Below are 45,114 nucleotides of genomic sequence, written 5' to 3' on the forward strand. Positions count from 1 at the left end.
CTACTGGAGACAACAACAATGCACCTACTTCTCCAGCTACTGGGGACAACAATAATGTACCAACTACTCCAGCTGCTGGGGGCAATAATAATGATGGAACTAATACAAACACTGGTGACAATGTCGCTAAAGATGGTAAAGATGGTAAAGGTGGCAAAACAGGCAAAAAAGAAGATGAAGGTAAAGATAGCAAATCTAATCAAAATAACGGGGATAAAGATGCTAAAAACTCACAAAATAGCGACGACAACAAATCAAAAGAATTACCTGATACAGGTAAAGCAGCTTCACGTAGTTACTTCAATGAATTAGCTATGGCTACGATTGCCCTGTTCACTTCTATTACAATGTTTGTCTTCAGAAGAAAGCACTCTAAATAATCATAAAAAACCTATATTGAGAAGTTGATATCTCTCGGTATAGGTTTTATTATTTTTTTATAAAATGGATTGCAATATATTTATACTTTGAGTTACAATACATTTGAACGATTGATAATGATTATCAATCTGTATTAAAACTATAGGAGTTGTTTACAACATGAACAAACATCAACAGCATAACTTCCCAAAATTAAGGTCTTTTTATTCAATACGTAAATCTACACTTGGTGTAGCCTCGATAGTAGTAAGTACACTATTCATTTTTACTTCTCATGGACAAGCCCAGGCTGCCGAAAATTCTAATGACAATAATGTACAAAATCAATCGGCATCTACGGCGAATTCTGATCAATCAAACCAATCTCAACCTGTAACTCAACCGGTTGAAAATAATAATCAAACACAAACAACGAATCAGCCTACTGCCTACCCTGCAGCGGATCAGTCTATAAAAGATGCTATTAAAAACCCTGCAGTTGAAAACCAACCTCATGACATTGGTCCAAGAGAGACAGTCAATTTCCAACTATTTGATCAAAATAATGAAACACAATATTATCACTATTTTAGTATTAAGAACCCTGCTGATGTCTATTACACAAAAACTAAAGCACGCGTTGAACTTGACCTTGATACAGGTTCAACTTGGAAGAAATTTGAAGTTTATGAAGGAAACACAAAACTTCCTGTTAACTTAGTGTCTTATAATCCAGACACAGATCATGCATATATTCGTTTCCCTGTGACTGATGGTACACAAGAACTTAAAATTGTATCGTCTACACAAATTGATAATGAACCTGAAACAAATTATGATTATACAAAATTAGAATTCGCTCGACCTATTTATAATGACCCATCACTCGTTTTAAATGATAATAGCAGTAATGATTCTTTAGAAAATACTACTGACAATACAACACCAACAAACACTTACAACAATACAGATAATAATGTAAATTCAACATCAAATAATAACGATGTAAACTCAACAATTGATAATAATCAAAGCGTTAGTAATCAAACTAATAATAGTCAAAATCAACCAAATGAAAACCAATCTGTAGATACAACACCAAATAATAATCAATCAAATATTACAGATAATAATAATCAAAATGATGACACTCAAAATCAAACTGCAGATACAACACCAAATAATAACCAAAGTAATAATGAAGAAAATCAGTCACAAGCTAATGATACAGTCTATCCTCCTGCTGATGTATCAATAAAAGATGCTATTAAAAACCCTGCAGTATTAGATAAAGATCATAGTGCACCCGTTACACGACCTATTGATTTTGAAATGAAAAAAGAAGACGGTGACAGACAATTTTATCATTATGCAAGCACATTAGATCCAGCAACTGTGATATTTACTAAGTCTCAACCAGAAATTGAATTAGGATTAAAAACAGCACAAACATGGAGAAACTTTGAAATTTATGAAGGAGACAAAAAACTTCCTGTTACGCTCGTATCTTATGATTCAGATAAAGACTATGCTTATATCCGTTTCCCAGTTTCTGTAGGCACAAAAGAAGTTAAAATTGTATCATCTATTCAACTTGGTGAAAATAAAGTCGAAAATTATGATTATACTTTAATGGTTTTCAAACAACCGATAACTAATAATCCTAATGATTACAAAGATGATGAAACTTATACTGTAGATAAATTATTGGCACCATATCGCAAAGCTAAGACACTAGAAAGACAAGTATATGAATTAGAAAAGTTACAAAAAACTTTACCTGATAAATATAAAGAAGAATATAAATTCAAATTAGAAAAGACAAAAGCTGCTTTAAAACAACAAGTTCAATCAGCAATTGTTGAGTTTGAAAATGCAAAACCAACTAACGATCAATTAACGGATGTACATGATGCTAATTTTGTTGTATTTGAAAGTGAAGAAAATAATGAGTCAGTAATGGATGGATTTGTTGAACATCCTTTCCAAATTGGTACATTAAATGGTAAGCAATATGTAATTATGCGTACTAAAGAAGATAGTTATTGGAAAGACTTTATTGTCGAAGGTGAACGAGTGACAACTATTTCTAAAGATAAAGAAAAAAACACTAGAACATTAATTTTCCCTTATGACCCTAATAAAGCAGTTTACAACGCGATAGTTAAAGTCGTAGTATCTTCTATCGGTTACGATGGTCAATATCACGTAAGAATTATAAATAAAGATGTCCCAATTGAAGATACATCTTCTACAAATGTAGACAATCCAGTAATTGATGCTGAAAATAATCAAAATGACCCAACTACAACAACTAACAACGAAAACACTCAAATAACTGATGTAGTTAAAGATAACAACACTGATAATCAAACAGATGAAAATGTAGATAATAATGAATCAAATAGTGATAATACAACAATCCCTGATCATAATGTTGATGATATTGCAGATATTGTCGAAGATCACGATGTCGATAAAAACGAAAATAATGAAGTAACTCAAAAAGTTGATGAAGACAGTGATATAATAATACCTGAAAGTGTTAAAACAGATGAAGATATTGATAAAGAACATGTTAAGAAAAAAGGAACAACTGAAACCAAAACTGAGAGTAAAGATAATGTAAAAGATAGTGATAAACAAAAATCAAAAGAGCATGACATGAAAAAAACAACATCTCTTCCAGAAACTGGTCAATCTTCATCTCAAGGATTGACATGGTCATTATTGTTAGCGTTAACTGGTTTAACTTTTATCCTACCAAAGAGAATTAAACATTCTAAAAAATAATACAAAAAAATCCCGTCTGAAAATTAATTTCAGACGGGATTTTTAATAATATCTAAAATTATTTAGATACTACTTCTTCACCATTGTAAGAACCACAGTTTTTACATACGCGGTGAGTTAATTTGTATTCGCCACAACTTGGGCATTCTGTCATACCAGGTACTGACATTTTGAAATGAGTACGGCGTTTGTTTTTTCTAGTTTTAGACGTTCTTCTTTTAGGTACTGCCATGATTTATCCTCCTTAAAATTAAACACATAATTAAATGATATCAGTTTATTTAACAATATTATATCATTAATTAAACCGTTATTGTTCTTTATCGTATAATTGTTGTAATTTCTGAAGCCTTGGATCAACTTGATTACTATTTGAACCATCGTCTTCTTGATCTTGTTCTTGGACAAGTTCAACGAATTCATCTTCATCAATCACTTCCCAACCATTGCCTTCGGTTAACATTTGATCACTGTTGTCTGAATAAGCACGCATCGGTTTTTCGATGATAACTAAATCTTCAACAATATCTTTAATATTAATCATACCGTCAGTAGCTAGATGATAATGTTCATCCTGCTCTTCTTCATCGGTATAATAATCACTACCTTCTAAATCAAATATTTCAGAAGTTTCTACATCCAATGGCACTTCTACAGGAACTAAAGTACGAGCACACGGCATCGTATATGTCCCAGTGACATGTATGTCAGCAATAACTTCATTTGATTTGATAGTTAATTTACCGTCAACATTGATTTCAGAAAGATCAATGAGATCTAATGATTCTTTTAAATGCTCAAAATTCGCCGTTTGATTAAATTCAAAAGGCTTACCTTGATATTTTCTTAATTGTGTTATTGACCATTTCATATGGCTTCACCTCTAACAAGCACAAAATTTATTTTAACTTTCTCAGTATAATATGTCAAGATTTTTTCTTAACATACGTACTTCTGTTACAATACTAATAATGAATTCTGAAAGGAAGAAATGCAAATGAAAAGTGTTGGCTTGATTACTGAATATAATCCTTTCCATAATGGGCATCTATATCATGCTCAACAATCTAAAATAAATTCTCAAGCAGATGTTTCTGTTGCAATAATGAGTGGCAACTTTGTAATGCGTGGCGAACCAGCTATATTCAATAAATTCATTCGTACTCAAATGGCACTTTCTGGTGTTGATTTAGTTGTAGAATTACCTACTATCGCAAGTTTATCTTCTGGAGACTTCTTTGGAAAAATGGCTATTAAAGTAGCGAATTATATCGATATTAACACAATATCTTTTGGTAGTGAGCATGGTAATATAGTTGAGTTACAAAATGCAGTCAATCACGTGCTTGAATTAGAAAATAATCCTATATTCAAGTCCAAAATTAAAGAAGGTAAAAGTTATCCAAGAATTATCAGTGAACTGATTAAAGACCAACAAACTTTAAATATTTTACAATCACCTAACAACATCTTAAGTATAGGATATCTTAAAGCAATCCAGCAATATGCACCACATATTGAAGCAATGACGATTTACCGTGAGTCAGCACAACATCGTGATAACACAATAAAGCATCAACAATTTGCGAGTGGGTCTTCCATCCGCCAATCTTTAATCAATCAAGAAACTGATTGGTATAAAGTAGTACCTCAAAATATTAAATCACTGTATCAAAATCAAATGACTACAGTTGAAGATACTTTCCCTTACATCAAACATCAATTGTTAACACAAGACACTAATACTTTAAACACTATATATACTGTCAGTGAAGGGTTCGAAAACAGATTAAAAACAATCATCAAAGATGTCAATTCGTTTAAAGAATTACTAAGTAAAACGAAAACCAAACGATATACCTATACACATATACAACGTATCCTAATGAATATCCTGCTCAATATTCATCAACATGATATTACAAACGATATACGAGCAATTAGAATTTTAGGTATGAATGAACAAGGTCGCGCTTATTTAAAATATTTAAAGCAACAATATCCAGAACGGCATTTTATAACCAATATCAATAAATCTTCAGCAACATATTTCCCTATCGAAATTAAAGCAACAAATGTATACAACTTATTAAGCCAACAATCTCAAAATGATTTTAATACACCAGTGATTCAAACATAATTTAAGACCGTACTATCGATGATGACTATTAAAAGAGTCACATAGTACGGTCTGCTTTTTTATTTATAATATTTTTCTTTTAATGCTTCAGCAACATTAGGAGGTACAAATTCCGAAATGTCTGCTTTATAAGCTGCAACTTCCTTAACGATACTAGAACTAATAAATGAATAATTCGTACTAGTCATCATATACATAGTTTCAATATTATTATTCAACTTTTTATTCATTGATGTTAAGCGTAATTCATATTCAAAATCACTTACCGCACGTAATCCACGTACAATCGTTTTCGCACCGACTTGTTTGCAAAAATCTACTAATAAACCATTAAAATGATGTACTTCCACGTTGGAAAGATGTGCTACAGAGCCCCTAATTAAATCCATACGTTCTTCTATATTAAACGTGCCGCCTTTACTACTATTTTTCAAAACACAGACATGTATTTCGTCAAAACGATCTGCACTTCTTTCAATAATATCTAGATGACCGTATGTAATTGGATCGAAACTCCCGGGAATGACTGCTTTCGTCTTATTCATATTAATCTCCTTTTTCTAATAGCAATGTATCTGTCAAACCATAATGATATCTTTTTATTTCTTTAAACGGTGCACTTTGAATATGTTCTTCATTACTAAACTCACAGATGATAATACCATTTTCTTTAAGCAAATTAAACTCATTAATGCTTTTTAATGCTTCATCAATAAGACTTTTTTTATATGGCGGATCTAAAAATATGTAATCAAATTGAATCTCTCTTTTAGCTAAAGCTTTTAACGCACGATCAGCATTATTTTTATATACTTCAGATTGTGCTAATAAATCAAGTTGCTTAAGGTTTGATTTAATCACTTTAACTGCTTTAAAATTTTGATCGACAAAGATTACTTTATCCATACCTCGAGATAATGCTTCAATCCCTAATGCGCCGCTTCCAGCGAATAAATCCAAAGCTATACCTGATACTTCATGTAAACTATTAAAGATGCCTTCTTTAACTTTATCCATAGTTGGCCTAGTATTTCGACCTTCCAAACTTTCTAATGCCTTACTTTTATGTATTCCCGCAATGACACGCATCACTTTCACACTTCCATTTCACAATATAATTTAATATAATTTGGGATAAAAGGAGATTGATTAAACAAATGAAACAATCATTTATTGTTTTAGGTGAGGGTTTAACAGATTTATTCGAATTCACCACTCTCATCGACTACAACCATACTAGAATTGATAAAATAATCTATTTTCATTCCCCACAAACTGAAAAGCAATTATCATCAGTAGCTATCATTATGCAACCGACTGAAGGTAATTATTTCCAAGCAATGTATATGATGATTAACGCATTAAAATATCCATATCCAAATAGTAATAAGAAATTTGACATGATTAACCAGAAAGCAGAGGCATATGATATCCCAGTATTAGGTATAGATGTTCAACCTCCAGAAGCTTTCCATGACAATGACTTATATTTTAACTATTTAATTAGCGTTTTACGATTACAACGTTGGATACCACCATTACAATAGGAAACACATTTCTTAACGAACACGAGTTATATGACTTCGTGTTTTTCTTTTTCATACGTTTTCTTTAAAAATTTGTATGGTGAACCATCTATATGTTGAACATATTTTAATTTCATTAGTTTATTAACGACATCGTCCGCTTCACTTTCATTAACATACATGATAACGAATTTACGTTGACGATTAGAATGAACGATGTGTCCATATTTTCTAATTTGTCTTTCATGTTTGATATGTTTTAAATAAACAATAAGGCTCACTCTTTGAACTAAATTCATCTTTGCTCACTCCATTTAATATACACAGTTTTTATCATATCATGAGTTTAAATTTTATGAAATAACAATCACTTCCATATATTCCATCCCTATTTATATTATTCTATTAAATCAAAACCAATCTTCATAATGGGATATTCCTATACTTAATTCGTCAAGTAAATATTTGTCTATAAAAAATAAAATAATATTCCGTTCTTCACGCACTTCATTTTTCAAATATGAAGGATATCTGTTAATATAACTTTAATACCTAAAGGAGGATATCAAATGGTTAAACTAAATAAGTGGTTCATTAATGGTTCATTCGCAATTGCAAGTATTGTTGGAAGTGTGATTTATGTAAATAAAAATAAAAAACCACGTGAAATTAATGCAATCCCTCCATTTTTCACAGGTGTAGCACCATATTTATTTGCGCATAGAGGCGGCATGGCTGTTAGACCTGAACAAACAAAGCTTGCATTTGATAATGCAGTACAATATGGCGTAGATGGATTCGAAACAGATGTAAGGCTCACTAAAGATAAGGAACTTATCGTATTCCATGATGCAACTGTTGATAGAACAACTAACGGTTCAGGTAAAGTAAGTGAACATACTTTAGAAGAATTAAGAAAATTAGACGCTGGATATTATTTCACAGATATAAATCGTCAATATCCATTTCGTGGACATGAAGATGCTAAAATTTTAACATTTGAGGAACTTTTAGAGCTTTATCCAGAGATGTATATTAATGTTGATTTGAAAGATCATCCAAACAGTTATGAAGGTTCTATTGCACCTGAAGTCATTTATCATCAAATTGTTAAACATCATGCAGAACATCGTGTATTAGTAACAAGTTTCCATAAAGAACAAATTGAACGCTTTGATCAATTAAGTAAAGGTACTGTAGCAATTGGTGCGAGTCAAAACGAAGTAGCAGATGCGTTTATTAAGTTTAATACGTTTAGAGGACATAAATTCCATCCGAAAGCTAATACTTTCCAAATGCCAACCGAATTTAAAGGAATCAAGCTTACTTCTTCTAGATTTATTAAATGGTTAAAAGTATTAAATATTGTACCAGGATTTTATGGCATTAATAGTATTGATTTAATGACAGATTTATACCAAAAAGGTGTGCATACACTTGTAACAGATCGACCTGATTTAGCACAACAATTTAAAGAGACATTAAAATAATAAATAGCAAAAATCCTTAACGAATAATCACCTTTTCGTTAAGGATTTTTACTTTTACAGACACCGATGTGTATTACCAATTTTCTATAGAATCTCTTTCACCTTTAAAATTGTTACTTTTATGATGACGTTGTTCTAATACGTTTTCAATTTCTGTAAAAGAAATATTTAATGAATGTAATAAGACAAATAAATGATATATTAAATCCGCCGCCTCGTTGATAACTTCTTTATTATCGTTTTTCATAGCTCCTATTACAACTTCAAATGATTCTTCTCCAAATTTCTTAGTTATTTTTTCTATACCTTGTTCTAACAAATAATTGGTATAAGACTGAGATTGATTAGTTCTAGATCGTTCTTTTATTGTATGTTCCAATAATTGAACTGCAAAATGTGTCTTTGTACTAAAACAGCTTTGATTCCCAGTATGACATGTTGGACCATTAGGAATAACTTCGATTAGTATTGCATCATTATCACAATCTGTATGTATCGTAACGACTTGTTGCGTATGCCCCGATGATTCCCCTTTAGTCCACAATCTTTGTTTAGACCTTGAATAAAAAGTTACTACGTTCTCTTCCATTGTTTTATTAAATGCTTCTTCGTTCATAAACCCGAGCATTAATACTTGCTTCGTTACATAATGTTGTAATATGACCGGTACTAAACCTTTACTAAAATCTACTGTGACTGTCATCTTACTGGCACACCACCTTTTCTTAATGTGTGCTTAATATCAGCTACTGTATATGTTTTACTATGTAAAATACTAGCAGCTAAACCGGCAGATACATCTGTTTCTTTAAATAAGTCTAGAAAATGTTGAGGATTTCCACCACCACCTGAAGCAATGATTGGTATATTCACCTTTGATTTAATATCTGATAAATGTTCAATATCAAAGCCAGTTTTCATACCATCGTGATGGATACTGGTTACAAGTAATTCTCCAGCACCAAGTTCTTCAACTTGTTGAATCCAATCATATACTCTTATAGAGGTTAATTGTTTACCTCCATGTGTAGTACAAAAATAGTCATTTTGTTCCGCACTATAATAACTATCAATAGCAATACAAATACATTGACTTCCAAATTTTTGGCTAGCTTCTTTAATTAAATTAGGATTTTGAAGTGCACTAGAATTTAATGACACTTTATCTGCTCCATGATTAAGTAATTGCGAAATATCATCTAAAGTTTGAATACCGCCTCCAACAGTCAATGGTATAAACAATTGTTTAGAAATGGTTTCGATAACTTCCAACATTAAGTCATGTCCTTTTTCAGTTTTAGAAATATCTAAAAATACAAGTTCATCTGCTCCCGCTTCATTATAGTATTGTGCTAATTCAAGTGGACTACCTATATCGATTAATCCCTTAAATTGTATCCCTTTAACAACACGCCCATCTTTAACATCTAAACAAGGAATGATTCTTTTTTTAATCAAGATAACCCCTCCCAAAAACTGGGATTATGTGCAGCTTTACCGATAATCGCAGCATAAACACCCAATTTTTCAAATTGGTTTAAATCTTCTTGATTTCTAATACCTCCAGAAGCAATAATACTTAATTCAGTTTGTTGTACTAATTGTCTTGTTAATTCAAAATTAGGACCAGCTAACTTCCCATCTTTTGAAATATCAGTATAGATGATGCCACCTAAAGGTAAATGATTCACTTGTTTAACAACATCAAACAAATTGAGTTGTGTATCTTCTAGCCAACCATTAATCTTTATATCTTGTTTGTATGCATCTATAGACAAATAAATCTTTTTAGGAAATAGATATGACATTCTTTCCAACCAAGTTAAATCTTGAATACCTTTAGTTCCAACTATGCAGTAATCTATACCTATATCAAAATAATGATTTAAAGTTTCTTGTGATCGAATCCCTCCACCTACTTCTATAGGTTTTTGAGATAATGATCTTAGCTTTTTAATATAATGACATTCTTGAGTTTGCTTTAATTTTGCTCCTATAAGATCCACAATATGTATACGTGAAACACAATCAAATTGATTATAAAATTGGATGCTTTCCTCAGCTGTCATTGTCATTTGCTCTTTAGATTCATATTTACCTTCAGTTAGTCTTACACTCGTTGAGTCAATCAAATCGATTGCCGGCCATATGTTAATCATTTATAAAACCGCCTTTCAATGCTTGATTTAAAATTGCCAATCCTTGTTCACCACTTTTTTCAGGATGGAATTGTATTCCTATACAATTGTTATATTGTACTACTGCAGGAATTTGACACTCATAATCTGCATATGCAACAACATGATTATTCATTATCGCTTGATAAGAATGTATAAAGTACACATCACATTGAAGTAATTGATGATCACTTTTCAATAAATTCCAACCTAAATGCGGGATAGGTTGTGTTGTATGGATTGGCACTATTCGTCCAGGTATCAGTCCTAGTCCTTCTACATTACCTTCCTCACTATATTCAAATAACAATTGCATTCCTAAGCAAATACCAATGATAGGTTGGTTTTTAATTTGGTTTAAGATAGTGTCTAATCTTTTATTTTTAATTTCTGTCATTCCATCTTTAAAATGTCCAACACCAGGTAATACAACTGCATCTGCCTTATAAATAATACTTTCGTTGTTGGTCAATATTGTCTCGTAGCCTAAGAATTCAATTGCTTTTTTCAAGCTATTAATATTGCCTAGACCGTAATCAACTATAGCTATCATTCAATCACACCTTTAGACGAAGGTATTACAAATTCAAGAGTTGGTGTTAATGCCTCTTGTAATGATTTAGCAAAAGATTTAAATAAAGCTTCAATTTCATGATGGGTATTTCCACCTCTAATTAAGTCCATATGCACAGTTAACCTCGCATTAATAATAAGTGCTCTAAAAAATTCTTCTACTAATTCTGTATCAAAATGACCTACTTTTTCTTTACTTAATTGAACATTAAATGAAAAATATGGACGGCCACTAATATCAATTACAGTTCTTGCTAACGTTTCATCCATAGGTATATAACTTGTACCATATCTTTTAAAGCTTTGCTGAGTCTTAACCATTTCCAATATCAACTGTCCTAAAACTATACCAATGTCTTCTGTCATATGATGATCATCAACATATGTATCTCCTTTAGCTTCAATTTGTAATGATAAGCCACTATGAAAAGCAAAAAGTGTTAACATATGATCTAAAAATCCTACGCCTGTATGTATATTGGATTTTTCCTTTTCTTTACTTATAGCAATTGAAATAGAAGTTTCAGCGGTTTGACGTGATTTTTGATAGTTCATTGAACTTCCTCCTTGTTGTTAATTCTGAAAATCACTTTTAAATATGGCTTTACCATATGTCAATGTCGAATATGTATTGATTGTTGATGATTATTAAGTGATTCTACACATGCTAACCTTTCTGCAGAATATGCTACCTTTTTAAAAGTTGATTTTGATAGATTAATCACACTGTGACGTGTCATAAAGTCATTAACTGATAAACCATTCGAAAATCTAGCAGTTTGGTTTGTTGGTAAAACATGACTTGGTCCAGCAATATAATCACCAATTGCTTCTGGAGCATAATGCCCTAAAAATAATGCACCTACAAATTTGATTTGATCAATAAACTGTTCTGGATGTTTAGTTTGAATGGATGCATGTTCAGGTGCAATTTTATTCAAAATATGACAGGCCTCTTCCATATCACTTACTTCAATTAAGTAATGATGATTGGCTATACTTTTGGACACTATAGAATGACGATCTATTGTTTTTAATTTATTATCAATATTTAACTGAAGTTGTTGTAATATTTGAGCATTGTCGCTAATAACAAATGTACGAGCCATTTCATCATGTTCAGCTTGAGCAAAAATATCATATGTAATGGCGTCAATTTGAGCAGTCTCATCAATAATCATAGCTAATTCAGTAGGGCCGGCAATTTGATCAATGCCTACATCTCCATAAACATATTTTTTTGCAAGCACAACATACTGATTACCTGGACCAACTATTTTATCAACAGGTTTAATAGTTTCTGTACCATATGTAAGCGCCGCTATACTTTGTGCACCTCCAACTTGATAGACATGATTTACGCCAGTTAAGTGACAGGCAGCTAAAACTTCTTTAGAAACGCCATTTGTTTTTGGAGGTGTCACAACAACAATCTCTTCAACGTTCGCGACTTGTGCAAGTGTAGCCGTCATTAGAACAGTAGAAGGATAGCTTGCTTTACCACCTGGAACATATATCCCAACGCGTTCTATTGGATGGTAAACTTCATAACATTCTCCCTTTTTAGTAGAGGAATACTTTATCTTTTCTTGATATGATTTAATCCTTTCATAGCTTTGGTGTAACGCATTAAGTGTATCTTTATTTAATTCATCATAGGCCTTTTGTATGTCTTGCTTTGAAATTTCTAGAGATGTTGTGTCTACATGATCAAAAGTTAAATTATACTTTTTCAACGCTGCATCACCATTGACTTTAACATCATCACAAATATTTTTAACTAACGGGTATAAGGACTCATCTAATGATTGATTGTTAAAATAAAGTTCTAAAAATTGTTGTGCTTTAAGCATTTATCATCTGCACCCCTAACATATTAATAAATGATTCTATTTCTTCACCCTTTTTAAAATACTGTGTTCTATTTGTAATCAATCTTGCCGAAATATCAGTGATTTTTTCTTTTTCAACAAGACCATTTGCTTTTAATGTAGTACCTGTTTGAACAATATCAATAATTCCATCTACCATTCCTACAATGCAAGCGAGTTCTATTGAACCACTTAATTTTACAATTTCAATATCTATTCCTTTGTTTTTAAAATAACGTGAAGTTGTTTGAACATAACTCGTAGCAATTTTTTTATAATCATTCGTAACAGGTTTAGCTGCTAAGGAAAAATGACAGTGTCCAAATGGTAAGTCGCATAAATTATTAATATTATATTTATTTTCATTTAAGATATCACTACCTACAATACCTATATCTGCAATGCCTTGTTCCACGTATATTGGCACATCACTTCCCTTTACTATAATAAAATCAATACCATCTATCGTAACTAATAATTGACGTTGTCTATGCTTTAGTCCATTTGATAATAAAAATAGTTGTTCTGCCTCTAAATATTTGATAAAACTTTCTAATAATCTCCCTTTTGCTAAAGCCACTCTAATCATATTGTCACCCCTATTCTTTGAATATGCTGATTATAAAGTTAAAGCCATACCGTATCCTTGGAGGTCACCAGAGTAAAATCCACCAGTTAGTATGCTAGTATCATGTTTATTTAAATAACATCTGATAAAAACACCTTTATAATAAGATCTTGATGGTTGTGCCGAAATATCTAAATGAATATTGGTCAAACCTTGTTTGATTAGTTGCTCTTCCCAACTTTTTAACGTAAGTAATGTTTGAGATGATTGGTCCAAATATTGACTTAATTTTGATAATTGATGACGTGTGCTTTCTGATAGTAATTTTAAGATAGGATGATTATGCGGTAATTGATGTTTTAATCCCGATAGATTTCTCTCTTCAATCATGTTTTTAATAACTAAAGTTCTATATTTTTCTTCTAATAATTCATTCAATAATTGATAATGACCTAAAATAATTAGCTGAATATCATCTTTTAAATACGTTTTAATAAAATGGTAGAAATCATTAAAACTATCATTGAATTGATTATATATAGGCAAATAATTCTCGATACCTATTTGTGATATGACCTCATTATTTCTGACAATAGGTCCAGAATAAGCAACTTTCTTAAAATCTGTTGGAAATATTGAATGATAACGTAGTAATTGATCAGTAAAATCGTGTCTTAAACTATAAATGTGATTGTTATTTTGCCAAAAATTCCTTTCTTTCATTTGTAATAAGTCCTCTTTCGTCAAATGACTCCAATCTAATTTTTCAATTAAATCTATATCTACAAGTTTGTAATTTTTATTTGAAAAGTACTTTAAGAATGCTAATTCAATTTCTTTTATTTTTATTATCTGATTTTGCTTATTCATACTCTACCTCCTTTACTTCTGACTTTAATGCTTTACTGTAGTAAAGTTATAGTTGTATTATAAGTTACCATAAAGACAAATAATAAACAATGTTTATTCATAATTTTCTGATAATTAAAATTAATATGATCTCCATCTTTAAACATAAGGGTTTATATGAATTAAAAAACTCCCCAAATATTGAGTTTAATCAATATTGGAGAGATATCTTGTATGTTTTATAAATTTGGTAAAATTTAAATCATTTTATAAAGAACAGTTACATGATCCACCTGAAGCACAACCTTGTGCAGTCGTTTGAAAAAATGGATTGCCTGTATCAATTTTTACATTATCTGAAACAGCTAAAGCAATTTTACTAATAACTTCATCAATTAAATTCTGTAATGCTACTTCTTTTGACTTATAGTCCATTACCACTGGTAACATTTCATATGCTCGTTTACGTTGGCGTGTTTCCATCATAATTGTCTTATAGTCAGGATGATATCTACCAAATCGCATTACATCGTCGTATTGATCTTTGGTCTTTAGGAAAGCCGAATATAATAAGTGTGCTTCATCATTTTGGTTTAATAATTCTTTCGCTTTAATATATTCATCATAAATTTCTGAATTAACTATCATATCTGATAAGGCTTCGACGTCATCTAAAATTGACAATGTTTCTTCATTTATCATTTGTCATTCTACCCTTCATTTATTTTTCTAAGAAAATTAACGAATAATAATCTTTCATTACTTCTCCGCCCATTTCTTCATATTTCGTATTTAACATTCTAGAGCGATGAATATCGGAGTTCATCCAACTATGGATTAATGTTGGGACATCATCAAAGTCGTAACCCACATTCTGACTTGTCGATTTATAACTAACATCTCTTTCATCTAATTGTTGTTTTAAAGCATTTTCAGTAAATTCTACTGAGTCAGAACCACTTTTAGTCGCGTCAAATAAATTTATTGAAGCAATATGTGCAATATCATTATTTACCTTTAACGGTTTTAATCCCTTTAGTTTTCTCATTTCATTAGTTACCTCATAAAGTGTCACTAATTGATTTGTATTTTGTTCGTAAGGTATATCTTTATTTTTTAAATTCGCTGTAGAATGAGATTCATTCGTTTTATATGGTTGCAATGTAGCTAATGCATCTTTATCTAAAAAGCGTATTGCCATGATTTTATTCGTTTGTTGGTCTGAATAAACTTGCGCATATATATTACCATATTTAATTAAAGTTTGTGTTTTTAAATCTTCATCTGATAATTCAAATTCATATTTTTTATTATTTGATTTGATTGTAGGTTCGGGATTGATGCTTGTATTTTCGAATATTTTTGAATTGCTTTCATTTATATGTAAAGGGTTAATATGAGCATCTTTTCCAGTTGCATAAACAGATTTTATTTTATTGTCTTTTACACTGACAATGTAATATTGATTTGTTTTCTTGAATACATAATTTTTATAGCCATCTTTATATGGATATGTTCGGTTAGCTTGACCGTATTTTTTGGTAAGTTGATCAATGTCCTTACCAATCCATGTTCCTACACCATTTTTAGGTTTTGGATTTTCTATATTTTTATTTGAATTTTTGAATTGTTCCGTTCTATCACTTTTTTGGCTTTTATTTGGATTTTCTAATACATCAAATTTTAGCCGTGGTGAGTAAAATAAATAGATTAGAAATGATACTAAAAAAACAACTCCTAAAATTCGTATAACTAATTTTTTCATCTTTCACCCACCTTAACTGAATTATTACTATTGTACATAATTACTTATTTCATAATCAAGATAAGTCTATTGTTATTTCTAGAATTACGAAGCACAATTTTACAAAATGGTGTCTTACATTGGATTAGATTCTTAATATAAAAAAACTGATAAAACTATACAGAAAGTTTTATCAGTCACAATCTTATTTATTCGATTATAAACCTAAAGTAGCTTTAATTAATGATGTTGTTTCTCCACCTGGATACAAGATGTATAACAGTACATAAACTGCTACACCAGTAATCGCTGTGAAAAACCATATTACTGAAGCAATAGGTCCAATTTTTCTATGAATTTTAAATTTCTCTTTAAAAGCTAATACAATTTGTATTATTCCTAAAATCCCACCAATTGTTGCTAAGTTAATATGGAAAATTAAGAAAATAGTATAATAAATTTTAACACTATCTGGTCCACCGAATGCGGTATTACCAATAAAGATTGTTCTACTAGCATAAATAATAAAGAATGTTGCGGCAAAAACGGCAGCCCATAACATTACTTTTTTATGCTGATCAATTTGTCTTTTCCAAATAAGTCTCCATCCAATTGCCACTAATATCGCACTAATGACAATACACGAAGTACTTATTGTAGGTAAAATAGGTACGTTCATATGTTTCATCCTTACTTAATTTTGTATTTATATCATTTTAATAAGTGATACGACTACAACGAGTACGAAAAATACTACTAAATAGTTTAATGAGTAAATAAACATTTTAGTTGCCCATTTGTTTTGATCAGTATTCTTTTTAAATGATGTAAAAGCTAGTGCCATCCACCCTAAATTTAATAAAGTAGCTAAAACAATAAATGTTGTGCCTAAACTAGATAACATAAAGGGAAGTGGTAATAGTAATACTAACCAAATAAACATGCTTACTCGTGTTCTATTGAATCCTTTTACAGATGGTAACATTGGAATATTAGCTAATGAATATTCATCACTACGTTTAATTGCTAACGCATAAAAATGTATTGGTTGCCAACAAAATACTACTAAAAATAGTGCTATTACTGCAACACTTATTGATCCATCTATAGCTACCCAACCAATTAAAGGCGGTACAGCTCCAGGGAAACTACCTACAACTGTATTCCAAGTCGTATGTCGTTTTGACCAGATTGAATAATATGATACGTATCCTATGATACCAAATAATCCTAAAACACCTGATGGTATATTTAATAAAAATAAACAACCTTCACCTATTAACATCATACCAAAGCTTAAAATTAATAAGTGCTTATCTGAAATTCTATCATTTACAGTGGGTCTATTCTGTTTACTAGGCATAATTTGATCTATGTCTTGATCATAATAATTATTAAGTGCACATGCGCCACCCATTATTAATGTAGAACCTATAATCATTAATAAAATTTGAGGTATTGACGATAGGAAGGAGTGATTTGTCATTACAACAGCCAACCAAGAACCAGCAAATGCAGGGATTAAATTCCCTTGAACAAGGCCCATTTTAATAATCTGTTGTAATTCTTTAAATGTCACTTGGCCCGTTTCCTGTGACAATGTTTGTTCTTTACTCATAATTCCCCTCCTAGAATTTTTTCATATAATACAATGATATAGCAAATAGTCATAAAAGACTAGGTTTTAAAAAATTAAATTGTGACACTTTAACGACATTCCAAATAGTTGATTTTGTAACGTAATTAAAAATGGTATTATTGATATAATGTAAAAGAAAAATATATACGTTAAAATAAATTACAAAATGTCCATTTTTAATGAGAATAGTTGTTAGATTTTATTTTAATGATGGGGTGTTTATCATTGTTTAGAAAAGGAAACCTTAAATGGTTAAGTGTCTTAGCAACAATTATTATGACATTCGTACAATTAGGTGGTGCGCTAGTAACTAAAACTGGTTCGGAAGATGGTTGTGGTTCATCGTGGCCGTTATGTAATGGAGCACTTCTTCCACAAAACTTACCAATACAAACAATTATTGAATTAAGCCATAGAGCAGTTTCAGGACTTTCATTAATTGTCGTAATATGGCTAGTCATTACCGCTTGGAAACACATAGGGTATATAAAAGAAATTAAACCATTATCTATCATAAGTATAGGTTTCTTATTATTACAAGCCTTAGTTGGTGCTGCTGCTGTAATCTGGCAACAAAATGCATATGTATTAGCATTACATTTTGGAATCTCTTTAGTTAGCTTTTCATCAGTATTTTTAATGACATTAATTATTTTCTCAATTGATCAAAAGTATGAAGCTGACGAATTAATGATTCAAAAACCATTACGTACGTTAACATGGTTAATGGCAATCATCGTATATTTAACTATATACACTGGTGCTTTAGTAAGACATACTAAATCAAGTCTAGCATATGGTGCTTGGCCAGTACCTTTTGATGATATTGTTCCACATAATGTACATGACTGGGTTCAATTTGCACACCGTGGTATGGCATTTATTACTTTTATGTGGATTATGATTACGTTTATTCATGCAATTAAAAACTATAGTGATAATCGTACTGTAAGATATGGCTATACAGCTGCATTTATTTTAGTTATTTTACAAGTAGTAACTGGTGCTTTATCTGTTATTACTAATGTAAATTTATTTATTGCATTGTTGCATGCTTTATTTATTACTTACCTATTCGGTATGATTGCTTATTTCATCTTATTAATGTTGAGAACGACAAGAAGTCTTAAAAACAAAGCTTAATTATAAAGCCGAAACATTCTTGAATATTGAATGTTTCGGCTTTTTTAATATTTATTAAGATGGATCTTTTTCTAATTCAATTAATAAATCTCCTGTAGCTATAGCATCTCCATTCGATACTGTGATTTGTTTTATAGTACCGTCAAATGGTGCTTGTACCGTTGTTTCCATTTTCATTGCTTCTGTAATGAGTAAAGCTTGATTTGCTTTCACTTTATCTCCAACAGCTACCTTCACTTCTGTGACAGAACCTGGCATTTGTGCCCCAATATGATTTGGATTGGTTTTGTCTGCTTTTGGTTTTACATTTACATTAGCTTTTACACTTTCATCTTTAATATAAATGCGTCTTGCTTGTCCATTCATTGCATAGTAAATTGTTCGTTGCCCATTTTCATCGGGTTCGCTAATTGTTTCTAGTTTAATAATCAATCGTTTACCAGTATCAATTTCTATTTCAACTGTTTCACCGTTTCTCATACCGAATAAAAATGTTGGTGTATCTAACAATGATAGGTCCCCAAATTGTTCCTTAGTAGCAATAAATTGTTTATAGACTTTAGGATATAGGACATAGCTAATGATATCTTGTTCTGTTACTTCTGTATTTTGAATGTTTGCTAATTCTTTTCTGACTTCTTCAAAATCAACAGATTCTAAATATTCTCCAGGTCTATTTTCCAATGGCTTTTGACCTTTAAGTATGACTTTTTGCAACTGTGGATTAAATCCATTTACTGGTTGCCCAATTTCTCCTTTAAAGAAGGATACTACAGATTCTGGGAAATCTAATTTATGTCCTTGATTAATGATATCATCTTCATTTAAATCATTTTGAACCATGAATAGTGCCATATCTCCTACTACTTTAGAAGAAGGTGTTACTTTAACGATATCTCCAAATAGGAAATTAACACGACGATACATATCTTTTACTTCATCAAAACGTTCACCTAGACCAAGACTTTTAGCTTGTTGGCTTAGATTAGAATATTGTCCACCTGGCATTTCGTGTTGATATATTTCTGTATTCGGTGACTTAATATCACTTTCAAAATCTGTATAATATGGACGAACTGTAGCCCAGTAATGACTAATTTCTTCAAGTCCTTCTATATCTGTTCTCAAGTTACGTGGGAATCCATTTAACGCATAATACAATGAATTGGCACTTGGTTGACTTGTCAAACCACTCATTGATGCTACAGCAGTATCAATAATATCTACGCCAGCATCTATCGCTTGTTTATATGTTAGTAAACCATTGCCACTTGTATCATGAGTATGCAAATGTATAGGTAAATTAACCGCTGCACGTAAATGACCGATTAGTTCATATGCTGCTTTCGGTTTTAATAATCCTGCCATATCTTTAATAGCTAAAATATGGAAACCTTCTCTTTCTAATTCTTTAGCTAATTTGACATAATAATCAAGTGTATAAATATTTGATCTTTCTGAGTTTAAAATATCACCAGTATAACAAATTGTTCCTTCAGAAATTTTACCAGCTTGTTGTACCGCTTCATTCGCTACTTTCATTTGATCAATCCAGTTTAAAGAATCAAAAATTCTAAAAACATCGACACCAGCTTCTGCACTTTCTTTTACAAATTTTTGTATTACATTATCTGGATAATTTTTATATCCTACTGCATTTGAAGCACGTAATAACATTTGGAATAAAACATTGGGAATAGCTTTACGTAGACGTTCTAGACGTTCCCATGGATTTTCTTTCAGGAAATTATACGCTACATCAAATGTAGCACCGCCCCACATTTCTAATGAAAAACTATCTTTAAATACTTCTGCAGTTTTAGATGCAATATTTAACATATCTTTTGTTCTTACTCGAGTAGCTAATAAAGACTGATGTGCATCTCTGAAAGTAGTATCTGTAATGAGTACATCATCTTGTTCTCGTACCCATTTCGCTACTCCGTTTGGACCTTGTTGATCTAGTAACTGTTTCGTTCCTGAAAATGTATCTACCTTTGCTTGTGATACTTTAGGAATAGAAGCCGTTTCATATAACGGTTTAGGTCGCTTTTCAACATTAGGAAATCCATTAATTGTTACATTCCCAATATATTCAAGTGTCTTTGTTCCTCTATCTAATGTTGGTTGAATGTTAAATAATTCTGGTGTTTCTTCTATAAATTTAGTAGTATAATCTCCACTTCTAAACTGGTCATTTCTCATAACATTAATTAAAAATGGAATATTGGTTTTAACCCCACGAATTCTCATTTCTCTTAAAGAACGTTCCATCTTTTCTTCTGCTTGTTTAAATGACATAGCATGTGTAGATAGTTTTACTAATAAAGAATCATAATACGGTGATATTTCGGCACCTTGGAAACCATCACCTGCATCTAATCGTACACCAAAGCCTCCACTTGATCGATATGCAATAATGGTTCCTGAATCAGGCATAAAGTCATTTAAAGGATCTTCAGTAGTAATACGACATTGAATTGCATATCCTAATGTTTGAATATCTTCTTGCTTTGGCATACCAACTTCTTGGCTAAATAATTCGCAACCGTCTGCAACTAATATTTGCGTTTTAACGATATCTATTCCAGTTATCATCTCAGTTATCGTATGTTCTACTTGCACACGAGGGTTAACTTCAATAAAGTAAAATTCATTCCCAGACACTAAAAATTCGACCGTTCCTGCATTAACGTAATTAATATGTGACATCAATTGGATTGCCGCATCACATATTTCTAAGCGTAATGATTCAGGTAACCCTACAGAAGGTGCTACCTCCACTACCTTTTGATGACGTCTTTGAACCGAACAATCACGTTCATATAAATGAACAAGATTACCATATTCATCACCGATAACTTGTACTTCTATATGTTTAGGATTATCGATGTAGCGTTCGATATAAATTTCGCTATTACCAAATGATTTTTCAGCTTCTGATTTAGCGCGATGAAATGCATCTTCTAATTCACTGGCTTCACGAACAATTCGCATTCCTTTACCGCCACCGCCACTTGTAGCCTTAATCATTAACGGATATCCAGCCTGACTTGCAAAGGCCTTTGCCGCTTCAAAGCTTTCAATAGGTCCATCTGTACCTGGTATCACAGGTAAGTTAGCTTTAAGTGCAGTTGTTCTTGCTTTAACTTTATCACCAAACATATCTAAGTGTTCTAGATGAGGTCCAATAAATTTAATGCCTTCTTCAGCACATCTACGTGCAAATTGTTCATTTTCACTTAAAAAACCGTATCCTGGATGTATAGCATCAACATTTGCTCTTTTAGCTACTTCTATAATTCTTTCGATATTTAAATAACTTTCTGCTGGTCCTAAATCACTACCTACTAAATAAGATTCATCTGCCTTATATCTATGTAATGATGATTTATCCTCATTAGAATAAATTGCTACTGTACTAATATTCAACTCTGCTGCTGCCCTAAAAATTCTGATAGCAATTTCACCACGATTGGCTACTAATAACTTCTTGATGTGTTTCAAGAGTAAAAACACCCCTTTTAAATATTTAGAATTTTCTAACTACTTATATATTAAAATTTTATCCTATATAGCAATTATTTTCTATAGTTAATATATATTAGTCATAATTCTTTAACTTAAGTGTCATAAAACCAAAACAAATTATTTTATTTTAATGATTCACTTATAATCAAATAAACTTATCATTAACAATAACTTTATATTATCATTATGTTGAAAGTATTTCCAGTTTAAAATAATTTACAAATAAAAAAGCTAATCCCTTACCTTTAGAAAATTCACTGTACAGAATTTCACTAAAGAGAGATTAGCTAAATAGTTATTGATAACGACGTCTAATATCGATTTTTCGTTGTTTACTTCTAATTTCATCCATTTTAATTTGTTTTGCAGTAATTAAGAGTAATCCCATTGCTATACTTAAACTAATCATAGCCGAACCACCAAAACTAATAAACGGTAATGGTACACCTGTTAATGGAATTGTTGCTGATATACCACCTAAGTTTACAAATGTTTGGCTTCCGATATAACTAGCAATTCCTACACATACTAATTTATAAAAATATGAATTCGTTTTATTAGCTAGTTGGAATGCACGGTAAACAATGAAAAATTCTAGTAGGATGACAAATAAACCACCTACAAGTCCTAATTCCTCACATATAACCGCAAATATAAAATCGGTATGTGGTTCTGGTAAGTAGCCAAGTTTCATAATACTATTTCCAAGTCCCCGACCAAATAATCCACCATTACCTATAGCCATAAGTGAGTTAGATATATGGTAACCTGTACCAGCTTCTGCATTAAATGGATTAGTTAAGGTACTAAATCTAGCTTCAAGGTAACTTGGTAATAATCCTAAAGCAAGCACTAAAATGGATATCACTATACCTGCAATGACTACCATAATACCGTATTTCAAAAGATTTTGTACGCCTATACCAGCGTAAAAAATTATTGAAAAGAAAATAATTAAAATTAATAATGTTTGCCCCACGTCTCTTTGTAAAAGTACTAGCGCAACACAGCTTGAAACTAAAATAATCGGTGCTGCAATAAGTTTAATTTTATTTCGTACTTGAGGCATTTTCTTCTCTATCATAAACGGTAAGTATAAGATGATAGCAATTTTTAATAACTCTGACGCTTGTAAATTCATAAATCCTAAATTGATCCAACTTTTTGAACCATTAATATTTTTACCAATTACAAGTGTTATTAATAACAAAGCGAATATACCTATCATCATCCACTTTTGAACATTAGGCTTTTTCAATATCTTTACATTCATTATAAATGCCATAAAAAAGACTATAACAAAACTCATAATGACGTAAAGTAACTGTCTCGTATAGAAATATGTACCGGATACTTCAGCGCCACCTGTTAATGTACCTTTAGTAGCAGCCACCATGCTGGCACTATAAACCATAACTAAACCAATTAAACATAGAATCACATATGTGACTAACAATGGATAATCGATAAATTTAGATGTTTTCCCAATATACCGCATTATATTTTTAAAGTTTTTCATATATCAGTTCATCCAATTCAATGTTTTTAAGATTTGTTTAAAGGGAATTAATCGAATATTAATCATTCCCACAAACCTATCTTTTTATTATAAACTTCTTATGTATCACAAAACAAATATAAACATAATGATTTTACAAAAAGATAAAATGACTGAGAAAATATCAATTATGATACTATCTCAGCCACCATTTATACAATGTGTAGGTTGCATTTCACGTTTATATCAAAATGAATTCAAACTATGTTATATCTATACAAATTTGAATTAATATAAATAATAACGTTAGATTAAATCAAATCTATAAAATTAAACATTTGTAAAAGCTTCGTGTAGTTTTGAAAGTTCTTTTTCAAGTCTTAACATAAGTTCTTTGCCGACTTCTTTGTCAACTAGCCCTAGTTGTACAGCAAAATCTACTTCTTTTTGAAGACCGAACATTTGTGTATCTAAAACTTCTTCATAAAGCGGACAAGAAGGTACTGTTAGGTTATCCATTTGAACTTTGATTAGCTGTAAAATTCTATCAGCATCTTTGTTCAATTGCTCATATGCCGCATTATTTAATTTCGACTGATTAGCCATGACACACACTCCCCCTATCATTTCATTAAATATCTTCAATACTTAAAATTTTATCTTACTAAATGTTAAAAAGCAAGTATCTTTAAAATAAGTATAACCTATTTTATGATAAAATAATATGAGATAAAAATTTAGGGAGTGGGCAAGATGATTCAAATTAAAGGTGCGGTAAAATTTCCCATCACATTAGATAGTACAACTTGGATATTTGACGATCGAAAGGTAAGTATTGAAGACTTAGAAAAAGGTGTCTTTGACGGTACTAAACCAGTTCGATTTGAAGACAATAGAGAATGGAATCGTGCTATTCTTGAAGGACAAACTAATCCGCCAACGCTTAATTCTGAAATAAAATATAAAAAACGTTCTGTTTTAGAAGGTTCATTTGTGATTAACATGACACCATTCTTTAAAACAGCAGAACCACAATCAAACGCAACTGCAATTAAATTATTTAATGATGAAGATTCAGTTGAAGTTCCATTAGATTTATTACCATACTTATTCTTCCAATTTGCTAAAGATGGAAAACGTATGTATGACGATAATTCAGTTGATAGTTTTGTATACGATACAGAAAATGGATACAGCTACGAATTTAAGTATGTAAAATATATTGAGGTGATTTAATTGGTTCCTGTTAAATGTATCATTTGTGATACTACAGTTCATATTGATGAAAACACTGTAGAAGCAAAACAGCTTAGAAACAACCCTATTCGTACTTTTATGTGTGATGATTGTAAAAGTCGCTTAGATACACCTAAACAACCTCAACCTTTTACGTATCACGATTCAAAAGAAAATTAACATAATAAAACCACTCGCTAGTTGTATTATCAACTAGCGAGTGGTTTTTTTGCTTATATTTTATTCATGTTAATTAAAAATTATTCTTCATCAGACATCATTTGTTTAACACGTTTAGCTTCTTTTTCACGAACTGATTTATTTAAAATTTTCTTTCTCAAACGAATACTTTCAGGAGTTACCTCTACTAATTCATCATCATTAATAAATTGTAAAGCCTCTTCAAGCGTTAAAATACGTGGGCGATTCATTGTTTGAGTTTGGTCTTTAGTTGCTGAACGTACGTTAGTTTGATGTTTTGTTTTTGTGATATTAACTGTTAAGTCATTTTCACGGTTATGTTCACCAACAATCATACCTTCATAAACTTCAGTACCTGGTTCCATAAAGTTAGTACCACGGTCCTCTAGACCTAAAATAGCATAAGTACTAGCAGTTCCTTGATCCATTGAAATTAATGCACCATTTCTTCTGCCACCAATTTTTGCTTTAATACGAGGTCTAAATTCTTCAAATGTATGGTTAATAATTCCATAACCACGAGTCATTGACATAAATTCAGTAGTGTAACCAATCATACCACGTGCAGGTACCATAAAGATTAGACGAGTTAAACCATTATCTGTTGTCATCATGTCTAACATTTCACCTTTACGTGTACCTAAAGATTCGATTACTGCACCAGAATTTTCTTGAGGCACTTCACATTGAACTCTTTCAAATGGTTCACACATCACGCCATCTACTTCTTTAAGAATTACTTGAGGTTTAGAAACTTGTAATTCATAACCTTCACGACGCATATTTTCAATTAGGATTGATAAATGTAACTCACCACGACCCGCAACGATCCATGCATCAGGTGAATCTGTAGGTGTTACTTTTAATGATACATCTGTTTCAAGTTGTTGATCTAAACGTTCTTGAATTTGGCGCGCTGTTACAAAGTCACCTTCACGACCAGCAAATGGTGAATTATTGACTCTGAATGTCATTTCAAGTGTTGGCTCATCAATACGTAATACTGGTAATGCATCTTGGTGATCATGTGGTGTTACTGTTTCACCAACGTTAATGTCTTCCATACCAGATACTGCGATTAAGTCACCAGCTTGTGCTTCTTCAATTTCTTCACGTTTTAATCCAAAGTAACCAAAGATTTTAGTTACGCGGAAGTTTTTAATAGTGCCATCTAATTTAATAAGTGATACGTTGTCACCAACACGCATTTTACCTCTAAATACTCGGCCAATACCGATACGACCAACGTAATCATTATAGTCTAATAATGCTACTTGGAATTGTAATGGTTCATCACTGTTATCTATTGGTGCTGGTACGTAATCAATGATTGTTTCGTATAGTGATTGCATGTTTTCATCTTGTTGTTCAGAATTTAAACTTGCAGTTCCGTTAACAGCTGAAGCATATACAACTGGGAAATCAAGTTGTTCATCATTTGCTTCTAATTCAATAAATAAATCTAACACTTCATCAACTACACCTTCTGGTCTTGCTGATGGTTTATCAATTTTATTTACTACTACAACTGGTTTTAAATTTTGTTCTAATGCTTTTTTAAGTACAAAACGTGTTTGAGGCATAGTACCTTCATATGCATCTACAACTAAGACTACGCCATCAACCATTTTCATGATACGTTCAACTTCGCCACCAAAGTCAGCATGACCTGGCGTATCTAAAATGTTAATTCTTGTTCCTTTATAGTCTACCGCAGTATTTTTCGCTAATATCGTAATACCACGTTCTCTTTCTAAGTCATTAGAGTCCATAGCACGATCGTCAACATGTTCATTCTCTCTAAAAATTCCTGATTGTTTCAATAATTCATCAACTAACGTCGTTTTACCATGGTCAACGTGCGCAATAATTGCTATATTACGTACATCTTCTCTTATATTCGTCATATTATAAATTTCCTTTCTTAAGTAAACTCCCACTTTTAATTACAACTTTTTTATTATATCATAGATTAGAGAAAAAATAAGTAAAAGGTGGGGTATGGGATGCAACAAAAAAAATCTAAAGGCATATTTTGGGTATTCTCAATTTTAGCTGTAATCTTTTTATTGCTTTTTAGTTTTAGTGTTGGTGCTGCAAATGTTCCAATGATGATTTTAACATTTATATTACTCGTTGCAACATTTGGTGTCGGTTTCACAGTAAAAAAGAAATATCGTGAAAATAATTGGTTATAAATGATATAACCCCTTAAAAACGAATTAAAACTTCTTTTAACACGAATTCACCATCATTTAATTTTATTTTAACAATATATTTTCAAAATAAAATTGTAAAAGTCCATGGAGGCATTAGAGTCTTCCATGGACTTATTTTTATCATTGTAGGTATTATCGACCAAATCTTCTTTTATGATGTTTTCGTAACGTTTCTTCAAACTCATTTAAATAATTATTTAATAGTTCATCGTGTAATGAAGGATTTGCCATAACAATAGAATTGGGTTGGTTAATTGTTAAAGCGTCACCAAGTAAATTAGTACCTTTACCGCCTACTTCATTAAGTATCATTAAACCGCCAGCATAATCCCACGGTTGTAGTCTTGGCGTTACATAAGCGTCTAATTGCCCTTTTGCTACACTAACAATTTCTAGCGCTGCACTACCATATGCTCTAGCACTTCGAGCATCATCAACAATTGGTGTAAATATAGGCCCCATAATAGGTTTAGTTAACCAATTAGGATTAATACCAATAATACTTGTTTTTAATTGCGTAGATTTTAATTTTTCCAATGGATGATTATTCTCATAAGCACCTTCACCAACTTTAGTATGATACAAAATATCTCTCATTACGTCATATACAAATCCAGCGTATGGTTGACCTTCGTGGTAAATACCAATAGAAATCGCAAAATTTTCTTGTTGATGAACAAAATTTAAAGTGCCATCAATTGGATCAACGACCCAAACCACACCATTGATATCTTTTAAATCGTGACCATGACCTTCTTCACCTATCACTTTGTGTTCCGGATAATTTTGGTGAATCATTTCAAATATATAATCTTCTGTTGCTTTATCTACGTTAGTCACTAAGTCGTTAGGGTTGGATTTGGTTTCTATATTTAAATCCTCTTTCATCATTAAACGGACTTTGTTACCCGCTTCTAAAACTAATCCTTTAGCAAAATCGTAAAGTGCCATGGTATCATCTCCTATTAATATCTATTATACACGATAACTATCCCTTTTTTATAATGTTAGATTCCCCTTTTTACATGAAATTATGTATAAAATTGAAACTACAATTTAGAATTTTTAGTCATGGTTATGCTACAATAACTTTAATTATTACCCTAGGAGGCAAGTTATGACAAAATATACATTTACACCTGAAAATTTTAAAGCCTTTGACGTAGATGGTCTTGATGAACGTATGGAAGCACTTAATGAACATGTTAGACCTCAACTTCATCAATTAGGTGATTATTTCACAGAGTATTTTAGTACTCAAACTGGGGAAACATTCTATCCTCACGTCGCAAAACATGCCAGAAGAAGTGTTAACCCTCCTAAAGATACCTGGGTTGCATTTGCTCCAAACAAACGTGGTTACAAAATGCTGCCCCACTTTCAAATTGGATTATTTAGAGACCAATTATTTGTAATGTTTGGTGTTATGCATGAAGCTAAAGACAAAGCTGAACGTGTTAAAACATTTGATAAGCATTTCGACACATTAAGACATCTCCCTTCAGATTATAGTGTGTGTCTTGACCATATGAAACCAGAAAAACCACTAATTAAAGATTTTACAGATGATCAATTACATGAAGCCATAGACCGCGTTAAAAATGTTAAAAAAGGTGAATTTTTCGTTGCTAGAGCAATCTCACCTGACGATAATCGTTTAACGTCTGACAAATCATTTATTCAATTTGTAGAAGAAACATTTGACCAGTTTTTAAAATTCTATCACGCATAATAATTTGTTATAAAATACCTGATACATTGAAATGATGTCCGGGTATTTTTTAATAGTGTAAAATATTTTTAGGTTGACCTAAAAATATAATTAGGTTAATATATCATTATGATTTTACATTAGAGGTGATTTAATTTATGAATAAGCAATCAGACAATCATGAACATCAAAAAAGCTTAGAAGAAATTAATAATACGATAGATTTTGACTACAAAAGTAATGCCAGTCAAAAACTATTAGCTTTTATTGGACCAGGTCTATTAGTTGCTGTTGGATATATGGATCCTGGCAACTGGATTACTTCAATGCAGGGTGGCGCACAATTCGGTTATACACTGCTATTTGTCATTTTGATTTCTAGTCTAGCTGCTATGTTGTTACAAAGTATGACTGTTAGATTAGGGATAGCCACAGGGAAAGATTTGGCTCAAATGACACGCCACTATTTATCTAAGCCTGTTGCTGTTATTTTTTGGATAATTGCAGAACTAGCTATTATCGCGACAGATATTGCTGAAGTAATCGGAAGTGCCATTTCACTTAATTTATTATTCAATATTCCATTAATTGTTGGTGCACTAATTACAGTATGTGATGTGTTTATACTTTTATTTATGATGAAATTTGGTTTTAGAAAAATTGAAGCTATTGTAGGTACACTTATCTTTACAGTATTAGCTATCTTTATATTCGAAGTTTATATATCATCACCTAATGTCATTAACTTATTAAATGGATTTTTACCTCATAAAGAAATTGTTACTAATCAAGGTATTTTATATATTGCTTTAGGTATTGTTGGTGCAACAATTATGCCACATAATCTTTATTTACATTCTTCAATCGTTCAATCAAGAAAGTATGATAGAAATAATAATGATGATAAAGCTCAAGCAATCAAATATGCAACAATTGACTCAAACATCCAATTATCAATTGCATTTGTAATTAACTGCTTATTATTAACTTTGGGCGCTGCTTTATTCTTTGGCTCAAATGCAGATGAATTAGGTGGATTTTATGATTTATATCATGCATTAAAAACTCAACCATTACTTGGTGCAACATTAGGTGGTGTTATGAGCACATTATTCGCGGTAGCACTCCTTGCTTCAGGGCAAAATTCAACAATCACTGGTACTTTAGCAGGTCAAATAGTAATGGAAGGTTTCTTAAGATTCCGATTACCAAATTGGCTTCGTCGATTAATTACAAGATCACTAGCAATTATTCCAGTTATTATTTGCTTAATTATTTTTAATGGCAATGAAGCTAAAATTGAACAATTACTAGTATTTTCACAAGTATTCTTAAGTATTGCATTACCATTTACATTAATACCATTACAATTAGCGACAAGTAATGAAAAATTAATGGGTCCATTTATTAATAAAAGATGGGTAAATGTGATTTCTTGGTCACTTATTATTATCTTAAGTATTTTGAATGTTTATCTTATTATTCAAACATTCCAAGAATTGTAAATGAAGCTAACAATATTCACTGAGATTAAATATAAACAAAACAACCTTTTGGGATTATTTGAAAATCCCAAAAGGTTGTTTTACTTTACGATATTTTATGAAGTTGCTCCATAATTTAATTCATTCAATCAATAGTTATTACAATATATTTTGTCTAATAAGTATATGGTTTTTTGCTTTGTTGACGTTCTTTTAATTCTTCTTCTGGATTCCACTCTTGTCTCTTGGTTGAATCATCATAAGAATTATTATTTTGGAATTGATTAGTTGGTCCTTGTTTATCTGATTTCGCAAGTAGCATGATACCAGAAATTAACCATAATACCATCGCAATAATATTAGTTGCCATAATACCAACAATTGCAGCTGCAATTAATAAACTAGCGCCTAATTTACGTCTTCCTTTAACAGTTAGCGCACCAACAATTCCTAATATAGTAGAGAAAGCTAACACACCCATTGATAAAGCAATTGATGTTGCAAGCATGTCCATAGACATATCTTGATTACTTCCCATCATTTTGCTTACCATTTCTTCATTTTGAGATGCACCGCTTCCTGACTTCATAGCGAAATAACCTACGATTACTAATAATAAATATAAACTACTCAATCCATTAGCAATCCAAGCTAAAATAAGTTCTGTTTTTCTTTTCATTTCGGTACCTCCTTAAATCCTTACCTTAATAATACTAAAAACTGTCTTTTCTTGCTAATTAATACACTAAAATTTTAATACTCTAGAAAAAAAGACCAAAAATGAATACTAAACTTTCATTTTTGGTCTTTAAATTATTATTTAGAGTTGTTTTCTTCATCAATATTTTGATTATCTTGCTTAACGTTATCTCTCATTTTTTGTTCAGTTTCACCGAACATTTGACGACGTTCTTCGTAATTCATTCTACGTTGATTTACAGCACTTGGTTGATTTTTACGTTTTTCTTTCATGCGTTGATTATATGCTTTACGCTTTTCTTTTTTCTTAGCACGAATTTCTGCTTTTTCTCTCTTTTGTTGAGCTTTTAGTTCTTTTGGATCAATCTGAGGTTCATCATTATAATTATTTTGTGCTTCATCATATGCACTATCATTATAAGCCTCTGGATTAACTTGTGCTTCGTTATTAGAATTAGATTTCTTATTATACTTAGCTTGTCTAGATAATACTGTAGGTTCTTCTTCTTGTTCATCATCATCTGAACGATATTCACTTTCAACAGCACGCTTAGGAAATTGTTCATATTTATCATCATATGTTTCATTATTTTCTTCATTTTGTGCTGTAGCATCTTGAGTTGGTTCATATGCTTGTTCTTTACGTTCCATACTACGACGTGATGGTCGTCTACGTTGACTTGTTTTTTCAATTTTTTCTTCTTGTTCAGGTTCGTAATGGTGTGTATCTTGCTCTGGAACTTCATTATAAGGTTGATAACCATAACCATTATTATAATTTGGTACAACTTCTACCTTGTTCTTTCTGACAAACATCATTATTGCTATGATGAAGAATAAAATTGGAATAATTAAAGTTACAACAAGTAACACTAATGGTATCGTAATGATTGCTGATAATAAGAATAAAAATCCAGATAAAATTCTAATATTCATAGATATTAATGCTAAAAATGAAATCAGTAAACAAACAATGAAATACACTATAATAGCCCATACACCATTTTGTAACCAAATTACAAATTGCGTAGTACTTAAACTATTATTTGCCAACATTTGTTGAATAAGGTCATTATTATTTAATGTATTCTCTAAGTTAGCAATTGATGTATCATTACTAAATGACACTAAAGCTATAAACATCGTGACAATTGTCAACACTAGTAAGAATACCCAACTAAGCCAACCTAATACTTTTTCTGTTAGTCGACTGACTGGACGTTTGATTTGAGTATATTGCTCTCCTGTCATTCGTTACAACTCCTTACTTTACTTATCAGGTTATTATATCGAAAATAACATAAAATAACTACCATTTTCATTCTACTTTAACGACATTTTAAAATTTAAAAAACTTTCGTTATATTCACTTAATGTATCTTGACCTAAATCTTGATAAACTTCTAAGCGTTGTTGTTCCTTTTTATTAGGGTAAAATCTATGATCATTTTTAATATCATTTGGTAACATATTTCTTGCAGCTTTATTTGGTGTCGCATAGCCTACCCATTCGGTATTTTGTTTGTTGTTTTTTGCATCTAATAAGAAGTTCATAAATTTATATGCGCCCTCTTTATTTTGCGCTGTTTTTGGTATAACCATATTATCAAACCATAAATTAGACCCTTCTTTAGGAATAACGTAATTATATTTGTCACTTTCTTGTACTAATGGAGCAGCAACCCCACTCCAAACAACGGCCACATTACCTTCATTCTGTTGAAGCATCATTGTAATTTCATCACCTACGACACCTCTTACTTGTGGTGCTAAATTCTGTAAATCTGATTCAGTTTTTTTAATATGTTGTGGATTTTTATCATTCAAACTATATCCCAATTTATTGAGACCCAAACCTATAATTTCTCGAGCACCATCTACTAAAAGTACTTCATTTTTATATTTTGGTTTATATAAATCTTTCCAACTATTAAAAGAATCATTTGGATACTTATCTTTATTATATAAAATGCCAACAGTACCAAAGAAATAAGGTAATGAATATTTATTATGGCGGTCATATGGCATGTTCATATAATCTGAATCTAAATTTTTAATATTAGGTATTTTTTTATGATCAAGTGGTTCTAAAAGATGTGCACGTTTTAATTTTTGTACTGTATATTCACTTGGAAATGCTACATCGTAATGCGTACCACCATTACGAATTTTTGCTTCCATAGCTTCATTAGAATCAAATGTTTCATAAACTACTTGTATACCTGTTTCTTTTTCAAATTTTTTAATTAAACTTGGGTCAATGTATTCTCCCCAGTTATATACATAAATTTTCTGATTGGTGTCTGTATTCTCTTTTGATTTAAACCAATGACTGACTACTAAACATAAAGCGCCGATAATGATAGAAATTAAAATTAATTGTAAAAATCGCTTCATGTATTCACACCTCGTTTCGTATGTTTTTTACGTTGAACGATGTGCTGAATCGCGTAATAACCAATGACACCTATCATTATAACGACAAATAATATTGTTGATATAGCATTAATTTCCATACTTATACCTTTACGAGCCATGGCATAGACTTCTACAGAAAGCACACTAAATCCGTTACCTGTTACGAAAAAGCTGACTGTGAAATCATCTAAGGAATACGTTAATGCCATAAAAAAGCCACCGATGATTGCAGGCATTATATTAGGTATCACAATACTACTCAATAGTTGTGATTCTGTAGCTCCTAAATCTCTAGCTGCATTCAACATACTATCATTCATTTCATATAATTGAGGTAATACAACGATAACAACTATCGGTATACAGAATGCAATATGTGATGCCAAAACTGTCCAAAAACCAAGTCCTAATCCAGTAAAATGACCTATAGCAGTGAACATAATTAAAAAAGAAGCACCAATTACAACGTCAGATGATACCATCAATACATTGTTTAAAGTTAATAAGGTTACTTTAAATTGTTTATTTCTTAAATAATAAATAGCAATTGCACCTAAAGTACCTATTAAAGTTGAGACAGCAGCTGCAATTAATGCGACTGCGACCGTATTAAAAATGACAGACATTAATTTATCATTTTGGAACAAGGTTTGATAGTGTTCTAATGTGAAATGTTCAAAATGAATCATATTACCTGCTGAATTAAATGAATATACCATCAAAAACAAAATGGGTATATATAACACAGCAATTAAAATACTTATATAAAGCTTGCCATACCATTTCACATTTCTCACCCTTTCCTATGATTAGATTTAGATTTTGTCATAATTAATATAAATGCCATGAAGATGATTAAGAATAATGCAATCGTAGATCCCATTCCATAGTTTTGAATAGTTAAAAATTGTTCTTCAATTGCTGTACCAATATTAATAACTTTATTACCTGCGATAAGACGAGTAATCATAAATAATGATAATGCTGGTATAAAGGTAACTTGTACACCTGTCATTACACCTTCTCTTGTTAATGGTACAATCACTTTTCTAAATGTCGTTAATGGACTGGCACCTAAATCACTAGATGCTTGTAGTAAATTATTAGGTATAGCTTTCATACTATTAAATATAGGCAGTATCATAAATGGGATATAGATATAACTAGCCACCACAATAAACGCACCTGCTGTAAATAACATGTTTATTGGAGATAAATGAAATATATTTAATAATTGATTAATTAACCCATCATGACTTAATAAACCAATAAATGCATATGTTTTTAATAATAGGTTAATCCAAGTTGGTATAATCATAATCATTAATAGTAAATTTTGATATTTTGATTGTGCAATATAGTAAGCAGCTGGATAACTTATCACGAGCGTTACAATTGTTATAATAGCTGCAAAAAGGATTGAATCAGTAAACATTTTTAAATAACTAAATGTAAAGATGTGTTCATAGTTAGTAAAGCTAAAATGTCCTTGGTTATCGAGAAAAGAATAATAAACGAGAAGTACCACTGGGATGATAATAAAAAGAACCATCCAAATTAAATACGGGATGAGCAATAAACGATTTGTATTACGCATTATCAACTTCCTCATAACTTTCAATTCGTTTATCAAATTCTTCTTCCGTTTCTCCAGGTACCATAATATGAATAGCTTCTGGTTCAAAATATAAACCAACTTCACTACCAACTTCTGCTTTACGTGTCGACTGAATTACCCACTCATATCCTTTTCTATCAACTACACAAATTTCGTAATGTACCCCTCTAAAAAGCATTGAATCAACTTTTACTTGGAATAAGCCTTTATCTGCTTCGATTAAAGAAATATCTTCAGGACGAATCACTACATCTACATTTTTATTTTCAGGAATTCCCATATCTACACATTCAAAATCTTGACCATAAATATTAACAACGAAATCTTCGACCATTCTTCCTTTTACAATATTAGATTCACCAATAAAATCTGCCACAAATCGATTGACTGGCTCATCATATATATCATTAGGTGTACCAAATTGTTGAATTTTACCATCTTTCATTACAAATATGTAATCACTTAAAGCCAAAGCTTCTTCTTGATCATGGGTTACGAAAATAAATGTAATCCCCAATCTTGATTGCAATTCACGTAGTTCATATTGCATTTCAGTTCGTAATTTTAAATCTAAAGCGGATAATGATTCATCTAATAAAAGTATTTCTGGTTCGTTAACAATCGCTCGTGCTATAGCAACACGTTGCTTTTGACCACCACTCATACCATTGATATTGCGTTCTTCATATCCTGAAAGTTTTACTAATCGTAAAGCTTCTTCTACTTTATCTTTTATTGCAGATTTACTCATTTTCTTAAGTCGTAATCCATATGCGATATTATCAAATACATTTAAGTGTGGAAATAATGCATAATCTTGGAATACTGTATTCACTTTTCGCTTATTTGGAGGTAACTTACCGATTGGTTTATTTTGGTATATAACTTCACCTTTATCAGGATATTCGAATCCAGCTATTAATTTTAAAATCGTTGTTTTACCACATCCAGAAGGACCTAACAATGTATAAAAGTGTCCAGACTCTATATCAATATCAATTTCATTTAATATTTGAACGTCATCATATCCTTTACTTACTCCCTTAAATGATAATAATGGTGCCAATTTCTACAACTCCTTATAAATATGATGCTGTTGCAACAATTAATATTTTCACTTCTTCATGACTTTCATTAAATAGACGATGATCATCGTTCGCTTTAAAATAAAATACATCTTCTTTGTTAGCATGATAACAAGTATTACCTAATTGAAGTGTAACTTGACCTTGCAAGCAATAGATAAATGTATCAGATTCTGATGGATTAAATGTTTTATAAGACGCACCAGGTTTTAATGTTAATAAAAGTGGTTCCATTTCAAATTCATTAGATTTAGTTACTAACCAATTTAATATATAGCCCCTATCATATTCATCATAAATGACCTGATCTTTCTTTTTATAAATGACCTTTTGTTGTTCTGATTCCTTAAAGAAATCACTTGCTGAAGTACCTAAGACTTCTAAGATACTTAAAAATGTCTCCATACTTGGTGATGCATTTTGACTTTCTATTTGGGAAATATATCCTTTTGAAAGATCAGTTCTTTCTGCCAATTCTTCTTGAGTTAAATTTTTTATTTTCCTAAGATTCTTAAGTTTATAACCTATATCCATATTGAAACCACCTAAAAAAAGCTATATTAAGTTTACTTTTATCAAACATTTTGTTTAACGCTTAATAAAAATACCAAAATATAACTTTATAATCAATACTTTTTAAAATAAATGATTTGTATTATGGATTATGACTTTGCAGAAAAGACTTGTTGATCGGGATTTTTAGTCACTTCTTGAACAACTTTGTAGCTATTATATCCACTACTTTTTTCAAATTCTTTAAATATTTGTTTTTCTTCTGCTTTACCAGGGACTATTTGTTTAAAAGTTTTGTAAGCATTTTTAACATCTTCGCCTTTAACAGATGATTCGTAATAATTTTCAATTTGATTAAAGAAATGAATGACTGACATCATTTCCTCATTGTTCCAGTCTATATCTAAGGGATATTGATATTCCATGTTTTTTCACTCCAATATGTTTAATAGAATATATATTCAGTCTATCGAACAAGCATTTAACAAACAACTGATTTAATATTTTTAAACTAAGATTGTATATAGTTTTGACAACATAAAAAAACTGGCAACAATAATGTTGCCAGTCTCATTTAACTAATTCGTTAAATTACATTGTGTGGATTGGGTAACCAATCGCTTTTTCAGCTGCTTCCATTGACATTTCACCTAATGTTGGGTGAGCATGTACTGTTAAAGCAATATCTTCAGCGTTCATACCTGATTCAATTGCTAAACCTAATTCAGAAATAATATCTGATGCGCCAGTACCAACAACTTGAGCACCGATGATTGTGTCATCTTCTTTAAGTGTAATTAATTTAACAAAACCATTAGTATCATCTAAAGATAATGCACGGCCATTTGCAGCGTAAGGGAATTTAGAAGCTTTAATTGATAAACCTTCTTCTTTTGCTTGCGCTTCAGTATATCCAACTTGAGCTAATTCTGGCTCAGTGAAACATACTGCTGGCATACCAATGTAATCAACTTCTGCAGCTTGTCCATCAATAGCTTCTGCAGCAACTTTTGCTTCGTAGCTAGCTTTATGAGCAAGTGGTAAACCTGGAACGATATCTCCAATTGCGAAAATATTTTCGATTGAAGTACGGCTTTGTTTATCAACTTCTAATAAACCGCGTTCTCCGAATTTAAGACCTAATTCTTCTAAGCCTAATTCATCAGTGTTTGGACGACGTCCAACAGTTACTAATACATAATCAGCTTCGATTGTTTGTTCTTCACCTTTAGCTTCATAAGTAACTTTAACACCATTTTCAGTTTCTTCAGCTGATTTAGCCATAGCTTCAGTAACGATTTCGACACCTTTTTCTTTCATGCCTTTTTTAACTGGTTGTGTCATTTGTTTTTCAAAGCCGCCTAAAATATCTTTGGCACCTTCAAGAATTGTTACTTCTGAACCGAAGTTTGCAAATGCAGTACCAAGTTCTGAACCGATATAACCGCCACCAACTACAACTAATTTACCAGGTACTTCTTGTAAGTTTAACGCACCTGTTGAATCGATAACGCGTTTACCGAATTCAAAGTTAGGAATTTCAATTGGTCTAGAACCAGTTGCGATAATAGCATGTTTGAAATTGTAAGTTTGAGCACTTTTTTCATCCATAACACGTAAACTGTTATTATCTACAAAGTAAGCTTCGCCTTTAACGATTTCAACTTTATTACCTTTTAATAATCCTTCAACTCCACCAGTTAATTTGTTAACTACTGATGATTTGAATTCTTGAACTTTTTCATAGTTTAAAGAAACACTTTCAGCAATTACCCCTAAATTTTCTGAATGTTGTGCTTCAACAAAACGATGAGATGCGTGTAATAAAGCTTTAGAAGGAATACAACCAACGTTTAAGCAAACGCCGCCTAAATTACCTTTCTCAACGATTGTTACTTTTTGACCTAGTTGTGCTGCACGAATTGCTGCAACATAACCTCCGGGACCTGCTCCGATTACAATAGTATCTGTTTCAATTGGGAAATCTCCAACTACCATCTTTTTACCCCTCCATTAATAATAATTCTGGATTATTTAATAAACGTTTAATGTGATTCATAGCATTTTGTCCAGTTGCACCATCGATTTGTCTGTGGTCAAAGCTTAATGATAATGCAAGAACTGGAGCTGCTACAATTTCTCCATCTTTAACAATCGGTTTTTGAGCAATACGCCCAATTCCTAAGATAGCTACTTCTGGGTGATTAATAACTGGAGTGAACCATTGTCCACCAGCTGAACCGATATTACTGATTGTACATGTTGCACCTTTCATTTCATCAGAAGTTAATTTACCATCACGTGCTTTAACAGCTAGTTCATTAATTTCATCAGAAATTTGGAAAATAGATTTACGGTCAGCATGTTTAACAACAGGAACTAATAAACCTCTGTCTGTGTCTGCTGCAATACCAATATTCCAATAATGTTTGTGTACAATTTCGCCAGCTTCTTCATTAAATGAAGTATTAAGTGCTGGGTATTTTTTAAGTGCAGAAACAAGTGCTTTCACTACATATGGTAAGAAAGTAAGTTTTGTTCCTTGTTCAGCTGCAACTTCTTTGAATTTCTTACGGTGATCCCATAATTGTTGAACATCAATTTCATCCATTAATGTAACGTGTGGCGCTGTGTGTTTAGAATTAACCATAGCTTTGGCAATTGCTTTACGCATAGCTGGGATTTTTTCAGTTGTTTCTGGGAAATCGCCTTCTGGAACTGTTTGAGTTGCTGCAACATTACTATCTTCTGAAGTAGCATCTGATGCTGCACTTTCATTAGATGTAGTTTGAGTTGATCCACCATTTAAGTATGCATCAACATCTTCTTTTGTAATACGTCCATTTTTACCTGAACCTGCAACTGCTTTAATATTCACGCCATTTTCACGTGCATATTTACGTACTGAAGGCATTGCTTTAATAGTTCTATTTTCATCAACTTCAGCGTCTTGAGCATTAGTTGCTGCTGGTTGACTTTCTTGAGATGAAGCGTTGTCTTCTTGAGGAGATTCTTCTTTAGGTGCATCACTTGATGATTCATCACTGTGATGACCTTTGAATGTCATTTCTTCAGCATCTGGTGCGTCAATTTTAACGATGATATCACCAACAACTGCTACTGTACCCTCATCAACTAATACTTCTTCAATTGTACCACTAACTGGTGATGGAATTTCTACAACAGATTTATCATTTTGAACTTCTGCTAAGACATCATCTTCTTCAATTGTATCTCCAGCTTTTACAAACCATTTTACAATTTCACCTTCGTGGATACCTTCCCCGATGTCGGGTAATCTAAATTCAAATGCCACGGTCTTTTTCCTCCTAAGATTTTATAATAAAAATCACTATTTAATATAAATTTTATTCAATTATTAAAATTCTAAAGTTGCTTTTGCTTTTTCAACAATATCATTTTTATTTGGTAACCAAACATTCTCAGCTTGAGTAAATGGATATACTGTGTCAGCTGCTGCAACACGAGCGATTGGAGCTTCTAATGATAAAATTGTACGTTCAGCTAATTCAGCTGCTACTTGTGCACCAACACCTGCTTGACGTTGTGCTTCTTGTACAACTACTGCTCTATTTGTTTTTTCAACTGAAGCTACTAAAGTATCAATATCAATTGGTTGTACTGTACGTAAATCAATTACTTCAACAGAATAACCTTCTTTTTCTAATTCTTCAGCTGCTTTTAATGATTCTTGAACCATTGCGCCATAAGCGATTAAAGTAATGTCGTTACCTTCTTTTTTAACATTAGCTTTTCCGATATCAATTGTATATTCTTCTTCAGGAACTTCTTCTCTGAATGAACGATATAATTTCATATGCTCTAAATATACTACTGGATCGTTACTTCTAATAGAAGAAAGTAATAAACCTTTAGCATCGTATGGACCTGAAGGGATAACAACTTTTAATCCAGGAGATTGAGCTAAAATACCTTCTAAGTTATCTGCGTGTAATTCAGGAGTATGCACACCGCCACCGAATGGGGTACGAATTGTTACAGGTGCAGTTTTAGAACCACCTGAACGGAAACGAGTACGTGCGATTTGTCCTGCTACAGAGTCAAATACTTCATATACGAATCCTAAGAATTGGATTTCCATTACTGGACGGAAACCTTCAATAGCTAAACCTAAAGCTAAACCGCCAATACCAGATTCTGCAAGTGGTGTATCGAATACACGATCTTCACCAAACTCTTTTTGTAAACCTTCAGTAACACGGAATACACCACCGTTAACACCAACGTCTTCACCGAAAACTAATACGTCTTCGTCTTTTTTAAGTTCAGTTTTAAGCGCATCATTAATCGCTTGAACCATTGTCATTTGTGCCATGGCTTACTTCGACTCCTTCTCTTTGTAAATTTCATATTGTTCTGCTAAGTTTTGAGGCATTTCTTCATACATGATTTCCATTAGAGAAGTAACAGTTTGTTTTTCTGTATTGTCAGCCTCTTTAATAGCTGCTTTGATGTCTGATTTAGCACGTTCAATAACTTCATTTTCTTTCTCTTCATTCCAAAGACCTTTGTTTTCCAAGAATTTTCTGAAACGTACTAATGGGTCTTTTTTCTCCCATTCTGCGTCTTCATCTGAAGTTCTGTAACGTGTAGGGTCGTCACCAGCCATAGTATGTGGACCATAACGATATGTCATAGTTTCGATTAATGTTGGACCTTCACCTGCAACTGCACGTTCACGAGCTTCTTTAGTAGCTTGATAAACTGCTAACGCATCCATACCATCAACTTGGATACCAGGGATACCAACAGCAATAGCTTTTTGAGCTAATGAAGTTGCTGCAGTTTGTTTGCTACGTGGTGTTGAAATCGCGTAGTTATTGTTTTGAATAACAAAGATTGCTGGTGCTTTGTATGCTGAAGCAAAGTTAATACCTTCATAGAAGTCACCTTGAGATGAACCACCATCACCAGTATAAGTAATTGCAACTGCATTTTTGCCACGTTTTTTAAGACCGAATGCTACACCTGCTGTTTGAATATATTGAGCACCGATGATAATTTGTGGGCTTAATGCATTAACGCCTTCAGGGAATTGATTTCCTTTGAAGTGACCTCTTGAGAATAAGAAAGCTTCAGTTAAAGGTAAACCATGCCAAATAATTTGTGGCACATCACGATACCCTGGTAAAATAAAGTCTTCTTTTTCTAAAGCGTATTGAGAAGCTAATTGAGAAGCCTCTTGTCCTGCTGTAGGTGCATAGAAACCTAAACGACCTTGTCTATTTAAAGAAATAGAACGTTGGTCTAAAATACGTGTCCATACCATTCTTTCCATTAATTCTACTAATTCTTCGTCTGTTAAATTAGGTACTAAGTCTTCATTTACAACGTTACCATCTACGTCTAAAATTTGAACCATTTCAAATTTCGACTGTGTGTCATTTAGTACTTTTACCGCATCGAATTGGGCTTGTAACTTAGGAGCCATTCAATTCACCATACCTTTCCCATTTATAAATAGAAATTCATTTTATCCATAACAATTGTATCACAAATAAATAACCCTGTTAAACGATTTCATAAAGTTCTGTTTTATTATAAAAAGATACAGATGTGAGGACTGTACTAATACTTCCCCTACATCTGTATCAATCGTCAAATTATTTAAATTGATCTACGTCTTGTTTTTCCTTATTTACCTTGTTCATAGCTTTTGAATACGCTTTAAATTTCTTATTCATATCTTTGTAGGCTTTACTTAATTCTTTTGATTTTTCATCAACTTGTTCTTGTGTTGCACCATCTTTATTAATAAAACTAAACAGTGATTTTTCTTTACCTAAAGCTTTTTTGTAAGCCTTTGCATAGTCGCTATGTGTTTTATATTTATCTTTTATCGCTTTATCTAGTTCTTCAACTTCTTTTTTCTTATCTTTATTGTCTATATTATCAATGTGTGATTCTGCTTTTTTAAATTCTTTTTCAGACTCATTAAGCGCTTTTTCTTCTTTTTTAAATTCTTTTTCACGTTTTTCTGCATTTTCGACAATATCATCAGCAGCTTTCTCTCTAGTTTGCTGATCTTTATCATTAGCTTTTTTAAATAGCTTTTGTTTTTCTTCTTCTAACTTATTTATTTTTTTACTTACATCTGTAACTGGTTTTTCTTTATCAAAAGCATTTTGTACTTGATCGTCATATGCTTTAATTTCCTTTTTATCTGTAGTACATCCTGCTAACAAAACAGCCGATGTAGCTACTACTGCTATCGTTTTGTTAAATTTCATTTCTGTTTCCTCCTCAAAGTTGTACGCTTGTTATAATAAATAAATCTACATTATAAATCAACGAAATCGATATTATAAGCCGTCTAAACTATTCATGTATATAACGAGTATGCCTTTATTTATATTATAATATAAAATTATTATACTATATAGTATCAGTGAGTTTTGAATTTACACCTTCTACTTATAGAAGTTTGTCGACTATGATGTTATTCTAACTTTTATTTAGTATTTCTACTAATAATCTAATTTACATCAATGTACTTCTACCTATCTAATTTGGTATATTTATATTAAGGAAGGTGTCAAACATGTTAACAATGAAAGATATAATAAGAGATGGTCATCCTACACTACGTGAAAAAGCTCAAGAATTAAGTTTCCCTTTATCTAATGAAGATAAAGAAACATTAAAAGCTATGCGTGAGTTTTTAATTAATAGTCAAGATGATGACATCGCTAATAAATATGGTTTACGCTCCGGTGTAGGTTTAGCAGCACCACAAATTAATGTTTCAAAAAGAATGATTGCAGTTTATTTACCTGATGATGGTAATGGGAAATCTTATGACTATATGTTAGTGAATCCAAAGGTAATGAGTTATAGTGTCCAAGAAGCTTATTTACCAACTGGTGAAGGATGTTTAAGTGTTGACGAATCAATTCCTGGATTGGTTCATCGTCATAATAGAGTGACAATAAAAGCTCAAGATATCGAAGGTAATGATATTAAATTACGTTTAAAAGGCTACCCTGCTATCGTTTTCCAACATGAAATTGATCATTTAAATGGTGTAATGTTTTACGATCATATCGACGAAGCTAATCCTTTAACACCACATAATGATGCAGTAGAAGTTTAATATGAAATTTTAAAACTCGTAAGTATTAATTACTTACGAGTTTTTATTTCTGAACTTCTGTAAATATTATTACGAGTCTTAACTCCACTACTTCTCATTATATATTTCTTCATCTATTAAATACCTATCTATTATAATTTAAACAAATATCTAATAGTAAAAGTGGAACAATTCCATTTAAAAACTAGTCATTATTTAAATATTCTCGCTTAAAACACTTCTTACCACTTTACTTAAAGATAAAACTGCTTTATTTCTTCTTATACATCATGTAAAATATATATTAACTGAAAACTTAGTGAACTAATGCTATTTTTCAAAATTTGAACGACAATATTTCCCTGGAAAACATACTCGGTAGTGAAATTAAATAGAATCATTGTATATCTATTTAGATTGAGCTGGTATGTATTTTATTTTAAATAAGCAAGCATGCTTTATTGAAGAGTTATATCAATTAGAATTTTATTGTTTCTATCTTTAATAACCCGAGTTGTAAACCAAGGGACTTGAATAAATATTTAAAACAACCCTTAGGAGGAATTATATCAATGTCAGTATTTAAAGTATTCTATCAACATAATAAAGATGAAGTAATCGTGCGTGAAAACACACAAACAATTTATGTTGAAGCACAAACTGAAGAACAAGTTAGACGTTATTTAAAAGACCGTAATTTTAATATCGAATTTATCACTAAATTAGAGGGCGCACATTTAGATTACGAAAAAGAAACTTCAGATCATTTCAGTGTGGAGAAAGCTGAATAATGAAACAATTACATCAAAATGAAGTAGGTGTATATGCACTTGGTGGCTTAGGTGAAGTTGGTAAAAACACTTATGCTATTGAGTACAAAAATGAAATCGTGATTATTGATGCTGGTATTAAAT

49 protein-coding genes are annotated in these 45,114 nt (G+C 31.4%); 14 read left to right on the forward strand and 35 right to left on the reverse strand.

Features of this window, described 5'->3' with window-relative positions; translation table 11 throughout:
* The coding region (locus tag CD121_RS11785; protein WP_218957803.1) for an LPXTG cell wall anchor domain-containing protein at window positions 1-380 on the forward strand (380 nt) is incomplete at its 5' end.
* 160 nt (window positions 381-540) lie between these two features.
* Window positions 541-3,153, forward strand: a complete 2,613-nt coding sequence (locus tag CD121_RS11790) for an NEAT domain-containing protein (protein WP_126568380.1) — start codon at window positions 541-543, stop codon at window positions 3,151-3,153.
* A gap of 58 nt (window positions 3,154-3,211) precedes the next feature.
* On the opposite strand, the gene rpmF is transcribed toward CD121_RS11790, so the two are convergent.
* Together rpmF and CD121_RS11805 are read right to left on the reverse strand one after the other, a co-directional pair.
* Window positions 3,212-3,385: a 50S ribosomal protein L32 gene (gene rpmF, locus CD121_RS11795; RefSeq protein WP_017637655.1), complete on the reverse strand. Its 174-nt coding sequence runs from the start codon at window positions 3,383-3,385 to the stop codon at window positions 3,212-3,214.
* Window positions 3,386-3,463: 78 nt separating this feature from the next.
* Window positions 3,464-4,024 (reverse strand): YceD family protein, encoded by a 561-nt coding sequence (locus CD121_RS11805; protein ID WP_017637656.1) that lies wholly within the window; start codon window positions 4,022-4,024, stop codon window positions 3,464-3,466.
* A gap of 126 nt (window positions 4,025-4,150) precedes the next feature.
* Here CD121_RS11805 and CD121_RS11810 point away from each other — a divergent pair, with 126 nt between their 5' ends.
* Window positions 4,151-5,293, forward strand: coding sequence for a nucleotidyltransferase (locus CD121_RS11810; RefSeq protein WP_017637657.1), 1,143 nt, complete (start codon window positions 4,151-4,153; stop codon window positions 5,291-5,293).
* 59 nt (window positions 5,294-5,352) lie between these two features.
* Here the strand turns inward: CD121_RS11810 and coaD are convergent, their stop codons facing one another.
* Together coaD and rsmD are read right to left on the reverse strand one after the other, a co-directional pair.
* Window positions 5,353-5,838, reverse strand: a complete 486-nt coding sequence (gene coaD / locus CD121_RS11815) for a pantetheine-phosphate adenylyltransferase (RefSeq protein WP_017637658.1) — start codon at window positions 5,836-5,838, stop codon at window positions 5,353-5,355.
* A gap of 1 nt (window position 5,839) precedes the next feature.
* Window positions 5,840-6,382 carry a 16S rRNA (guanine(966)-N(2))-methyltransferase RsmD gene (gene rsmD / locus CD121_RS11820; RefSeq protein ID WP_126568383.1) on the reverse strand — a complete coding sequence of 181 codons (543 nt, stop codon included), beginning with the start codon at window positions 6,380-6,382 and terminating at the stop codon, window positions 5,840-5,842.
* A 68-nt stretch (window positions 6,383-6,450) separates the two neighbouring features.
* Here rsmD and CD121_RS11825 point away from each other — a divergent pair, with 68 nt between their 5' ends.
* Window positions 6,451-6,840: a DUF7147 family protein gene (locus tag CD121_RS11825; RefSeq protein ID WP_046466570.1), complete on the forward strand. Its 390-nt coding sequence runs from the start codon at window positions 6,451-6,453 to the stop codon at window positions 6,838-6,840.
* A gap of 26 nt (window positions 6,841-6,866) precedes the next feature.
* Here CD121_RS11825 and CD121_RS11830 read toward each other — a convergent pair whose 3' ends face one another.
* Window positions 6,867-7,118 (reverse strand): YlbG family protein, encoded by a 252-nt coding sequence (locus CD121_RS11830; protein WP_017637661.1) that lies wholly within the window; start codon window positions 7,116-7,118, stop codon window positions 6,867-6,869.
* 270 nt (window positions 7,119-7,388) lie between these two features.
* Here CD121_RS11830 and CD121_RS11835 point away from each other — a divergent pair, with 270 nt between their 5' ends.
* Window positions 7,389-8,309: a lysophosphatidylglycerol phospholipase D gene (locus CD121_RS11835; protein ID WP_029055507.1), complete on the forward strand. Its 921-nt coding sequence runs from the start codon at window positions 7,389-7,391 to the stop codon at window positions 8,307-8,309.
* A 73-nt stretch (window positions 8,310-8,382) separates the two neighbouring features.
* On the opposite strand, the gene hisIE is transcribed toward CD121_RS11835, so the two are convergent.
* The 12 genes from hisIE to cyoE form a co-directional block, all read right to left on the reverse strand.
* On the reverse strand, window positions 8,383-9,012 hold the full coding sequence (gene hisIE, locus CD121_RS11840; protein WP_126568386.1) for a bifunctional phosphoribosyl-AMP cyclohydrolase/phosphoribosyl-ATP diphosphatase HisIE: 630 nt from the start codon (window positions 9,010-9,012) through the stop codon (window positions 8,383-8,385).
* On the reverse strand, window positions 9,009-9,767 hold the full coding sequence (gene hisF / locus CD121_RS11845; RefSeq protein ID WP_029055508.1) for an imidazole glycerol phosphate synthase subunit HisF: 759 nt from the start codon (window positions 9,765-9,767) through the stop codon (window positions 9,009-9,011). The genes hisIE and hisF overlap by 4 nt, the downstream gene beginning before the upstream one ends.
* Window positions 9,764-10,468, reverse strand: coding sequence for a 1-(5-phosphoribosyl)-5-((5-phosphoribosylamino)methylideneamino)imidazole-4-carboxamide isomerase (gene hisA / locus CD121_RS11850; RefSeq protein WP_029055509.1), 705 nt, complete (start codon window positions 10,466-10,468; stop codon window positions 9,764-9,766). The genes hisF and hisA overlap by 4 nt, the downstream gene beginning before the upstream one ends.
* On the reverse strand, window positions 10,461-11,039 hold the full coding sequence (gene hisH / locus CD121_RS11855) for an imidazole glycerol phosphate synthase subunit HisH (RefSeq protein WP_029055510.1): 579 nt from the start codon (window positions 11,037-11,039) through the stop codon (window positions 10,461-10,463). Before hisH ends, hisA begins: the two co-directional genes overlap by 8 nt.
* A complete protein-coding gene (gene hisB / locus CD121_RS11860) occupies window positions 11,036-11,614 on the reverse strand; it encodes an imidazoleglycerol-phosphate dehydratase HisB (protein ID WP_126568389.1) in 579 nt (192 codons plus the stop codon). The genes hisH and hisB overlap by 4 nt, the downstream gene beginning before the upstream one ends.
* Window positions 11,615-11,673: 59 nt before the next feature.
* A complete protein-coding gene (gene hisD / locus CD121_RS11865; protein ID WP_126568391.1) occupies window positions 11,674-12,912 on the reverse strand; it encodes a histidinol dehydrogenase in 1,239 nt (412 codons plus the stop codon).
* Complete coding sequence (hisG, locus tag CD121_RS11870; protein WP_126568394.1) at window positions 12,905-13,519, reverse strand: ATP phosphoribosyltransferase; 615 nt, start codon at window positions 13,517-13,519, stop codon at window positions 12,905-12,907. Before hisG ends, hisD begins: the two co-directional genes overlap by 8 nt.
* Window positions 13,520-13,549: 30 nt before the next feature.
* Window positions 13,550-14,368 carry an ATP phosphoribosyltransferase regulatory subunit gene (locus CD121_RS11875; RefSeq protein ID WP_046466563.1) on the reverse strand — a complete coding sequence of 273 codons (819 nt, stop codon included), beginning with the start codon at window positions 14,366-14,368 and terminating at the stop codon, window positions 13,550-13,552.
* A gap of 246 nt (window positions 14,369-14,614) precedes the next feature.
* A complete protein-coding gene (locus CD121_RS11880; protein WP_017637670.1) occupies window positions 14,615-15,049 on the reverse strand; it encodes a YlbF/YmcA family competence regulator in 435 nt (144 codons plus the stop codon).
* Window positions 15,050-15,068: 19 nt separating this feature from the next.
* Window positions 15,069-16,112 carry a CAP-associated domain-containing protein gene (locus CD121_RS11885; protein WP_108000467.1) on the reverse strand — a complete coding sequence of 348 codons (1,044 nt, stop codon included), beginning with the start codon at window positions 16,110-16,112 and terminating at the stop codon, window positions 15,069-15,071.
* 196 nt (window positions 16,113-16,308) lie between these two features.
* The gene (locus CD121_RS11890; RefSeq protein WP_029055516.1) at window positions 16,309-16,770 is read right to left on the reverse strand and encodes a DUF420 domain-containing protein; all 462 of its coding nucleotides are present in this window, start codon (window positions 16,768-16,770) and stop codon (window positions 16,309-16,311) included.
* A 27-nt stretch (window positions 16,771-16,797) separates the two neighbouring features.
* Window positions 16,798-17,709 (reverse strand): heme o synthase, encoded by a 912-nt coding sequence (gene cyoE, locus CD121_RS11895; protein ID WP_126568397.1) that lies wholly within the window; start codon window positions 17,707-17,709, stop codon window positions 16,798-16,800.
* 246 nt (window positions 17,710-17,955) lie between these two features.
* Here cyoE and CD121_RS11900 point away from each other — a divergent pair, with 246 nt between their 5' ends.
* Window positions 17,956-18,873 (forward strand): COX15/CtaA family protein, encoded by a 918-nt coding sequence (locus tag CD121_RS11900; RefSeq protein ID WP_017637674.1) that lies wholly within the window; start codon window positions 17,956-17,958, stop codon window positions 18,871-18,873.
* Between the two features lie 54 nt (window positions 18,874-18,927).
* Here the strand turns inward: CD121_RS11900 and CD121_RS11905 are convergent, their stop codons facing one another.
* From CD121_RS11905 to CD121_RS11915, 3 genes are all read right to left on the reverse strand, one after another.
* Entirely contained in the window at window positions 18,928-22,380 is a 3,453-nt protein-coding gene (locus CD121_RS11905) for a pyruvate carboxylase (protein ID WP_185817765.1), read from the reverse strand.
* Between the two features lie 319 nt (window positions 22,381-22,699).
* Complete coding sequence (gene ftsW / locus CD121_RS11910) at window positions 22,700-23,923, reverse strand: cell division peptidoglycan polymerase FtsW (protein ID WP_017637676.1); 1,224 nt, start codon at window positions 23,921-23,923, stop codon at window positions 22,700-22,702.
* A 309-nt stretch (window positions 23,924-24,232) separates the two neighbouring features.
* Entirely contained in the window at window positions 24,233-24,508 is a 276-nt protein-coding gene (locus tag CD121_RS11915; RefSeq protein WP_017637677.1) for an Fpa/YlaN family protein, read from the reverse strand.
* Between the two features lie 147 nt (window positions 24,509-24,655).
* Here CD121_RS11915 and CD121_RS11920 point away from each other — a divergent pair, with 147 nt between their 5' ends.
* Window positions 24,656-25,138, forward strand: a complete 483-nt coding sequence (locus tag CD121_RS11920) for a hypothetical protein (RefSeq protein WP_017637678.1) — start codon at window positions 24,656-24,658, stop codon at window positions 25,136-25,138.
* A complete protein-coding gene (locus CD121_RS11925; RefSeq protein WP_126568401.1) occupies window positions 25,139-25,318 on the forward strand; it encodes a DUF2197 domain-containing protein in 180 nt (59 codons plus the stop codon). It begins immediately after the preceding gene.
* 80 nt (window positions 25,319-25,398) lie between these two features.
* Here CD121_RS11925 and typA read toward each other — a convergent pair whose 3' ends face one another.
* Complete coding sequence (typA, locus tag CD121_RS11930; protein ID WP_017637680.1) at window positions 25,399-27,246, reverse strand: translational GTPase TypA; 1,848 nt, start codon at window positions 27,244-27,246, stop codon at window positions 25,399-25,401.
* A gap of 99 nt (window positions 27,247-27,345) precedes the next feature.
* Between typA and CD121_RS11935 the strand changes: the two genes are divergently transcribed.
* The gene (locus CD121_RS11935; protein WP_070452779.1) at window positions 27,346-27,537 is read left to right on the forward strand and encodes a DUF5325 family protein; all 192 of its coding nucleotides are present in this window, start codon (window positions 27,346-27,348) and stop codon (window positions 27,535-27,537) included.
* Window positions 27,538-27,690: 153 nt separating this feature from the next.
* Here the strand turns inward: CD121_RS11935 and CD121_RS11940 are convergent, their stop codons facing one another.
* On the reverse strand, window positions 27,691-28,509 hold the full coding sequence (locus CD121_RS11940; protein ID WP_017637682.1) for an inositol monophosphatase family protein: 819 nt from the start codon (window positions 28,507-28,509) through the stop codon (window positions 27,691-27,693).
* 166 nt (window positions 28,510-28,675) lie between these two features.
* On the opposite strand from CD121_RS11940, the gene CD121_RS11945 reads away from it, so the two are divergent.
* Together CD121_RS11945 and CD121_RS11950 are read left to right on the forward strand one after the other, a co-directional pair.
* Entirely contained in the window at window positions 28,676-29,290 is a 615-nt protein-coding gene (locus CD121_RS11945; RefSeq protein WP_017637683.1) for a YktB family protein, read from the forward strand.
* A gap of 137 nt (window positions 29,291-29,427) precedes the next feature.
* A complete protein-coding gene (locus tag CD121_RS11950) occupies window positions 29,428-30,774 on the forward strand; it encodes an Nramp family divalent metal transporter (RefSeq protein WP_017637684.1) in 1,347 nt (448 codons plus the stop codon).
* A gap of 154 nt (window positions 30,775-30,928) precedes the next feature.
* Here the strand turns inward: CD121_RS11950 and CD121_RS11955 are convergent, their stop codons facing one another.
* From CD121_RS11955 to CD121_RS12015, 13 genes are all read right to left on the reverse strand, one after another.
* Entirely contained in the window at window positions 30,929-31,432 is a 504-nt protein-coding gene (locus CD121_RS11955) for a DUF4064 domain-containing protein (RefSeq protein ID WP_017637685.1), read from the reverse strand.
* 137 nt (window positions 31,433-31,569) lie between these two features.
* Window positions 31,570-32,703: a lipoteichoic acid stability factor AuxB gene (gene auxB / locus CD121_RS11960; protein WP_126568404.1), complete on the reverse strand. Its 1,134-nt coding sequence runs from the start codon at window positions 32,701-32,703 to the stop codon at window positions 31,570-31,572.
* A 72-nt stretch (window positions 32,704-32,775) separates the two neighbouring features.
* On the reverse strand, window positions 32,776-33,849 hold the full coding sequence (locus CD121_RS11965) for an ABC transporter substrate-binding protein (RefSeq protein ID WP_119622956.1): 1,074 nt from the start codon (window positions 33,847-33,849) through the stop codon (window positions 32,776-32,778).
* Window positions 33,846-34,658 carry an ABC transporter permease gene (locus CD121_RS11970; protein ID WP_126568406.1) on the reverse strand — a complete coding sequence of 271 codons (813 nt, stop codon included), beginning with the start codon at window positions 34,656-34,658 and terminating at the stop codon, window positions 33,846-33,848. Before CD121_RS11970 ends, CD121_RS11965 begins: the two co-directional genes overlap by 4 nt.
* A gap of 5 nt (window positions 34,659-34,663) precedes the next feature.
* Complete coding sequence (locus CD121_RS11975; RefSeq protein WP_017637689.1) at window positions 34,664-35,467, reverse strand: ABC transporter permease; 804 nt, start codon at window positions 35,465-35,467, stop codon at window positions 34,664-34,666.
* The gene (locus CD121_RS11980) at window positions 35,460-36,554 is read right to left on the reverse strand and encodes an ABC transporter ATP-binding protein (protein WP_017637690.1); all 1,095 of its coding nucleotides are present in this window, start codon (window positions 36,552-36,554) and stop codon (window positions 35,460-35,462) included. The genes CD121_RS11975 and CD121_RS11980 overlap by 8 nt, the downstream gene beginning before the upstream one ends.
* Window positions 36,555-36,567: 13 nt before the next feature.
* Window positions 36,568-37,107, reverse strand: coding sequence for a helix-turn-helix domain-containing protein (locus CD121_RS11985; protein WP_017637691.1), 540 nt, complete (start codon window positions 37,105-37,107; stop codon window positions 36,568-36,570).
* Between the two features lie 128 nt (window positions 37,108-37,235).
* Window positions 37,236-37,511, reverse strand: a complete 276-nt coding sequence (locus CD121_RS11990; protein WP_017637692.1) for a UPF0223 family protein — start codon at window positions 37,509-37,511, stop codon at window positions 37,236-37,238.
* Window positions 37,512-37,677: 166 nt separating this feature from the next.
* On the reverse strand, window positions 37,678-39,084 hold the full coding sequence (gene lpdA, locus CD121_RS11995; RefSeq protein ID WP_017637693.1) for a dihydrolipoyl dehydrogenase: 1,407 nt from the start codon (window positions 39,082-39,084) through the stop codon (window positions 37,678-37,680).
* A 4-nt stretch (window positions 39,085-39,088) separates the two neighbouring features.
* The gene (locus tag CD121_RS12000) at window positions 39,089-40,402 is read right to left on the reverse strand and encodes a dihydrolipoamide acetyltransferase family protein (protein ID WP_126568409.1); all 1,314 of its coding nucleotides are present in this window, start codon (window positions 40,400-40,402) and stop codon (window positions 39,089-39,091) included.
* 63 nt (window positions 40,403-40,465) lie between these two features.
* Window positions 40,466-41,443 (reverse strand): alpha-ketoacid dehydrogenase subunit beta, encoded by a 978-nt coding sequence (locus CD121_RS12005; RefSeq protein ID WP_017637695.1) that lies wholly within the window; start codon window positions 41,441-41,443, stop codon window positions 40,466-40,468.
* A 3-nt stretch (window positions 41,444-41,446) separates the two neighbouring features.
* Window positions 41,447-42,559, reverse strand: coding sequence for a pyruvate dehydrogenase (acetyl-transferring) E1 component subunit alpha (gene pdhA / locus CD121_RS12010; RefSeq protein WP_126568412.1), 1,113 nt, complete (start codon window positions 42,557-42,559; stop codon window positions 41,447-41,449).
* A 172-nt stretch (window positions 42,560-42,731) separates the two neighbouring features.
* Complete coding sequence (locus CD121_RS12015) at window positions 42,732-43,358, reverse strand: YkyA family protein (protein WP_029055529.1); 627 nt, start codon at window positions 43,356-43,358, stop codon at window positions 42,732-42,734.
* A gap of 311 nt (window positions 43,359-43,669) precedes the next feature.
* Between CD121_RS12015 and def the strand changes: the two genes are divergently transcribed.
* The 3 genes from def to CD121_RS12490 all read left to right on the forward strand — a co-directional run.
* Window positions 43,670-44,221: a peptide deformylase gene (def, locus tag CD121_RS12020; RefSeq protein WP_017637698.1), complete on the forward strand. Its 552-nt coding sequence runs from the start codon at window positions 43,670-43,672 to the stop codon at window positions 44,219-44,221.
* Window positions 44,222-44,772: 551 nt separating this feature from the next.
* Window positions 44,773-44,991, forward strand: a complete 219-nt coding sequence (locus tag CD121_RS12025) for a DNA-dependent RNA polymerase subunit epsilon (RefSeq protein ID WP_017637699.1) — start codon at window positions 44,773-44,775, stop codon at window positions 44,989-44,991.
* Window positions 44,991-45,114, forward strand: a 124-nt coding sequence (locus CD121_RS12490) for a hypothetical protein (RefSeq protein ID WP_371683229.1), incomplete at its 3' end; no start/stop codon positions are given. The genes CD121_RS12025 and CD121_RS12490, both read left to right, overlap by 1 nt.

Origin of the sequence: Staphylococcus pasteuri (assembly GCF_003970495.1) — a bacterium.
Taxonomy (GTDB): Bacteria; Bacillota; Bacilli; order Staphylococcales; family Staphylococcaceae; genus Staphylococcus; species Staphylococcus pasteuri.

Coding starts and splice junctions, on each gene's coding strand:
- CD121_RS11790 (WP_126568380.1), top strand. CDS start 541: ATGAACAAACATCAACAGCATAACTTCCCAAAATTAAGGTCTTTTTAT.
- rpmF (WP_017637655.1), bottom strand. CDS start 3,385: ATGGCAGTACCTAAAAGAAGAACGTCTAAAACTAGAAAAAACAAACGC.
- CD121_RS11805 (WP_017637656.1), bottom strand. CDS start 4,024: ATGAAATGGTCAATAACACAATTAAGAAAATATCAAGGTAAGCCTTTT.
- CD121_RS11810 (WP_017637657.1), top strand. CDS start 4,151: ATGAAAAGTGTTGGCTTGATTACTGAATATAATCCTTTCCATAATGGG.
- coaD (WP_017637658.1), bottom strand. CDS start 5,838: ATGAATAAGACGAAAGCAGTCATTCCCGGGAGTTTCGATCCAATTACA.
- rsmD (WP_126568383.1), bottom strand. CDS start 6,382: ATGCGTGTCATTGCGGGAATACATAAAAGTAAGGCATTAGAAAGTTTG.
- CD121_RS11825 (WP_046466570.1), top strand. CDS start 6,451: ATGAAACAATCATTTATTGTTTTAGGTGAGGGTTTAACAGATTTATTC.
- CD121_RS11830 (WP_017637661.1), bottom strand. CDS start 7,118: ATGAATTTAGTTCAAAGAGTGAGCCTTATTGTTTATTTAAAACATATC.
- CD121_RS11835 (WP_029055507.1), top strand. CDS start 7,389: ATGGTTAAACTAAATAAGTGGTTCATTAATGGTTCATTCGCAATTGCA.
- hisIE (WP_126568386.1), bottom strand. CDS start 9,012: ATGACAGTCACAGTAGATTTTAGTAAAGGTTTAGTACCGGTCATATTA.
- hisA (WP_029055509.1), bottom strand. CDS start 10,468: ATGATTAACATATGGCCGGCAATCGATTTGATTGACTCAACGAGTGTA.
- hisH (WP_029055510.1), bottom strand. CDS start 11,039: ATGATAGCTATAGTTGATTACGGTCTAGGCAATATTAATAGCTTGAAA.
- hisB (WP_126568389.1), bottom strand. CDS start 11,614: ATGAACTATCAAAAATCACGTCAAACCGCTGAAACTTCTATTTCAATT.
- hisD (WP_126568391.1), bottom strand. CDS start 12,912: ATGCTTAAAGCACAACAATTTTTAGAACTTTATTTTAACAATCAATCA.
- hisG (WP_126568394.1), bottom strand. CDS start 13,519: ATGATTAGAGTGGCTTTAGCAAAAGGGAGATTATTAGAAAGTTTTATC.
- CD121_RS11875 (WP_046466563.1), bottom strand. CDS start 14,368: ATGAATAAGCAAAATCAGATAATAAAAATAAAAGAAATTGAATTAGCA.
- CD121_RS11880 (WP_017637670.1), bottom strand. CDS start 15,049: ATGATAAATGAAGAAACATTGTCAATTTTAGATGACGTCGAAGCCTTA.
- CD121_RS11885 (WP_108000467.1), bottom strand. CDS start 16,112: ATGAAAAAATTAGTTATACGAATTTTAGGAGTTGTTTTTTTAGTATCA.
- CD121_RS11890 (WP_029055516.1), bottom strand. CDS start 16,770: ATGAACGTACCTATTTTACCTACAATAAGTACTTCGTGTATTGTCATT.
- cyoE (WP_126568397.1), bottom strand. CDS start 17,709: ATGAGTAAAGAACAAACATTGTCACAGGAAACGGGCCAAGTGACATTT.
- ftsW (WP_017637676.1), bottom strand. CDS start 23,923: ATGAAAAACTTTAAAAATATAATGCGGTATATTGGGAAAACATCTAAA.
- CD121_RS11915 (WP_017637677.1), bottom strand. CDS start 24,508: ATGGCTAATCAGTCGAAATTAAATAATGCGGCATATGAGCAATTGAAC.
- CD121_RS11920 (WP_017637678.1), top strand. CDS start 24,656: ATGATTCAAATTAAAGGTGCGGTAAAATTTCCCATCACATTAGATAGT.
- typA (WP_017637680.1), bottom strand. CDS start 27,246: ATGACGAATATAAGAGAAGATGTACGTAATATAGCAATTATTGCGCAC.
- CD121_RS11935 (WP_070452779.1), top strand. CDS start 27,346: ATGCAACAAAAAAAATCTAAAGGCATATTTTGGGTATTCTCAATTTTA.
- CD121_RS11940 (WP_017637682.1), bottom strand. CDS start 28,509: ATGGCACTTTACGATTTTGCTAAAGGATTAGTTTTAGAAGCGGGTAAC.
- CD121_RS11945 (WP_017637683.1), top strand. CDS start 28,676: ATGACAAAATATACATTTACACCTGAAAATTTTAAAGCCTTTGACGTA.
- CD121_RS11950 (WP_017637684.1), top strand. CDS start 29,428: ATGAATAAGCAATCAGACAATCATGAACATCAAAAAAGCTTAGAAGAA.
- CD121_RS11955 (WP_017637685.1), bottom strand. CDS start 31,432: ATGAAAAGAAAAACAGAACTTATTTTAGCTTGGATTGCTAATGGATTG.
- auxB (WP_126568404.1), bottom strand. CDS start 32,703: ATGACAGGAGAGCAATATACTCAAATCAAACGTCCAGTCAGTCGACTA.
- CD121_RS11965 (WP_119622956.1), bottom strand. CDS start 33,849: ATGAAGCGATTTTTACAATTAATTTTAATTTCTATCATTATCGGCGCT.
- CD121_RS11975 (WP_017637689.1), bottom strand. CDS start 35,467: ATGCGTAATACAAATCGTTTATTGCTCATCCCGTATTTAATTTGGATG.
- CD121_RS11985 (WP_017637691.1), bottom strand. CDS start 37,107: ATGGATATAGGTTATAAACTTAAGAATCTTAGGAAAATAAAAAATTTA.
- CD121_RS11990 (WP_017637692.1), bottom strand. CDS start 37,511: ATGGAATATCAATATCCCTTAGATATAGACTGGAACAATGAGGAAATG.
- lpdA (WP_017637693.1), bottom strand. CDS start 39,084: ATGGTAGTTGGAGATTTCCCAATTGAAACAGATACTATTGTAATCGGA.
- CD121_RS12005 (WP_017637695.1), bottom strand. CDS start 41,443: ATGGCACAAATGACAATGGTTCAAGCGATTAATGATGCGCTTAAAACT.
- pdhA (WP_126568412.1), bottom strand. CDS start 42,559: ATGGCTCCTAAGTTACAAGCCCAATTCGATGCGGTAAAAGTACTAAAT.
- CD121_RS12015 (WP_029055529.1), bottom strand. CDS start 43,358: ATGAAATTTAACAAAACGATAGCAGTAGTAGCTACATCGGCTGTTTTG.
- def (WP_017637698.1), top strand. CDS start 43,670: ATGTTAACAATGAAAGATATAATAAGAGATGGTCATCCTACACTACGT.
- CD121_RS12025 (WP_017637699.1), top strand. CDS start 44,773: ATGTCAGTATTTAAAGTATTCTATCAACATAATAAAGATGAAGTAATC.